The sequence below is a fragment of the Streptomyces sp. NPDC002574 genome (assembly GCF_042889545.1).
Taxonomy (GTDB): Bacteria; Actinomycetota; Actinomycetes; order Streptomycetales; family Streptomycetaceae; genus Actinacidiphila.
Window position 1 is genome coordinate 243996 of sequence record NZ_JBIARB010000012.1, and the last position, 57671, is coordinate 301666.

47 protein-coding genes and 1 pseudogene (1 of these 48 only partly in view) are annotated in these 57671 nt (G+C 72.9%); 29 read left to right on the forward strand and 19 right to left on the reverse strand.

Annotated elements, in window-relative coordinates:
- Window positions 1-152: 152 nt before the first annotated feature.
- The gene (locus tag ACFYXS_RS28785) at window positions 153-2486 is read right to left on the reverse strand and encodes a transglycosylase domain-containing protein (protein ID WP_389253316.1); all 2334 of its coding nucleotides are present in this window, start codon (window positions 2484-2486) and stop codon (window positions 153-155) included.
- 397 nt (window positions 2487-2883) lie between these two features.
- On the opposite strand from ACFYXS_RS28785, the gene ACFYXS_RS28790 reads away from it, so the two are divergent.
- Window positions 2884-3231, forward strand: coding sequence for a WhiB family transcriptional regulator (locus tag ACFYXS_RS28790; protein ID WP_319665424.1), 348 nt, complete (start codon window positions 2884-2886; stop codon window positions 3229-3231).
- Here ACFYXS_RS28790 and ACFYXS_RS28795 read toward each other — a convergent pair.
- Both ACFYXS_RS28795 and ACFYXS_RS28800 read right to left on the reverse strand, forming a co-directional pair.
- Complete coding sequence (locus ACFYXS_RS28795; protein WP_389253319.1) at window positions 3213-4571, reverse strand: ArsA family ATPase; 1359 nt, start codon at window positions 4569-4571, stop codon at window positions 3213-3215. The genes ACFYXS_RS28790 and ACFYXS_RS28795 overlap by 19 nt on opposite strands.
- A gap of 17 nt (window positions 4572-4588) precedes the next feature.
- On the reverse strand, window positions 4589-5569 hold the full coding sequence (locus tag ACFYXS_RS28800) for an ArsA-related P-loop ATPase (protein ID WP_389253321.1): 981 nt from the start codon (window positions 5567-5569) through the stop codon (window positions 4589-4591).
- Window positions 5570-5640: 71 nt separating this feature from the next.
- Here ACFYXS_RS28800 and ACFYXS_RS28805 point away from each other — a divergent pair, with 71 nt between their 5' ends.
- The 4 genes from ACFYXS_RS28805 to ACFYXS_RS28820 all read left to right on the forward strand — a co-directional run bounded on the left by ACFYXS_RS28805 (window position 5641) and on the right by ACFYXS_RS28820 (window position 8078).
- The gene (locus ACFYXS_RS28805) at window positions 5641-5802 is read left to right on the forward strand and encodes a DUF4177 domain-containing protein (protein WP_106965770.1); all 162 of its coding nucleotides are present in this window, start codon (window positions 5641-5643) and stop codon (window positions 5800-5802) included.
- Window positions 5799-6269, forward strand: a complete 471-nt coding sequence (locus ACFYXS_RS28810; protein WP_389253323.1) for a RidA family protein — start codon at window positions 5799-5801, stop codon at window positions 6267-6269. Before ACFYXS_RS28805 ends, ACFYXS_RS28810 begins: the two co-directional genes overlap by 4 nt.
- Window positions 6270-6381: 112 nt before the next feature.
- Window positions 6382-7257: an NUDIX hydrolase gene (locus tag ACFYXS_RS28815; RefSeq protein ID WP_389253325.1), complete on the forward strand. Its 876-nt coding sequence runs from the start codon at window positions 6382-6384 to the stop codon at window positions 7255-7257.
- Window positions 7254-8078, forward strand: coding sequence for an MBL fold metallo-hydrolase (locus tag ACFYXS_RS28820; protein ID WP_389253327.1), 825 nt, complete (start codon window positions 7254-7256; stop codon window positions 8076-8078). Before ACFYXS_RS28815 ends, ACFYXS_RS28820 begins: the two co-directional genes overlap by 4 nt.
- A gap of 80 nt (window positions 8079-8158) precedes the next feature.
- Here the strand turns inward: ACFYXS_RS28820 and ACFYXS_RS28825 are convergent, their stop codons facing one another.
- The gene (locus ACFYXS_RS28825; protein WP_319665417.1) at window positions 8159-8833 is read right to left on the reverse strand and encodes a Crp/Fnr family transcriptional regulator; all 675 of its coding nucleotides are present in this window, start codon (window positions 8831-8833) and stop codon (window positions 8159-8161) included.
- Window positions 8834-9087: 254 nt separating this feature from the next.
- Here ACFYXS_RS28825 and nth point away from each other — a divergent pair, with 254 nt between their 5' ends.
- Genes nth through ACFYXS_RS28840 form a run of 3 tightly spaced genes read left to right on the forward strand, consistent with a single transcriptional unit; the run spans window position 9088 to window position 11844 of the window.
- The gene (gene nth, locus ACFYXS_RS28830; protein ID WP_389253416.1) at window positions 9088-9909 is read left to right on the forward strand and encodes an endonuclease III; all 822 of its coding nucleotides are present in this window, start codon (window positions 9088-9090) and stop codon (window positions 9907-9909) included.
- A gap of 26 nt (window positions 9910-9935) precedes the next feature.
- Window positions 9936-10619 (forward strand): NUDIX hydrolase, encoded by a 684-nt coding sequence (locus ACFYXS_RS28835; protein ID WP_389253418.1) that lies wholly within the window; start codon window positions 9936-9938, stop codon window positions 10617-10619.
- A 22-nt stretch (window positions 10620-10641) separates the two neighbouring features.
- Window positions 10642-11844, forward strand: coding sequence for a MarP family serine protease (locus tag ACFYXS_RS28840; RefSeq protein ID WP_389253330.1), 1203 nt, complete (start codon window positions 10642-10644; stop codon window positions 11842-11844).
- Window positions 11845-11889: 45 nt separating this feature from the next.
- Here the strand turns inward: ACFYXS_RS28840 and ACFYXS_RS28845 are convergent, their stop codons facing one another.
- The 7 genes from ACFYXS_RS28845 to ACFYXS_RS28875 all read right to left on the reverse strand — a co-directional run bounded on the left by ACFYXS_RS28845 (window position 11890) and on the right by ACFYXS_RS28875 (window position 21028).
- On the reverse strand, window positions 11890-12072 hold the full coding sequence (locus ACFYXS_RS28845) for a hypothetical protein (protein WP_389253332.1): 183 nt from the start codon (window positions 12070-12072) through the stop codon (window positions 11890-11892).
- Between the two features lie 134 nt (window positions 12073-12206).
- Window positions 12207-13130, reverse strand: coding sequence for an alpha/beta fold hydrolase (locus ACFYXS_RS28850; RefSeq protein ID WP_389253334.1), 924 nt, complete (start codon window positions 13128-13130; stop codon window positions 12207-12209).
- A gap of 12 nt (window positions 13131-13142) precedes the next feature.
- Window positions 13143-13616 carry a phage holin family protein gene (locus ACFYXS_RS28855; RefSeq protein WP_389253336.1) on the reverse strand — a complete coding sequence of 158 codons (474 nt, stop codon included), beginning with the start codon at window positions 13614-13616 and terminating at the stop codon, window positions 13143-13145.
- Between the two features lie 60 nt (window positions 13617-13676).
- Window positions 13677-15086 carry a Na+/H+ antiporter NhaA gene (gene nhaA / locus ACFYXS_RS28860; RefSeq protein WP_389253338.1) on the reverse strand — a complete coding sequence of 470 codons (1410 nt, stop codon included), beginning with the start codon at window positions 15084-15086 and terminating at the stop codon, window positions 13677-13679.
- 226 nt (window positions 15087-15312) lie between these two features.
- The gene (gene acs, locus ACFYXS_RS28865) at window positions 15313-17274 is read right to left on the reverse strand and encodes an acetate--CoA ligase (RefSeq protein WP_389253340.1); all 1962 of its coding nucleotides are present in this window, start codon (window positions 17272-17274) and stop codon (window positions 15313-15315) included.
- 193 nt (window positions 17275-17467) lie between these two features.
- Entirely contained in the window at window positions 17468-19816 is a 2349-nt protein-coding gene (locus tag ACFYXS_RS28870; protein WP_389253343.1) for a SulP family inorganic anion transporter, read from the reverse strand.
- Window positions 19817-20047: 231 nt separating this feature from the next.
- Window positions 20048-21028 carry an ATP-binding protein gene (locus ACFYXS_RS28875; protein WP_389253345.1) on the reverse strand — a complete coding sequence of 327 codons (981 nt, stop codon included), beginning with the start codon at window positions 21026-21028 and terminating at the stop codon, window positions 20048-20050.
- Between the two features lie 193 nt (window positions 21029-21221).
- On the opposite strand from ACFYXS_RS28875, the gene ACFYXS_RS28880 reads away from it, so the two are divergent.
- Window positions 21222-22052 (forward strand): oxidoreductase, encoded by an 831-nt coding sequence (locus tag ACFYXS_RS28880; protein ID WP_389253347.1) that lies wholly within the window; start codon window positions 21222-21224, stop codon window positions 22050-22052.
- Between the two features lie 399 nt (window positions 22053-22451).
- Here the strand turns inward: ACFYXS_RS28880 and ACFYXS_RS28885 are convergent, their stop codons facing one another.
- Window positions 22452-23276: an HAD family hydrolase gene (locus tag ACFYXS_RS28885; protein ID WP_389253350.1), complete on the reverse strand. Its 825-nt coding sequence runs from the start codon at window positions 23274-23276 to the stop codon at window positions 22452-22454.
- Between the two features lie 724 nt (window positions 23277-24000).
- Here ACFYXS_RS28885 and ssd point away from each other — a divergent pair.
- From ssd to ACFYXS_RS28920, 7 genes and pseudogenes are all read left to right on the forward strand, one after another.
- Window positions 24001-25050, forward strand: a complete 1050-nt coding sequence (gene ssd, locus ACFYXS_RS28890) for a septum site-determining protein Ssd (protein ID WP_389253420.1) — start codon at window positions 24001-24003, stop codon at window positions 25048-25050.
- Window positions 25047-26201, forward strand: coding sequence for a TadA family conjugal transfer-associated ATPase (locus ACFYXS_RS28895; protein WP_389253352.1), 1155 nt, complete (start codon window positions 25047-25049; stop codon window positions 26199-26201). Before ssd ends, ACFYXS_RS28895 begins: the two co-directional genes overlap by 4 nt.
- Complete coding sequence (locus tag ACFYXS_RS28900) at window positions 26198-27103, forward strand: type II secretion system F family protein (protein WP_389253354.1); 906 nt, start codon at window positions 26198-26200, stop codon at window positions 27101-27103. The genes ACFYXS_RS28895 and ACFYXS_RS28900 overlap by 4 nt, the downstream gene beginning before the upstream one ends.
- Window positions 27100-27879: a type II secretion system F family protein gene (locus tag ACFYXS_RS28905; RefSeq protein WP_389253356.1), complete on the forward strand. Its 780-nt coding sequence runs from the start codon at window positions 27100-27102 to the stop codon at window positions 27877-27879. Before ACFYXS_RS28900 ends, ACFYXS_RS28905 begins: the two co-directional genes overlap by 4 nt.
- 9 nt (window positions 27880-27888) lie before the next feature.
- Window positions 27889-28077: a DUF4244 domain-containing protein gene (locus ACFYXS_RS28910; protein WP_389253358.1), complete on the forward strand. Its 189-nt coding sequence runs from the start codon at window positions 27889-27891 to the stop codon at window positions 28075-28077.
- A complete protein-coding gene (locus ACFYXS_RS28915) occupies window positions 28064-28459 on the forward strand; it encodes a TadE family type IV pilus minor pilin (RefSeq protein WP_389253361.1) in 396 nt (131 codons plus the stop codon). Before ACFYXS_RS28910 ends, ACFYXS_RS28915 begins: the two co-directional genes overlap by 14 nt.
- A gap of 29 nt (window positions 28460-28488) precedes the next feature.
- A pseudogene (locus tag ACFYXS_RS28920) lies at window positions 28489-28707 on the forward strand (Rv3654c family TadE-like protein); the annotation flags it as partial.
- 62 nt (window positions 28708-28769) lie between these two features.
- Here the strand turns inward: ACFYXS_RS28920 and ACFYXS_RS28925 are convergent.
- Window positions 28770-31160, reverse strand: coding sequence for a DEAD/DEAH box helicase (locus tag ACFYXS_RS28925; protein ID WP_389253364.1), 2391 nt, complete (start codon window positions 31158-31160; stop codon window positions 28770-28772).
- A 135-nt stretch (window positions 31161-31295) separates the two neighbouring features.
- Between ACFYXS_RS28925 and bldG the strand changes: the two genes are divergently transcribed.
- The 5 genes from bldG to ACFYXS_RS28950 all read left to right on the forward strand — a co-directional run bounded on the left by bldG (window position 31296) and on the right by ACFYXS_RS28950 (window position 37357).
- Complete coding sequence (gene bldG / locus ACFYXS_RS28930; RefSeq protein WP_018562186.1) at window positions 31296-31637, forward strand: anti-sigma factor antagonist BldG; 342 nt, start codon at window positions 31296-31298, stop codon at window positions 31635-31637.
- 84 nt (window positions 31638-31721) lie between these two features.
- Window positions 31722-32216 (forward strand): ATP-binding protein, encoded by a 495-nt coding sequence (locus ACFYXS_RS28935; protein WP_389253368.1) that lies wholly within the window; start codon window positions 31722-31724, stop codon window positions 32214-32216.
- Between the two features lie 395 nt (window positions 32217-32611).
- Window positions 32612-35032 (forward strand): sodium-translocating pyrophosphatase, encoded by a 2421-nt coding sequence (locus ACFYXS_RS28940; protein ID WP_389253370.1) that lies wholly within the window; start codon window positions 32612-32614, stop codon window positions 35030-35032.
- 188 nt (window positions 35033-35220) lie between these two features.
- Window positions 35221-35784 carry a small secreted protein gene (locus ACFYXS_RS28945; protein ID WP_389253372.1) on the forward strand — a complete coding sequence of 188 codons (564 nt, stop codon included), beginning with the start codon at window positions 35221-35223 and terminating at the stop codon, window positions 35782-35784.
- A 46-nt stretch (window positions 35785-35830) separates the two neighbouring features.
- Window positions 35831-37357, forward strand: a complete 1527-nt coding sequence (locus tag ACFYXS_RS28950) for a methyltransferase (protein ID WP_389253374.1) — start codon at window positions 35831-35833, stop codon at window positions 37355-37357.
- 62 nt (window positions 37358-37419) lie between these two features.
- Here the strand turns inward: ACFYXS_RS28950 and ACFYXS_RS28955 are convergent, their stop codons facing one another.
- From ACFYXS_RS28955 to ACFYXS_RS28965, 3 genes are all read right to left on the reverse strand, one after another.
- Complete coding sequence (locus ACFYXS_RS28955) at window positions 37420-37683, reverse strand: TM2 domain-containing protein (protein WP_389253376.1); 264 nt, start codon at window positions 37681-37683, stop codon at window positions 37420-37422.
- Window positions 37684-37836: 153 nt separating this feature from the next.
- A complete protein-coding gene (locus ACFYXS_RS28960; RefSeq protein WP_389253378.1) occupies window positions 37837-38247 on the reverse strand; it encodes a DUF2752 domain-containing protein in 411 nt (136 codons plus the stop codon).
- Window positions 38248-38255: 8 nt separating this feature from the next.
- Window positions 38256-38687, reverse strand: coding sequence for an NINE protein (locus ACFYXS_RS28965; protein ID WP_389253380.1), 432 nt, complete (start codon window positions 38685-38687; stop codon window positions 38256-38258).
- Window positions 38688-38943: 256 nt separating this feature from the next.
- Between ACFYXS_RS28965 and ACFYXS_RS28970 the strand changes: the two genes are divergently transcribed.
- From ACFYXS_RS28970 to ACFYXS_RS28990, 5 genes are all read left to right on the forward strand, one after another.
- Window positions 38944-39144 (forward strand): hypothetical protein, encoded by a 201-nt coding sequence (locus ACFYXS_RS28970; RefSeq protein WP_389253382.1) that lies wholly within the window; start codon window positions 38944-38946, stop codon window positions 39142-39144.
- A 161-nt stretch (window positions 39145-39305) separates the two neighbouring features.
- Window positions 39306-42152, forward strand: coding sequence for a type I DNA topoisomerase (topA, locus tag ACFYXS_RS28975; protein WP_389253384.1), 2847 nt, complete (start codon window positions 39306-39308; stop codon window positions 42150-42152).
- A 113-nt stretch (window positions 42153-42265) separates the two neighbouring features.
- Window positions 42266-45298, forward strand: a complete 3033-nt coding sequence (tmk, locus tag ACFYXS_RS28980; RefSeq protein WP_389253386.1) for a dTMP kinase — start codon at window positions 42266-42268, stop codon at window positions 45296-45298.
- A 607-nt stretch (window positions 45299-45905) separates the two neighbouring features.
- A complete protein-coding gene (locus tag ACFYXS_RS28985) occupies window positions 45906-49136 on the forward strand; it encodes an ATP-binding protein (RefSeq protein ID WP_389253388.1) in 3231 nt (1076 codons plus the stop codon).
- 66 nt (window positions 49137-49202) lie between these two features.
- Complete coding sequence (locus ACFYXS_RS28990) at window positions 49203-49901, forward strand: DsbA family oxidoreductase (protein WP_389253390.1); 699 nt, start codon at window positions 49203-49205, stop codon at window positions 49899-49901.
- A 19-nt stretch (window positions 49902-49920) separates the two neighbouring features.
- Here ACFYXS_RS28990 and ACFYXS_RS28995 read toward each other — a convergent pair whose 3' ends face one another.
- Together ACFYXS_RS28995 and ACFYXS_RS29000 are read right to left on the reverse strand one after the other, a co-directional pair.
- Window positions 49921-51861 (reverse strand): sigma-70 family RNA polymerase sigma factor, encoded by a 1941-nt coding sequence (locus tag ACFYXS_RS28995; RefSeq protein ID WP_389253392.1) that lies wholly within the window; start codon window positions 51859-51861, stop codon window positions 49921-49923.
- A gap of 112 nt (window positions 51862-51973) precedes the next feature.
- Window positions 51974-52699: a TetR/AcrR family transcriptional regulator gene (locus tag ACFYXS_RS29000; RefSeq protein WP_389253394.1), complete on the reverse strand. Its 726-nt coding sequence runs from the start codon at window positions 52697-52699 to the stop codon at window positions 51974-51976.
- Between the two features lie 295 nt (window positions 52700-52994).
- On the opposite strand from ACFYXS_RS29000, the gene ACFYXS_RS29005 reads away from it, so the two are divergent.
- Both ACFYXS_RS29005 and ACFYXS_RS29010 read left to right on the forward strand, forming a co-directional pair.
- Window positions 52995-54374, forward strand: coding sequence for an NAD(P)/FAD-dependent oxidoreductase (locus tag ACFYXS_RS29005; RefSeq protein WP_389253396.1), 1380 nt, complete (start codon window positions 52995-52997; stop codon window positions 54372-54374).
- A gap of 118 nt (window positions 54375-54492) precedes the next feature.
- The gene (locus tag ACFYXS_RS29010) at window positions 54493-56142 is read left to right on the forward strand and encodes a SpoIIE family protein phosphatase (RefSeq protein WP_389253398.1); all 1650 of its coding nucleotides are present in this window, start codon (window positions 54493-54495) and stop codon (window positions 56140-56142) included.
- Window positions 56143-56149: 7 nt separating this feature from the next.
- Here the strand turns inward: ACFYXS_RS29010 and ACFYXS_RS29015 are convergent, their stop codons facing one another.
- On the reverse strand, window positions 56150-57397 hold the full coding sequence (locus ACFYXS_RS29015; protein WP_389253400.1) for an MFS transporter: 1248 nt from the start codon (window positions 57395-57397) through the stop codon (window positions 56150-56152).
- A gap of 116 nt (window positions 57398-57513) precedes the next feature.
- Here ACFYXS_RS29015 and ACFYXS_RS29020 point away from each other — a divergent pair, with 116 nt between their 5' ends.
- Window positions 57514-57671, forward strand: partial view of a MarR family winged helix-turn-helix transcriptional regulator gene (locus tag ACFYXS_RS29020; protein WP_389253402.1) — the 5' end (the start) only. 406 nt of this gene lie beyond the right edge of the window; only the first 158 of its 564 coding nucleotides appear in the window; the start codon lies at window positions 57514-57516; its stop codon lies beyond the right edge, outside the window.

The window sequence follows — 57671 nt, forward strand, 5'->3', positions numbered from 1 at the left end:
GGCTGGCGGCCGGGGGCCTTCGGGCGCGGGCCGGCCCCGGTCCCCCCCGCGGCCCCCCGCCCCCCGCCCCCCCCCGGCCCGGGCCCCCCCCCCCCCCCCCGGGCCGGGGGCGCCCCTTCTTCGTGTGCGTGACGTGTGTACCCGGGTGGGTGTCAGCCGGTCGCGCCGTTGCCGGGGGTGACGGCCCCGCCGTCCGTGGTGCCGACGTCGCTGCCGCCGCCCGGGCCCCCGTCGGCCGGGCCGGTGCCGCCGTTGCCGCCGCCGCCGCCGTTGGCGCCGCCGATGAGACCGCCGAAGAAGCCTCCGTCGCCCCCGTCGCCGCCGTTGGCGCCCTGGCCGCCGTTGTCGTTGCCGCCGTTGTCGGCGCCCCGGTGGTCGCCGTGGCCGTCGTCACCGTGGTCCTCGGGCTTCACCGGCTCGCGGATCGCGACCGTCGGCAGGCTGTCGGAGGTCGTCCCGGACAGGGCGCCGCTCATGGCGTCCTTCCAGATCGGGCCCGGGGTGTCGGCGCCGAAGACCTTCTCGTGCCAGACGCCGCCGATGGTGATGTTGGTCATCTGGCGCTTGTGGGTGGGGTCACCGACCCAGACCGCGCCGGCCAGGTCCGAGGTGTAGCCGACGAACCAGGCCGCGTAGCGGAAGTCGGTCGTACCGGTCTTGCCCGCGCTGTCCCGGTCGGTCAGGCCCGCCTGCTGGCCGGTGCCGTCCTCGACCACGCCCTTGAGGAGGGTGTTGAGGGTGGCGGCGGTCTGCTCGGACATGGCCCGCTTGCACTCGCTCTTCGGCACGGCCAGCTTCTTGCCGGTCGCGTCGGTGATCGACTCGATGGCGACCGGGGAGCAGTAGACGCCCTTGTTGGCGAAGGTCGCGTAGGCGTTCGCCATGGTCAGCGGCGAGACCTCCTGGGTGCCCAGGGTGATGGAGGGCACCTGGTCGAGCGCCTTGCCGTTGGCACGCTCTATCCCCATGGCCTTGGCCATGTCGGTGACCGGGCACACACCGATGTCGCTGATCAGCTGCACGTAGTACGTGTTGACCGACTTGGCGGTGGCTTCCTTCATCGAGTACGGGCCCTTCTCGGACTCGTTCTCGTTCTCCACCGTGGCGGGGTCGGACTTCGAGTTGAGCCAGTTCCCGCGGCAGGTCGCGACCGGGCTCGGGTAGTCCATCTTGTACGGCGCCGGGTACACGGTGGCCGGGTCGGTGCCGCCCTCGATCGCCGCGGCCGCGGTGATCGCCTTGAACGTGGAGCCGGGCTGGTAGCCGGCGCCGCCGCCCATGGCCTGGTTGACCGAGAGGTTGATCTGCGTCTGGTTCTTCTTGAAGCCGTACGGGCGCGACTGCCCCATCGCCATGATCTTGCCGGTACCGGGCTGGACCAGCGTCACCGCGGAGGCGACGTCGTCGCTCTGGTAGACGTGATCGCTTATCGAGGCCTGGACGGCCTGCTGGGCCTTCGGGTCCAGGGTCGTGCGGACGATGAGGCCGCCCTGGTTCCAGCGCTGGGCGCGGTCGGACTTGGTCTTGCCGAAGGCCGGGTCGGTGAGGAAGACCTCGCGCACGTAGTCGCAGAAGAAGCCGGCGCCGCTGACGGCGGTGATGCAGCCGTTCTTGGGCTGGCTGACCTTGAGGCCGAGCGGCTTCTTCTTCGCGGCATCGGCCTCCGCCTGCGTGACGTTCTTCAGGTCGGCCATGCGCTGCAGCACGACGTTGCGGCGCTTGGTGGCTTCCTGGGGGTCGTTGACGGGGTCGTACCGGCTGGGCGACTGGACGATGCCGGCCAGCAGGGCGGACTCGTTCAGGGTCAGGTCCTTGGCGGACTTGCTGAAGTAGCGCCTGGCGGCGGACTCGACGCCGTACGCCTGCTCGCCGAAGAAGGTGATGTTGAGGTAGTTCTCGAGGATCTTCTTCTTCCCCAGCTCCTCCTCGAGCTGGATGGCGTACTTCATTTCCTTGATCTTGCGACCCACGGTCTGCTGGGTGGCCTGGGCGACCTTGGTCGGGTCGTCACCGGCCTCCTCGATGAAGACGTTCTTGACGAACTGCTGGGTCAGCGTGGAGGCACCCTCGGAGACGCCGCCGTCCTGGGCGTTCTTGTTGAGGGCGCGCAGGATGCCCTTGACGTCGATCGCTCCGTGCTCGTAGAAGCGGGAGTCCTCGATGGCGACGATGGCCTGCTGCATGGTCTTGCTCATCTCGGTGATGGGCACGACCTTGCGGTCCCGGGAGTACACGGTCGCGATCAGACCGCCCTTGGAGTCCAGGATCTGGGTGCTCTGCGAGAGCGGCGGACGCTTCAGCTCACCGGGCAGGGAGTCGAAGCCGGCCGCGGTGCCCTTGGCGCTCAGCCCGAGCGCTCCCGCCGCGGGCAGCGCGATGCCGGCCAGCACGACGCCGGACAGGACACTGATACCCAGGAACTTGGCGGCCTGCTGGGCGGTGCTGATGCCCCCGCCGCGCGTGCCGCCCGATCGCTTGTGACCCATGAGGTGCAGCTTACGTTGCGATTCCTAAGACGTGGGCATGCTTGTTCGCCTAGTCTGTAACAGACAGGCGCCAAAGATGCGCACGCGTCTGTCTTCCAGCCTCACTCTTGTGGGTGATGAGAACTGCCCGAAATCCTGTCATATGCCAGCCATATGGCGTGGTTCTCGGGGCACCAGGCGGGCGATCTGACCGTTTGTGCACGGTTAGTCCGTTTTGGCGTCGGCTCACTCCCCAGGGTGATCTACCGCTGACCCATAGTCCGTTCGGGCCATTCAAGATTGGGCCTGAAAGGGCTGTTGCGTCGTGCCCACCTTCCGTAACGTCCTCAACTGGCAACGGTGAATATGCCGCTTGCCGCCGTGGGGGAGCCTCGATTCGGGAGAGGACGGCGCCAGCATGAGCAGCTGGGTTACGGACTGGAGTACGCAGGCCGCGTGCCGCACGACGGATCCGGACGAGCTTTTCGTCCAGGGAGCGGCCCAGAACAGGGCCAAGGCGGTGTGCACGGGGTGCCCGGTACGCACGGAGTGCCTGGCCGATGCCTTGGACAACCGGGTGGAGTTCGGTGTCTGGGGCGGGATGACCGAGCGCGAGCGCAGGGCACTGCTGCGCCGGCGCCCCACGGTCACCTCGTGGCGCAGGCTGCTGGAGACCGCGCGCACGGAGTACGAGCAGAGCACCGGCGTGCACCTGGGCGACGACGACTACGACGGTGAGTACGACGACTACGCGGCCGTCGGCTGACCCTGCGCGAGGCGTTCGCCGATCTCGCGCAGGCCCTCCAGGTCGTGCACGTCGCCCGGCAGGGCGGCCACGTCGACCATGGGCACTTCGGGGTGCACGGAGACGAAGCGGTCGCGGGTGCGTCGTTCACGCGCGACCAGCTGCATCCGCTCGGCGTGCAGGCGCAGCAGTCCGGCGGCGAGACGGTCGGCGCTCCACGGATCCGCGTCCGGATCGGTGGGGTCGGAGGTGCTGTGGTCCGTGCTGAGGGTCCCTTCGGTGCCGTCGGCCGTACGGAGTCCAGCCTTCCCGCCGGGCTGATCCACAATGCCGCCGTTTTGAAGATTTTCTGCGGATTCGTCAAACTCCCTGGTCAGCCGGGGAGTTGACGAATCCTCCGAGTCGGAGGGATCCGGCTCGTCGGTGCCGGCTGCGTCGGCTGTCTCTTCGGCGAGTGCCTCCGCCGCGGCCAGCGCCCGCTCGGCCGTGAGCTGCGCCGCACCGCTGCCGTGCACCCGGTTCAGCACCAGGCCGGCCAGCGGCATGTCCTCCGCGGCCAGCCGCTCCACGAAGTACGACGCCTCGCGCAGCGCGTCCCGCTCCGGCGCCGCGACCACCAGGAACGCGGTGCCGCCGGCCTGGAGCAGCTTGTACGTGGCGTCCGCCCGGGAGCGGAAGCCGCCGAACATCGAGTCCATGGCCGCCACGAACGTCTGGACGTCCTTGAGCAGATGGGCGCCCATGACCTTGCTGAGCACGCCGGTCATCATCGACATCCCGACGTTCAGGAACTTCACCCCGGCCCGGCCGCCGACCTTCGCCGGGGCCATGAGCAGCCGGATGAAGCGGCCGTCCAGGAAGGACCCCAGCCGCTTGGGGGCGTCCAGGAAGTCCAGCGCCGAGCGGCTCGGTGGCGTGTCGACCACGATCAGGTCCCAGGCGTCCAGCGCCCGCAGCTGGCCCAGCTTCTCCATCGCCATGTACTCCTGCGTGCCGGCGAAGCCCGCGGAGAGCGACTGGTAGAAGGGGTTGTCGATGATCGCGCGGGCCCGTTCCGGGTCGCTGTGCTGCACCACGACCTCGTCGAAGGTCCGCTTCATGTCGAGCATCATCGCGTGCAGTTCACCGCCCGCGGACTCGTCGATGCCGGCGACCTTGCGGGGGGTGTTGTCGAGCTCCGTGAGCCCCATGGACTGCGCCAGCCGCCGTGCCGGGTCGATGGTCAGCACGACCGCCTTGCGGCCCCGCTCGGCGGCGCGCACGCCCAGAGCGGCGGCGGTGGTGGTCTTGCCGACCCCGCCGGAGCCGCAGCACACCACGATCCGGGTCCCCGCGTCGTCCAGCAGTGCGTCGATGTCCAATACCGGACTGTCCAGACTCACGCGACCCCCAGCCCCTGTTTCCGCAGATTTTCAGCCAATCGGTACAACCCGCCGAGATCGACACCTTCGGCCAGCTGCCCCAGTTCGTACGAGGGCAGGCCGAGCCCGGCGAGCTCCTCGCGCTGGGCGCGCTCCAGCGCGACCCGTTCGGCGTGCTCGTGCGCCTGCGCCAGCAGCGGGTCGATCAGCCGCTCCGCCAGCCCGCCGCGGCGGGCGCCCCCGAGGCCGGCCTGGGAGAGCGACTTGGCGAGGGCGGTGCGCCGTCCGGTGCTCGCGGCGGCCACGGCATCCGCGTCCATCACCACGGGGCGGACCATGTTGATGATCACGGCACCGGTGGGCAGACCGGCCGCGTGCAGCTCCGCCACACCGTCCACGGTCTCCTGCACCGGCATCTCCTCCAGGAGGGTGACCAGGTGCACCGCGGTGTCGGGGGACTTCATCACCCGCATCACGGCCTGCGCCTGATTGTGTATCGGACCGAACCGGGCCAGCCCCGCGACCTCGTCGTTGACGTTCAGGAAGCGGGTGATCCGGCCGGTCGGCGGCGCGTCGAGGACGACCGCGTCGTACGTCCGCCAGCCCGCGCGGTCCTTGCGGCGGACGGCCTCGCACACCTTGCCGGTGAGCAGCACGTCCCGTACGCCCGGGGCGACGGTGGTCGCGAAGTCGATGGCGCCGAGCTTCTTCAGGGCCCGGCCGGCGCGGCCGAGCTTGTAGAACATGTCGAGGTAGTCCAGGAGCGCCTGTTCGGCGTCGATGGCCAGCGCGTGCACCTCGCCGCCGCCCGGGGCGACGGCGATCTTCCGCTCCTCGTACGGCAGTGCCTCGGTCTCGAAGAGCTGGGCGATGCCCTGGCGTCCCTCCACCTCCACCAGCAGGGTGCGCCGTCCCTCGGCGGCCAGGGACAGCGCCAGCGCGGCGGCGACGGTCGTCTTACCCGTCCCGCCCTTGCCCGTCACGATGTGGAGCCTCACGCCTTCGAGCCTAACCAGTGGAGGGCGGGGCTACTCGGGGGCTGGGCTGTGCGAGGCATTACAGTCCCCTCATGACCAAGTGGGAATACGCGACCGTGCCGCTGCTGGTGCACGCGACGAAGCAGATTCTGGACACCTGGGGCGAGGACGGCTGGGAGCTCGTCCAGGTCGTTCCCGGACCCAACAACCCCGAGCAGTTGGTGGCGTACCTCAAGCGGGAGAAGGGCGCGTGAGCGCCGTCGAGCAGCGGCTCGTCGACCTCGGGCTGACGCTGCCCGAGGTGGCGGCTCCCCTGGCGGCGTACGTGCCCGCGGTGCTGTCCGGGGCGTACGTCTTCACGGCGGGCCAGCTCCCGCTGGTCGACGGCAAGCTGACGACCTGCGGCAAGGTCGGCGCCGAGGTCACCCCCGAGCAGGCCAGGGAACTCGCGCGCACCTGCGCGCTCAACGCCCTGGCGGCGGTCAAGTCCGTGGCCGGCGACCTCGACCGGGTGAAGCGGGTCGTCAAGGTCGTCGGTTTTGTGGCCTCCGCCCCCGACTTCACCGGGCAGCCCGGGGTCGTCAACGGCGCGAGCGAGCTGCTGGGCCAGGTGCTCGGTGACGCCGGCGTGCACGCGCGCAGCGCGGTCGGCGTGGCGGTGCTCCCGCTGGACGCCCCCGTCGAGGTCGAGATCCAGGTCGAGCTGGAGCCCGCGGGCTGACGGCCCGCGGTCACCTGCCGGCGGTCCAGGGGGCAGCGGTCCCCTGGACCCGGGGCGCCCCGACGGGGGCGCCCTATCGAACATCCCCGCGCGAGCGCATAGCATCCGCCCCATGACCACCACGAACGGCCAGTGGTTCCCGCCCAGCTGGCCCGAGCGGATCAGGGCGCTCACGGAGGGCAGGCTGGAGCCCGTCGAGCCCCGCCGGGCGGCCACCGTGCTGCTGCTGCGCGACACCGGCCGCGGTCCCGCGGTCCACATGCTGCGCAGGCGCGCCTCCATGGCGTTCGCCGCCGGCGCGTACGCGTACCCCGGGGGCGGTGTGGACCCGCGCGACGAACGCCCGGTCGCATGGGCGGGACCGGCGCCGGAAGCGTGGGCGCGGCGCCTGGGCGAGGGGCTGGGGCCGGCCGAGGCGCAGGCGATCGTGTGCGCCGCGGTGCGCGAGACGTTCGAGGAGTCCGGCGTGCTGCTGGCCGGCCCGGACGAGGGCTCGGTCGTCGACGACACCACCGGCGAGGAGTGGGAGGCGGACCGCCGCGCGCTGGTCTCCCGCGAGCTGTGCTTCGCGGACTTCCTGGCCGGCCGCTCGCTGGTGCTCCGCTCCGATCTGCTGGGCCCGTGGGCGCGCTGGATCACCCCGGAGTTCGAGGAGCGCCGCTACGACACCTGGTTCTTCCTCACGGCGCTGCCGCCCGGTCAGCGGACCCGCGACGTGTCGGGGGAGGCCGATCGCACGGAGTGGCTGCGCCCCGAGGAGGCCGTCGCCGGCTACGACCGCGGCGAGATGGTCATGCTGCCGCCGACGATCGCGACCCTGCGCGGGCTGCTGCCGTACGACTCCGCCGAGGCGGCCCTGGCGGCCGCGGGGGAGGGCCGCCGGGACCTGGCCCCGGTCCTGGCGAGGGCCGAACTCGTGGGCGAGGAGATCGTGCTGAGCTGGCCCGGCCACGAGGAGTTCACCAAGCGCATGGGAGCGGGCGAATGACCTCGGCCCTGCCTCCGGGCAATCCCCGCGGCGCGGTCGGCGGCCGGGCCACCGAGCGCGCGGTGTGCGTGCTGGCCCCGAATCCCTCGCCGATGACCCTGGACGGGACCAACACCTGGATCGTCGGCGAGCCGGACTCCGACCTCGCCGTCGTCATCGACCCGGGCCCGCTGGACGAGGGGCACCTGAACGCGGTCGTCTCCACGGCCCACTCCCTCGGCAAGCGGATCGGCCTGACCCTGCTCACCCACGGCCACCCGGACCACGCCGAGGGCGCGGCCCGGTTCGCCGAGCTGACCGGTACCGCCGTGCGCGCCCTGGACCCGGCGCTGCGCCTGGGGGACGAGGGCCTGGGCGCGGGGGACGTCATCACCACCGGCGGCCTGGAACTGCGCGTCGTGCCCACCCCCGGGCACACCGCGGACTCGCTGTCCTTCCACCTCCCGGCCGACGGGGCGGTGCTCACCGGCGACACCGTCCTCGGCCGCGGCACGACCGTCGTCGCCCACCCCGACGGCCGCCTCGGCGACTACCTCGACTCACTGCGCCGCCTTCAGGCCCTCGCCATGGACGGCGGGGTCACCACCGTCCTGCCCGGGCACGGGCCCGTGCTGGCCGACGCGCGCGGCGCGGTCGAGTTCTACCTCGCCCACCGCGCCCACCGCCTGGCCCAGGTGGAGACGGCCGTCGAAGGGGGGCGCACCACCCCGTCCGAGGTCGTCGCGCACGTGTACGCGGACGTGGACCGGGCGCTGTGGCCCGCGGCCGAGCTGTCGGTGCGGGCGCAGATGGACTACCTGCTGGAGCACGGGCTGATCTGACGCGGTGCCGCGTCCCGCCCGGAACGCGTAAGGGGCGCCCACCAGGGTGGGCGCCCCTTACGGATGTACGGGTGTGCGGGTCAGCGGGAGCGCTTGGCCAGCCGCTCGACGTCCAGCAGGATGACCGCGCGGGCCTCCAGGCGCAGCCAGCCGCGGCCCGCGAAGTCGGCGAGTGCCTTGTTCACGGTCTCGCGGGAGGCGCCGACCAGCTGGGCCAGCTCCTCCTGCGTCAGGTCGTGGACGACGTGGATGCCCTCCTCGGACTGCACGCCGAAGCGGCGCGACAGGTCCAGCAGCGCCTTGGCCACGCGGCCCGGCACGTCGGAGAAGACCAGGTCCGACATCACGTCGTTGGTCCGCCGCAGGCGGCGCGCGACGGCGCGCAGCAGGGCGGTGGAGACCTCGGGGCGGGCGTTGAGCCAGGGCTGCAGGTCGCCGTGGCCGAGGCCCAGCAGCTTGACCTCGGTCAGCGCGGTCGCGGTGGCGGTGCGCGGGCCGGGGTCGAAGAGCGACAGCTCACCGATCAACTCGCCGGGGCCCACGACGGCGAGCATGTTCTCCCGGCCGTCGGGGGACGTGCGGTGCAGCTTCACCTTGCCCTCGGTGACGACATACAGCCGGTCCCCGGGTTCACCCTCATGGAACAGCGAGTCGCCGCGCGCGAGCGTGACCTCCGCCATCGAGGCGCGCAGTTCAGCGGCCTGCTCATCGTCGAGCGCCGCGAAAAGCGGTGCGCGCCGCAGAACGTCGTCCACGTGCTCTCTCCTTGTCGACATCGCTGGGTCGGTCCCCATCATGCCCGACAGTAAAACAGTGCGATCAATCACAAGTCTGTCTTATGTGCTCGCGGGAGAGCGCCCCGGGGGTCCTTTCGGGGGCCGGATCGCGGCAGTCCGGGGCGATTGTCGGTGCCGAGGCTTAGGCTGGCCGGGTGTCTGATACGCCGAGCGTGCGCAGGAAACAGCAGGGTGGAGGGGCCGGGAGGGTGACGCCGGCCGGCGATTCAGCTCTGAGCGAACAGGCGCCCGCGAAGCCCGCCGGCGGCCGCGCACGGGGTGCCCGGGGGCCCGAGTCGCGCCTGGCGATGGTGCGCCGCGCCCGCCGCATCAACCGCGAACTCGCCGAGCTGTATCCCTACGCGCACCCCGAGCTCGACTTCGAGAACCCGTTCCAGCTCCTGGTGGCCACGGTGCTCTCCGCGCAGACCACCGACCTGAGGGTCAACCAGACCACCCCCCGGCTCTTCGCGACGTACCCGACGCCGGAGGACCTGGCGGCGGCCGACCCGGAGGAGCTGGAGCAGCTGATCCGGCCCACCGGCTTCTTCCGTGCCAAGGCGCGCTCGCTGCTCGGCCTGTCCGCGGCCCTGCGGGACCGCTTCGGCGGCGAGGTCCCCGGCCGGCTGGAGGACCTGGTGACCCTGCCCGGTGTCGGCCGCAAGACGGCCAATGTCGTCCTGGGCAACGCGTTCGGCGTCCCCGGCCTCACCGTCGACACCCACTTCGGCCGGCTCGCCCGCCGCTTCGGCTGGACCGCCTCCGAGGACCCGGAGAAGGTCGAGCAGGACGTCATGGCGATCTTCCCGAAGAGCGAGTGGACGATGGTCTCCCACCGGCTGATCTTCCACGGCCGCCGGATGTGCCATGCCCGCCGCCCGGCCTGCGGGGCCTGCCCGATCGCCCCGCTGTGCCCGTCGTACGGGGAGGGCGAGACCGACCCGGAGAAGGCGAAGAAGCTGCTGAAGTACGAGATGGGCGGTGCCCCGGGCCAGCGGCTGAAGCCGCCCCCCGGTTTCCCGGGCAAGGCGGCGCCCCCGCTGGAGGTGGAGTGACCGGAGCACGGCACGACGTCAACGGGATGGACGAGGTCGAGGACATCAACGGCGTCGCGGTGCGGCGCGACGGTTTGCCCGAGTGGCTGGAGCCGGTGGCCAGAGCGGCCGACGCGGTGCGGCCGGAGCAGCTGAGCCGCTTCCTGCCGCCGCCCACCGGGGGCCGGGCCTCCGCCGTCCTCGTGCTCTTCGGCGAGGGGTCCGCGGGGGGACGCCCCGAACTGCTCCTGATGGAGCGCGCCGCCTCCCTGCGCTCGCACGCCGGGCAGCCGTCCTTCCCCGGCGGTGCGCTCGACCCCGCCGACGGCGACCCGGAGGGCGCGGGACCGCTGCGGGCCGCGCTGCGCGAGGCCTGGGAGGAGACCGGCCTCGACCCGTCCGGGGTGCAGCTGTTCGGCGTGCTGCCGCGCCTGTACATCCCGGTGAGCGGCTTCGTGGTGACGCCGGTGCTCGGCTGGTGGCACACCCCCAGCCCGGTGGGCGCGGTCGACCTGGCCGAGACCGCGCGGGTGTTCGCGGTGCCGGTCGACGAGCTGACCGACCCCGCCAACCGCGTCACGGTCAGGCACCCCAGCGGGTACCGCGGGCCGGCCTTCGAGGTCAGGGGCGCCCTGGTGTGGGGCTTCACGGCGGGCCTGATCGACCGGATTCTGCACTTCGCGGGCTGGGAGCGGCCTTGGGATCGGGCAAAGACGGTCCCGCTCGGTTGAGTGGCCATGAGACGGTGTGCGGGTGAATGTGCTGGACATCGTGCTGTTGCTGGCCGCCGTGTGGTTCGCGATCGTGGGCTACCGCCAGGGATTCATCGTCGGCGTGATGTCGGTGATCGGGTTCCTCGGCGGTGGACTGGTCGCGATCTACGTGCTGCCCGCGATCTGGAACGAGGTCACCGACAATTCGGCCCCGGGCACGGTCGCGGTGGTCGCCGCGGTGGTCCTGGTGATCGTGTGCGCCTCGGTGGGGCAGGCGTTCACCACGCACCTGGGCAACAAGGTCCGCACACACGTCAGCTGGTCCCCGGCGCGCGCCGTCGACGCCGTCGGCGGGGCCTTGGTCAACGTCCTGGCCATGCTGCTGGTCGCGTGGCTCATCGGCTCCGCCCTGGCCACGACCACCACGCTGCCGACCCTGGGCCGCGAGGTCCGCTCGTCCAAGGTGCTGCTGGGGGTCGCGCGGATCGTGCCGCAGGAGGCCAACACCTGGTTCGCCGACTTCAGTTCCGCCCTCGCGCAGAACGGACTCCCCCAGGTCTTCTCGCCGTTCGGCACCGAACCGATCACCGACGTTCCCGCGCCCGACCCCGCGCTCGCCGGGAGCCGGGTCGTCGGCGAGGCCCGGCGCAGCATCGTGAAGGTCGTGGGCACGGCGCCCAGCTGCGGCAAGGTGCTGGAGGGCACCGGCTTCGTCTTCGCGCCGCACCGGGTGATGACCAACGCCCACGTCGTCGGCGGCGTCGACAACCCCACTGTGCAGATCGGCGGCGAGGGCCGGGTGTACGACGGCAAGGTCGTGCTCTACGACTGGCAGCGCGACATCGCCGTCATCGACGTCCCCGGGCTGGCGGCGCCCCCGCTCACCTTCACCGGCGGCGACGCCAAGTCCCGCGACGGCGCGATCGTGGCCGGCTTCCCGGAGAACGGCGGCTTCGACGTCCGCGCCGCCCGGGTGCGCGGCCGCATCTCGGCGACCGGCCCGGACATCTACCACCGCGGCACGGTCCACCGCGACGTCTACTCGCTCTTCACCCTCGTCCGGCAGGGCAACTCCGGTGGACCGCTGCTGACTCCCGACGGGCGGGTGTACGGCGTCGTGTTCGCCAAGTCGCTCGACGACGCGGACACCGGCTACGCCCTGACGGCCGACGAGGTCCGTCCCGACGTCCAGGCCGGACGTACGGCGAACCGGCAGGTCGACACGCAGGCGTGTGCCCTGTGAGAGCCCGTGCGGGCGGGGTGCGTCCGCCGGTGGCGGGGGAGTTCGTCAGCCGCTGCGGGTGTGCCGCAGGCGGGCGCCGACCCATCGGGCCCGTCGCCTGAGGATGTGCGGGATGCCGAGCCCCGAGTCGCCCGGCCGGTGGTCCGGGGCCGCGGTCCCGGTGATGATGCGCGCTCCGTTGGCGCGGCGATCGCGTGACACGTCACGGTAGTCGTGCGTCCAGCCCATACCGAGCTGTCTGCCCGGGGTCCAAGGTCCGTAATCGCCTGTGGGTCCATCAATTGGCCTATGCGTCCGGCATTTGGCTGATGGTCATATGGGATTAACGGTTGTGGATCACCGGTGCAGGATCAACGGTGGGTTCAACGGTCGGGCTCGGGGTCCTTGAGCCAGTTGATCAACTCGGCGGAGAACGCCGCCGGGTCCTCCTCGTGCGGGAAGTGCCCGAGGCCGTCGAACAGCCGCCAGCGGTAGGGCGCCTCGACGTACTCGCCGCTGCCGGCGGCGTGCCGGGCGCGCATCGCCGGGTCGAGCGAGCCGTGCAGGTGCAGCGTGGGCACCCGTACCGGGCGCTTCATCCGGCGGTTGAACTGGAAGCCGTCCACCCGGGCCAGCGAGCGCACCATCCAGCGGTAGGGCTCGATCGAGCAGTGCGCCGTGGACGGGATGCTCATCGCGCGCCGGTAGACCTCGACGGCCTCGTCGTCCGGCACCCGCGGCCCGGACCAGTCCCGCAGCAGCTGCCCCACGAGCGCGGCGTCGTCCGCGACCAGCCGGCGCTCGGGGATCCACGGCCGCTGGAAGCCCCACACGTACGCCCCGGCCGCGCTGTGCCGCAGGTCCGACAGCATCGCCGTGCGCCAGCGACGCGGATGGGGCATCGAGCTGACGGCCAGTCGGCGCACCAGCTTGGGCCGCATCGCCGCCGCCGTCCACGCCAGGTAGCCGCCGAGGTCGTGGCCGACCAGCGCGGCGTCCGGCTCGCCGAGCGAGCGGATCACTCCGGTCACGTCGAGCGCCAGGTTCGCCGGGTCGTAGCCGCGCGGGGTGCGGTCGCTTCCGCCCACTCCGCGCAGGTCCATCGCGACCGCGCGGAAACCCGCGTCGGCCAGGGCGGTCAACTGGTCCCGCCAGGTCCACCAGAACTGCGGGAAGCCGTGCAGGAGCAGCACCAGCGGTCCGTCGCCGGCCTCGGCGATGTGGAAGCGCGCTCCGTTCGCCGCGACATCCCGGTGGGTCCAGGGCCCGTCGATCCGTACCACCGAGGAACTGTCAGCGACCGTCATGCCTTGAGCGTGTCATACCTTGGCCACCGACGTGTCATCCGTTTGCGACGGCCGCGGGTGCGGTTTGACGCTCTGGAGCACGGCCGCGGTCTCCTTGGCGGAGGCGATGCTGCGCTCCGGCTTCTTGATCTTCTTGAACTTCCGCATCGCCAGCAGGCCCAGCAGACCGGCCAGCACCAGGAAGGCACCGCCGACGATCAGGAACGACCAGGCGAGCCCCAGCCCCAGGTTGTGGATGCCGTAGGCGGCCGCGAAGCTCAGCACGGGCAGCGCGAACAGGGCGAGGATGCCGGCCGCCCCGACGGCCCCGCCGCCGATGCCGGCGCGCTTGGCGTCCTGCCGGAGTTCGGCCTTGGCGAGGGCGATCTCCTCGTGGATCAGCTCCGAGAGATCGGCCGTGGCCGCGGCGAAGAGCTGGCCGAGACTGCGGCCGCCGTTCGCGGTCACCGTCACCGCCACGGGCTTGTCCACGTCCGCTGGGCTCATCGCGTCCTCCGTCGTTCGTCGCTTTGTCGTGAAGTCATCACGGGCAAGTGGGTTACACGGCTACCCCCTGATCATGCCCGACTCATCCTCGTCCGCGCCGCCGGAGCGCGCCACTTCCGCGAGCCTGCGGTGCTCTGCGGCCTTAGCCTCGTGGATCGCCGCCATGCGCAGATGGAACTCCGGGTTGCCCCATTCGTAGATGTCGGGGATGCCGTCCAGGTCGGTGTCGCGCTCCTCGTCCTCGCACATGTGGCGGTACTTGTTGTCGCGCAGCTTCAGCAGGACGGCGGCCGCCGCGGCCGCTGTGCACGAGCCCACCAGCACCGCCGCCTTGACCTCCGGCGTCAGCACCTCGTCGCCCGCGAAGGCCAGCTCGCCGATGAGCAGCGAGACCGTGAAGCCGATTCCGGCCAGCGAGGCCACCGCGAGCACGTCCGCCCACGCGAGGTCGGGATTGAGCTCGGCTCTCGTGAAACGGGCCGCCAGCCACGTGCCGCCGAAGACACCCACCGTCTTGCCAACGAGCAGGCCGAGCACCACACCCAGCGTCTCCGGACGGGTGAAGACCTGCCCGAGCGCTCCCCCGGTGACCGGCACCCCGGCCGAGAAGAGCGCGAACAGCGGCACCGCGAGCCCCGCCGACACCGGCCGCACCAGGTGCTCGATCCGCTCGCCCGGCGACTCCTTCTCGCCCTCGCGGTGGTGGCAGCGCAGCATCAGGCCCATCGCCACACCCGCGATGGTGGCGTGCACCCCACTGGCGTGCATCAGCCCCCAGTTGACCAGGGCCAGCGGCACGTAGACGTACCAGCCGCGGACCTCCTTGCGCAGCAGCAGCCAGAAGAGGACAAGGCCGGCGAAGGCCAGGCCCAGCGCCGCGAAATTGATGCCGCTGGTGAAGAAGACCGCGATGATCAGGATCGCGAGGAGGTCGTCCACGACGGCGAGCGTGAGCAGGAAGGCGCGCAGCGCCGAGGGCAGTGAGGTGCCGAGCACCGCCAGCACGGCGAGCGCAAAGGCGATGTCGGTCGCTGTCGGCACCGCCCAGCCCTGCAGCGAGCCCCCGCCCGCCGCATTGACCACGGCGTACACGGCCGCGGGCACCGCCATGCCGCAGACGGCGGCGATCACGGGCAGCGCCGCGGCGGAGGGGGTGCGCAGCTCGCCGACGACCAGTTCGCGCTTGAGCTCGATGCCGGCGACGAAGAAGAAGATCGTCAGCAGGCCGTCCGCGGCCCAGTGGGCCACCGACAGGTCCAGGTGCAGCGCGGCGGGGCCGAAGTGGTGGCCGACGGTGGCGGTGTACGAGGCGCTCACCGGGCTGTTCGCCCAGACCAGCGCCGCCACGGCGGCCAGGAGCAGCAGCATGCCGCCGACGGTCTCCGCGCGCAGCGCCCCGGCGACGTAGTTCCGCTCCAGGAGCGGTACGCGCCCCAGGAAGACGGAGCGGCGGCGGGGGGACGCGTTCACGGGTGGACCTCCGGTCGGGTGCGGCAACGGCTGTACGCCTTGCCGACCAGACTTCCCGGCACGCCCTGTTTTCTGTCGCGTCTCTAACGCCCTCCAGCGTAACGGGCCGGGCGGCCGGGCCGTTCGGGCCCTGTTCACATTACGGATATACCGGATGGACCGCAGGGCGCGGCCGGACAGACGAAAGGCCCCCGAAGGGGCCCGTCGTCCGCGCCGCGGGGTGTGCTCAGTCCTCGCCGGGGGCGGAGGGGAGCTTGGCCTGGATGAGGTCCATGACCGTGGAGTCGGTCAGCGTCGTCACGTCCCCGAGCTGCCGGTTCTCGGCGACGTCCCGCAGCAGACGGCGCATGATCTTGCCCGAGCGGGTCTTCGGCAGCTCCGCCACCGTGAGGATCCGCTTCGGCTTGGCGATCGGGCCGAGCGTCTTGCCCACGTGGTCGCGCAGCTGGGCGATCAGCTCGTCGCCGTCGTCGCCCACGGCGGCGCCGCGCAGGATCACGAACGCGACGATCGCCTGGCCGGTGGTGTCGTCGGCGGCGCCGACGACGGCGGCCTCGGCGACCTTCGGGTGCGAGACGAGCGCCGACTCGACCTCGGTGGTCGAGATGTTGTGGCCGGACACCAGCATCACGTCGTCGACCCGGCCGAGCAGCCAGATGTCGCCGTCGTCGTCCTTCTTGGCGCCGTCCCCGGCGAAGTAGCGGCCCTCGAACCGGGACCAGTAGGTGTCCAGGTAGCGCTGGTCGTCACCCCAGATGGTGCGCAGCATCGACGGCCACGGCTCGGTCAGGACGAGGTAGCCGCCGGAGCCGTCGGGCACCTCGCGAGCCTCGTCGTCCACGACGGTCGCGGCAATGCCGGGCAGGGCGCGCTGCGCGGAGCCGGGCTTGGTCTCCGTCACGCCGGGGAGCGGGGAGATCATCATGGCGCCGGTCTCGGTCTGCCACCAGGTGTCCACGATCGGGCAGCGGCCGCCGCCGATGTGCTCGCGGTACCAGATCCACGCCTCGGGGTTGATCGGCTCGCCGACGCTGCCCAGCACGCGCAGCGAGGACAGGTCGAACTTGGCGGGGATGTCGTCGCCCCACTTCATGAAGGTGCGGATCGCGGTGGGCGCCGTGTAGAGGATCGAGACCCCGTACTTCTGGACGATCTCCCAGAAGCGCCCCTGGTGCGGGGTGTCGGGGGTGCCCTCGTACAGCACCTGGGTGGCGCCGTTGGCCAGCGGCCCGTACACGATGTACGAGTGGCCGGTGACCCAGCCGACGTCGGCCGTGCACCAGTAGACGTCGGTCTCCGGCTTGAGGTCGAAGACCGCGTGGTGGGTGTAGGCGGCCTGGGTCAGGTAGCCGCCGGAGGTGTGCAGGATGCCCTTGGGCTTCCCGGTCGTGCCGGAGGTGTAGAGGATGAAGAGCGGGTGCTCGGCCTCGAAGGCCTCCGGGGTGTGCTCGGTGCTCTGCGCCTCCAGCGCCTCGTGCCACCACACGTCGCGGCCCTCGGTCCAGGCGACCTCCTGGCCGGTGCGGCGGACGACCAGCACCTTGCCCACGCTCTCGGTGCGGTCGACGGCGTCGTCCACGGCGGGCTTGAGCGCCGAGGGCTTGCCGCGGCGGTAGCCGCCGTCGGCGGTGATGACCAGCTTCGCGTCCGCGTCCTGGATGCGGGCGGCCAGGGCGTCGGCCGAGAAGCCGCCGAAGACCACCGAGTGCGCGGCGCCGATGCGGGCGCACGCCAGCATCGCCACGACGGTCTCGGGGATCATCGGCATGTAGACCGCGACCCGGTCGCCGGACCGGACGCCGAGCTCGGTGAGGGCGTTCGCCGCCCGGCTGACCTCGTCCTTCAGCTCGGCGTAGGTGATGGCCCGGGTGTCGCCGGGCTCGCCCTCGAAGTGGAGGGCCACGCGGTCGCCGTGGCCGGCCTCCACGTGCCGGTCGACGCAGTTGTACGCCACGTTCAGCGTGCCGTCGGCGAACCACTTGGCGAACGGCGGGTTCGACCAGTCCAGCGTCTCGGTCGGCTCCTTCGCCCAGGCCAGCCGGCGGGCCTGCGCCGCCCAGAAGCCGAGCCGGTCCTCGCCCGCCTGCCGGTAGGCCTCCGCGGTGACATTGGCGCCGGCCGCAAGGTCGGCAGGCGGAGCGAACCGGCGCTCCTCCTTCAAAAGGTTGGCCAGGCTCTCGTTGCTCACGCCGTGCTCCTTCGCAGGGGTCCTCGTGTGTCCCAGGCCATAGCTCACCAGCACAGGGGCGGGATGACAAGGGCTCGCGGCGAATATTGGTTTAGACCTGTCATCGGGACGGCTCGTCCGGCCGGCACGGTCCGCACGCACCCCGGCCCGCCGGCGGGTGGCCGGCGGGCCGGGGGACAGGGGGTGCGGCGGATCAGTGGACCGGGGCCGGTTCCTCCGGCCGGACGGCGGCGAACGTGCCGGTCCCGGCGTCGAGGACGTACGCCTGGGCCTCCGCGACGTGGAAGTACATGCCGTGCAGCTGCAGGGACCCCTCGGCCACCCGGCGGGCGACACAGGCGTGCGCCATCAGGTGGTCGAGCTGCTGGACGACATTGACCAGGGAGAGCCGTTCGAGGTCGTCGGTCACCGGGCGGTCGGCGACCGCGACCTCGCCGCGCCCCAGCCGCCCGATCCGTTCCATCCGGGCCAGACTCGGCCGTCCGTGCCGCAGCCAGCGCGCCAGCGGGGTCTGCGCGCCCGGATCCCGGCCCGCGCCGCCGAGCAGCGCCTGCATCGCGCCGCAGCCGGAGTGGCCGCACACGGTGATGCTGTCGACCTTCAGCACCTCCACCGCGTACTCGATGGCCGCGCCGACCGAGTCGCACGAGGCGTCGTCGCCGGGCGGCGGCATCAGATTGCCCACGTTGCGCACGGTGAACAGGTCGCCGGGGCCACTGGAGGTGATCATGCTGGTGACCAGCCGGGAGTCGGCGCAGGTGAGGAAGAGCTGGGTGGGCCGCTGCCCCTCCCGGGCGAGTCGCGCCAGCTCCTCCCTGACCAGCGGGGCCGTGTTGCGCTGGAAGGCACTGAGCCCGCCGACCAGCTGCCCGGCCCCTCCCGTCCCGGCGCCCGGCTTGGTGCAGTGGTGGTTGCGCCACGGCGTCCACGGGCGGCACGCGTGGCTGCTCGCCGGGACCGTGATCGGCGTGCCGGTACGGCCGGTCAGCGTCGCCCAGCCGCCGCGCGCCCGGTGCGCCTCGCACCAGTGGTGCAGGCTCTCGTACGCCGCGTGGTCCATGAACGAGCCGTCCAGCGCGACCACCGCGTTGGCCCCGTCCGGCACCTCCGCCAGTGCCCGGGTCAGCCGGGGCACCGCCAGGAACGTCAACTGCCCGCGTACGTGCACCCGGTGGACCCCGGACTCCTCCAGGACCGTGATCCGGGTGTGGGTCAGCCGCCGCAGCGACAGCACGACGGCCACCACGATGCCGGTCGTGACGCCCGCGAGGACGCCGAAGGCGACGACCGCGACCAGCGTGGCCGCGTACACCGGGAACTCCCGGTGCCGCTGCACATGCCTGATGTGCGCGAAGCTCACCATCTTCACGCCGACCACCATCACCAGCGCGGCGAGCGCGGCCAGCGGGATCAGCTCCAGCATCCCGGCCAGCAGCCCGGCGCACACCAGGACCCACACGCCGTGCAGCACCGTGGCCCGCCGGGTGCGCGCGCCCGCGGCGACGTTCGCCGAGCCGCGGATCGCGCCACCGGCGATCGGCAGCCCGCCGAGCAGTCCGGAGACGACGTTCGATGCGCCCTGGCCGAGCAGTTCGCGATTCAGGTCGGCACGGCCGCCGGTGCCGTCGCCCGGCCCGGCGCGGCCCGTGCGCAGCTTGTCCAGCGCCACCGCGGACAGCAGCGACTCCATGCCGGCCACCAGCGTGACCGTCAGGACGGCGGCGGCGATGCCGGCGACGGGCCCCTGCGGGAGGCCCGGCAGCGCCACCGCGTGCAGCGCGGGGAGCTCCACCCGGGGCAGCGCGATCGGCACGCCGACCGCCGTCGCCGCCGCGATGGCGGCCAGCGGCGCCGGAACGGCCGACCGCAGCGCCCGTCCCGCCCCGCCCGGCAGCCGTGGCCACAGGACGAGGACGGCCACGGTCACGGCCCCGACCAGCAGCGCCCCGAGGTGCGGCGCGGCCAACTGCCTGGGAAGCGCGGCCAGATTGGCCAGGGCCGAGCTGTCCGGCCGGCCTCCGAGGGCGACATGGAGCTGGGCGATGGCGATGGCGGCGCCGATGCCGGCCAGCATCCCGTGCACGATCGCGGGGCTGACGGCGAGCGCCGCGCGGGCCACGCGCAAGGCTCCGAGGGCGAGTTGGCAGACACCGGCGAGCACGGTGATGGCACAGGTGGTGCGCCAGCCGTAGCGGTGGACGAGGTCGGCGGTGACCACGACCAGGCTGGTGGCGGCCCCACTGACCTGGAGCGGGGCGCCGCCGAGCAGTCCGGCGACGATGCCGCCCACCGCCGCCGCGACCAGTCCGGCCTGGAGCGGGGCGCCGGTCGCGAGGGCGATGCCCAGCGACAGAGGGACGGCGATCAGGAAGACGGCGACCGAGGCGGACAGATCGTGCCGCCACACGGCGGCGCGGCCGCCGCCGTCGGCCCCCGGCGGCTGGGGGTGCGGCCCGGGGGCTCGCGATGGTTCCTTCCCGGAGCCCTGCGGGCGGCGGGGACGGCCGGGCGGCTGGGCTTTCGGCTGGTGCGTGGGGTGCATGTTCCCGTCTCCTCCGGGGCGGCGCGGCTGCGTGCGGCATGCGCGTACGCGGTCGTGGTCACGGCTGTGCGGCGGGTGCTGCGCACTGTGGTGCGCGATGGTCCTGCTGCCGAACCCCGGGGCAACGGTGGCGACGGAGTGTGACGGTCTCGCTACTCCCAAGAGTCGGTAAATGGAGAGTAATCCACACAAAAGGGCTTTGGATGAAGATTCGCCCGCATGGGTGAGCGATTACCTCGTGAGGGTGAGCCGTTCGTCCAGGACGAAGGCCGGGTCGACCTGGGCGGCCAGGTCGGTGCCGGTGCGCTCGTTGCCCCAGCTCTCGGCGTTCTTCAGGTGGAAGTGCACCATCTGGCGGGTGTAGCGCTCCCAGTCCCGCGACGTGTACGCCGCGTCCGCGGCCTCGTGCATGACGCGCAGCGCGCGGCGGTTGGGCTCCTCCAGCGCCGCGAAGTGCGGCGGACGGCCCTTCTCCATGGCGCGCACCCAGTCGGAGTGGCCCACCGTCACCAGCAGGTCGTCCCCGGTCTCCGCCCGCAGGAACTCCAGGTCGTCCGGCCCCTGCACCTTGTTGCCGACGACGCGCAGCGCGACGCCGAAGTCCCGGGCGTACTCCTTGTACTGGCGGTAGACGGCGACGCCCTTGCGGGTCGGTTCGGCCACCAGGAACGTCATGTCGAAGCGGGTGAACATCCCGGAGGCGAAGGAGTCGCTGCCGGCCGTCATGTCGACGACCACGTACTCGTCGCGGCCGTCCACCAAGTGGTTGAGGAACAGCTCCACCGCGCCGACCTTGGAGTGGTAGCAGGCCACGCCGAGGTCGGACTCGCTGAAGGGTCCGGTGACCATCAGGCGCGTCTCGCCGCCCTCCAGGGACAGCGGGCGGGCGCAGGCGCCGTACACCGGGTTGTCCTCGGTGACCCGCAGGAGGCGCGAGCCGTGCCCCGGCGGCGTGGTCTTGATCATCGTCTGCGCGGAGGCGATCCGTGGATTGGCGCCGCGCAGGTACTCCTTGATCTCCGGCAGGTGTGCGCCCATCGCGGGGAAGGCGGCGGCCTCCTCCTCGTCGAGCCCGAGCGCCGGGCCGAGGTGCTGGTTGATGTCCGCGTCGACGGCGACCACGGGGACGCCGGCGGCGGAGAGGTGGCGGATGAAGAGGGAGGACAGGGTCGTCTTGCCACTGCCGCCCTTTCCGACGAAAGCGATCTTCATGTTCGATAAGCGTAGTGGCGGCCATGCCGCGTTCCCGTGTGTTTCCCGTGTGTCACGCCGGGAGTTCACCCGTCGGTGGACGCGGCGGTCCCACGGACGGACCCCTCCGGGGCCCTCGGCGGCCCTTCTCGGCCCGGGTGACGAACCCCACTCGCGCGCCGGGGCGCCGACCGGGGTGCGTAGGGTCGTACTCATGGGTACGACAGCTGATCCGCTCGCCGTTCTCGGCTCGCTCCCCGGAGTCGCCGATTCCGTGGCCCTCGTGCGCAAGGCCGTGGACCAGGCCTACGGGCACCGGGTGATGCGCCGCCGCTCCGACGAGGTGGCCTCCGAGGCCGCACTGCGCGGGGCCCGCGGCTCGGCCGCGCTCGCCGGCGCCGACTGGGCGCTGGAGGAGGTCCGCCGACGCAGCGACTTCTCGGTCGACGGCGAATCGCGCACCGTCGGCGCCGCGCTGCGGCTGACCGCCGAGTCCGGCCAACTGCTCGGTGTCTGGCGGCAGTCGCCGCTGCAGGCGCTGGCCAGGCTGCACCTGGTCGCGGCCGGAGGCGCCGCCCCGGACGACACCGTCGGCCGGCCGCGGCTGGCCGGGGAACCGGTCGACGAGCCCCTGCTGCAGGCGGCGGAGTTCCCGTTGCCCGCGTCCTCCGAGGTCGTGGCCCGGCTCGACGGCCTCGCCGAACTGCTGCTCGCGGGCAGCGAGGCGCCCGCGCTCGTCGTCGCGGCCGTCGTGCACGGCGAGCTGCTCTGCCTGCGCCCCTTCGGCACCTGCAACGGGCCGCTGGCGCGCGCCGCGCAGCGCGTCGTGCTGGTCGGCAGCGGCCTCGACCCCAAGTCGATCTGCCCCGCCGAGGTCGGCCACGCCGAACTGGGCCGCGCCGAGTACCTCAAGGCGCTGCGCGGCTACGCCTCCGGCACACCCGACGGCATGGCCGCGTGGATCGCCCACTGCGGCCAGGCGCTGGGGCTGGGCGTCCGGGAGAGCGTGGCCGTCTGCGAGGCGCTGCAGCGCGGCGCGGCCTGACCGGGACCCCGGGAACGAAGTTGCGGCGGCACCCTGAGGTGCCGCCGCTGGCATGATCGTCGAGTTACCAAGCGTGCACGATGTTTGCCCATCAGGTCGGAGTCTTTGCCCGTACCTGGTGCGGCCGGCCCGGTCAGCGGGTCTGCGTCGCGTGGGTGCCCGGTGGTCATGCTCGGTCCGTGGGGCCTGATACGACGGGGTTCCTCTCGGATGTCCGTGGTCACGCGGGCCTTACGACCTTTGTACTGCACCTGCGGAGGAACCGGAAGCCCTCACCGCACTTCTTTGCATACCGGGACGACCAGCGTGATCCGCACCAAATGGGCAGGTGGTGGAGGTGGGGCCGCGGGGCGCGGTGGTGCGGGGGTGCCTTTGAGTCGGCGGGCCGGCGGCCCGGGGTCAGGCCGTGCGGCGGCGCCGGGTGGCGTACCAGACCAGGCCGGCAGTCGCCGCGGCGGCGCCCACCGCGGCGAGCGCCAGGGCGGGGCCCGTCGGGATCGCCAGGGACGGCACCCGCTGGTGCAGCCGCACCGGGCGGCTGAAGGTGAGGACCGGCCACTCGCGCGAGACGGCCTCGCGGCGCAGCCCGCGGTCGGGGTTGACGGCGTAGGGGTGCCCCACCGCCTCCAGCATGGGGACGTCGGTGACGGAGTCGCTGTAGGCGAAGGACCGCTCCAGGTCGTAGCCCTCGGACTCGGCCAGCCGGGCGATCGCCTCCGCCTTGGCCGGGCCGTAGACGTAGTGGTCGATCCGGCCGGTGTAGCGGCCGTCCTCCACCGCCATCCGGGTGGCGACCACGTGGTCGGCGCCCAGCATCTCGCCGATCGGTTCCACGACCTCGGCGCCCGAGGCGCTGACGATGACGACGTCGCGGCCGGCGAGGTGGTGCTCCTCGATGAGGGAGGCCGCCTCGTCGTAGATGATCGGGTCGATGAGGTCGTGGAGGGTTTCGGCCACGATCTCCCGGACCTGCTGGACATTCCAGCCACGGCAGAGCTCGGAGAGGTACTTTCGCATCCCCTCCATCTGGTCGTGGTCCGCGCCGCCGAGCAGATACACGAACTGGGCGTACGCGGTCCGCAGCACGGCGCGCCGGTTGATGAGGCCGCCTTGATAGAAGGGCCTGCTGAACGCCAAGGTGCTCGACTTGGCGATCACCGTCTTGTCGAGATCGAAGAACGCGGCGGTACGCGGCGACAGGTGGTTTTCCACGAGGACGAGCATAGGGACCCACCATTCGGCGTAAGCTCGGCCGCGTGGGTTTGCCTGAGAAGGCCTTCGGGTACACCATGGAAGTCACGGATCGTTCGCGACCGTGCTAACCCGGTCTGGCTCCTCCCCCCCCGAGTCGGACCGTGGGGACGACCCCCGCTCTCCCCCCCGGCGGGGGTCGTCGCATGTCCGGGGACAGTTTCAGCGCTGAGGCCCGAGTGGCCCCGCTCCGTTTTCCGCACTCCACCGCTGTCGGCGGGCGGATCTCCTCATGCCCCGTGATCGTCACTTTACGTGACGCATTGGCGGCGCTGCGAATCCGGTCTGCGGTCCGGTGGAAGTGGTCGAACTCACCCGCACGGGTGGCGGAGATATCCACAACCCCTGAGTTATCCACCGATTCCAAGCAAGATCAACAACTTTCGCCAACTCGCGTGACTCTGGCCGTAAATGTTGCGCCGGAGATGTGCTCGGCGCTTATGCCCGGTGCCGTTGGGGCGGGCCGGAACGAGCGAGGAGTGCGGGGTAGGTCGTGGTCGATTCAATCAAAGCCGGGACAAAGGGAACGCGGGACGATAATCGGGCAAACGGAAGGCTGACCGGAAGGCCACCCGGAGCGACTCCGCGACCGGGTTCGGGAACGCGGTGGGGGACGAGGGCGGGCGGAGCGCCTCCCGGTGAGCCGGGGCGCGGCAGCCCTCCGCCGCCGGCCGGGCCGGCCGACGGCACGGGGCCGCTGATCGTCACCGAGGACGGCGACCTGCTGGACGACCTGCTGCGGCTGTGTGCGGCGGCGGGTGCCGAGCCCGAGGTGGTCTTCGGCGCGCCGCCGGGGCCGCGGAACTGGGAGCGCGCTCCGCTGGTGCTGGTCGGCGCGGCCGACACCCGGCGGCTGTCCGGCACGGTCCGGCGTCGCGGCGTGCTCCTGGTGGGGCGCGATCTGGACGACCCCGATGTCTGGCGGCGCGCGGTGGACGTGGGGGCCGACCACGTCGCCTTCCTGCCCGACGCCGAGTCCTGGCTGACCGACCGGATCGCCGACGCGGCGGAGGGCGTCGGTGACCCGGCCCTCACGATCGGGGTCGTCGGCGGCAGCGGAGGCGCCGGGGCCAGCACCCTTGCGTGCGCGATGGCCGTCACGGCGGCGCGCACCGGACGGCGCACGGTGCTCGTCGACGCCGATCCGCTCGGCGGCGGCCTGGACGTGCTGCTCGGTGCGGAAAGGGTGGCCGGGCTGCGCTGGCCGGACCTCGCCGAGTCCCGGGGCCGGGTCAACAGCGGGGCCCTGGAGGACTCACTGCCGCGGGCGCACGCCCTCAGCGTGCTGAGCTGGGACCGCGGGGACACGGTGGTCGTTCCGCCGCAGGCGATGCGGTCGGTCATGGGTGCCGCCCGGAGGCGCGGCGGAGTGGTCGTCGTGGACCTGCCGCGGCGGATGGACGAGGCCGTGACCGAGGCGCTGGCGCAGACGGACGTGGGCCTGCTGGTCGTGCCCGCGGAGCTGCGGGCCGTCGCGGCGGCCGGGCGGGTCGCCTCCCGGATGGGCATGGTGCTGCGGGACCTCAGGGTCGTCGTCCGCGGACCGTTCGCCTCCGGGCTGACCGACGAGGCCGTCGCCGAGCTGGTGGGCCTGCCCCTCGTGGGCGAGCTGCCGGCCGAACCGGGGCTGCCCGCGTCCCTGGACGGGGGCGAACCGCCCGGGGGCGGCGTGCGCGGACCGCTCGCCCGTTTCTGCACGGCGTTCCTTGCGGCCGCCCTGCCGAGCGGCGGGAGCGTGACCGCATGAGCGCCGAGGTGATGGCCCCCGGACTGCTGGACGCCGTGCGGCTGCGGCTCGCCGCCGCCGGGGACGAACCGACCCCGGCGGGCGTGGCCGCCGCCCTGCGGGCGCAGGGCAGGTTGCTCGGGGACACCGAAGTCCTGGACGTGGTGGCCGCGTTGCGCTCCGAGATGGTCGGAGCCGGTCCGCTGGAGTCCCTGCTCGCCGCGCCCGATGTCACCGATGTACTGGTCAACGGACCGGACGAGGTCTGGGTCGACCGCGGCGCGGGACTGGAGCGCACGGGCGTGCGTTTCGCGGACGCGCTCGCCGTACGCCGGCTGGCGCAGCGGCTCGCCACCGCCGCGGGCCGCCGGCTGGACGACGCCCGCCCCTGGGTGGACGCCCGTCTCCCGGACGGCACCCGGTTGCACGCCGTACTGCCGCCGGTGGTGGTCGGCGCGCCCTGTCTGTCACTGCGCGTCGTGCGCACCCGCGCCTTCGCCCTGGAGGAACTCGTGTCCGCGGGCAGCATGGACCGCGGCACGGCCGCCCTGCTGCGGGCGGTGCTCGACGCCCGCCTGTCCTTCCTCGTCTCCGGCGGCACCGGTTCGGGCAAGACGACCCTGCTGAGTTGCCTGCTCGGCCTGGTGGACCCGGGTGAGCGCATCGTCCTCGCCGAGGACTCCGCCGAGTTGCGACCCCGGCATCCGCACGTCGTACGGCTGGAGACCCGGCCCGCCAACCAGGAGGGCGCCGGGCTCGTCACGCTGCGGGACCTGGTACGGCAGGCCCTGCGGATGCGGCCTGACCGGCTGGTCGTGGGCGAGGTGCGCGGGCCCGAAGTGCTCGATCTGCTGGGCGCCTTGAACACCGGGCACGAAGGAGGCTCCGGCACTGTCCACGCCAACGCCGCCTGCGACGTCCCGGCGCGGCTGGAGGCGCTGGGCGCCGTGGCGGGACTCGACCGGGCCGCGCTGCACAGCCAGTTGGCCGCCGCCTTGTCGGTGGTCGTGCACCTGGTCCGGGACCGCTCGGGGCGGCGCCGGGTCGCCGAGATCCATGTGCTGGAGCGCGGCGCCGACGGCATCGTCTGTACCGTCCCCGCCCTTCGTGACGGCGAACGGGGCCCCGGATGGGCGCGGTTGGCCGCGCTCTGCGAGCGGGGTGCGGCATGAGCGCCGCGGTGTTCGGCGCCGTGCTGTGCGCGGGCGTGGCGGCGTGGGTGCTGTGCGGGCGGAACGAGGCGGTGCGCCGGGCGCGAATGCTCCTGGCGGCCCCCTGGGGGCCGCCGGGGCCGGCGGGCGGGGTTCCGGGCCTGCGGAGGCTGGAAGTGCGCACCCAGGCCCTTCTGGAGCCTTTCCGGGTCCGTTTCGGATGGCGGCTCGGGCGCGAACTGTTGTGCTTGCCCGCGGGGTTGGTGATGGCGGTGGTCGCGCACTCGGCGGTGCCCGCGGTGCTGGCGGCCGGCGCGGTGCCGCTGGTGGGGCGCTGGCTGCGTGGTCGGGAGTCGCGGGCGGTGGCCGAGGAGCGGGCGCTGGCCGCGGGGGCGTTGTGCTCGGCCGTCGCGGGCGATCTGCGGGCCGGACTGGCGCCGCAGGGCGCGCTGGCCGGAGCGCTGCTGCGGGAGGGCTGGCCGGGCAGGCTCGCCCTCGCCGACGCCGCGTTGCCGCTGCTGGCCGCCGCACGCTTCGGCGGTGATGTGCCGGCGGCACTGCGGACGGCCGCCCGGCTCGACGGCGCGCAGGGGCTGGCCGGGGTGGCCGCGTGCTGGCAGGTCGCGGTGGACGGCGGGGCCGGGCTCGCGGACGGCTTGGACCGGATCGCCGCGGCCCTGCGTTCCGAGCGCGAACAACGGGAGGATCTGCGCGCCCAGTTGGCCGCGCCCCGATCCACGGTGCTGATGCTCGCGCTGCTGCCGTTGTTCGGGCTGGTGCTGGGCACCGGGCTGGGCGCGGACCCGGTGGGAACGCTGCTGCGCACTCCGCTCGGGCTGGGCTGCCTGGCCGCCGGCGGACTGCTGGAGTGGGCCGGGCTGGCCTGGACCGCGCGGATCGTACGGACGGCGGAGGCGTCATGAGCGGCGAGTTCGTCCACAGGCTGGGGATCGTCGTGGCGCTCGTGGCCGCCGCCCTGTGCACGGCGGGGGCACTGGCCGCGGGCCGCCGGGAGCGGGCGGCCCGGCGCCGGGGCCGGCAACTCCTGGGCCGCGCCCCTGCCCACCACGCCCGCACCCGGGCACGACCGCACCTGAGCGCCGTGCGCACGTGGGGGCCGGTCGCCGGTGTCGCCATGGGCGCCTTCGCACTGGTCGGCGGCCTGCCCGGCTGCCTTGCCGGGCTCGCCGCGGCGTACGGGATACGGCGGTGGCAGCGCCGGCCGCGCGCCGACGGTGACACGGACCTGCTCCGTGCGGAGCGGCAGCTTCCGCTGGCCGCCGATCTGCTCGCCGCCTGCGTGGCGGCCGGGGCCGGTCCGCGGGAGGCCGCCGAGGCGGTCGGATCGTCTCTCGGCGGACCCCTCGGCGAGGCGCTGACCCGGGCCGCCGCGGAACTCCGGCTGGGCGGCGACCCGGCCGAGTGCTGGGCCCGGCTGGACCGGCTCGGCTGCCGGGAACTGGCGCGCTGCATGGAGCGTGCCGCGACGACGGGCGTGCCGCCGGTCGAGGAGATCTCGCGGCTCGCCACCGGCTGCCGCGCCGCGCACGCCCGCTCGGGACTCGCCCGGGCACGGCGCGCCGGAGTACTGATCACGGCCCCGCTGGGGCTGTGCTTCCTGCCGGCCTTCCTCCTCGTGGGGGTCGCGCCGGTGGTCATGGGACTGGCGGGGGCGATCCTCGCCGGCGGAACGATCTGAGGGGGAGTCATGCGATTTCTGAGGAAGCTGGCCCGCCGGTGCAGGACCGGCGAGAGCGGGATGACGACGGCCGAGTACGCGGTCGGCACCCTGGCCGCCTGCGGCTTCGCCGCCGTGCTCTACAAGGTGGTCACCTCCGGCGCGGTGAGTGCCGCGCTCGGCGGTCTGATCAAGCGGGCCCTCGATGTGGCGTTCTAGGCGGGCCCGGGACGGCGGTTACGTCACGGCCGAGGCCGCCGTCGTCATCCCGTCGCTGGTGCTCCTGACGGCGATGCTGCTGTGGGGGCTCGCGGCCGCCGCCGCGCAGATCCGGTGCGTCGACGCCGCGCGGGCCGGGGCCCGCGCGGCGGCCCGCGACGAGCCGGAGGGCGCCGTGCTGGCGGCCGCCCGCTCCGCGGCACCCGCCGGGGCCGGTATCGCGGTCCGGCGCGGCGAGGGCCTGGTCCGGGTGACCGTCGAGGCCCGTTCGCTCTCCCTCACCCTCCACGGCGAGGCGGTCGCCGCCGTGGAGGGGCACGAAGGTCAGGAAGGCCGAGAGGGGCAGCAGGAGTCCGCCCGGCAGCCGGGGGAGGCGTCGTGAGGCCCCGGGGCGACCGGGGCTCGGCCACGGTGTGGGCGACGCTGCTGGGCGCCGTCCTGGTCCTCGCGGCCTGCGCGGTGCTCGCCATGGGAGCCGCGATCACCGCCCGGCACCGTGCCGGGGCCGCCGCGGACCTGGCCGCCCTCGCCGCGGCCGACCACGCCCTGCGTGGCGGGGAGGCGGCCTGCGCGCTCGCCGCGAGGGTGGCCGCGGCGCAGCACGCCCGCCTGGTGCGCTGCGCGGTGACCGGCGAGATCGCCGACGTCACGGCCGCCGTGGGGCCCGCCGAGGTCCGTTCCCGGGCCGGGCCTCAGGACTCGGCGGGCGGCTCGCCGCTGCCGCCGTCGCCGGGGGCGGTGGTCAGGAGCACGTCCAGGACGCGCACCGCGGCCGCCTTGTCCAGGGGCTCGTTGCCGTTGCCGCACTTGGGGGACTGCACACACGAGGGGCAGCCGAACTCGCACTCGCAGGACGCGATCGCCTCACGGGTCGCGGTCAGCCAGGTCCGGGCGGTGTGGAAGGCGCGTTCGGCGAAGCCGGCACCACCGGGATGGCCGTCGTAGACGAAGACGGTGGGCAGCCCGGTGTCGGGGTGCAGCGGCACGGAGACACCGCCGATGTCCCAGCGGTCGCAGGTGGCGAAGAGCGGCAGCAGGCCGATGGAGGCGTGCTCGGCGGCGTGGAGGGCGCCGGGCAGCTCCTCGGGGTGGACGGCGGCCGCGTCCAGCTGCTCGTCGGTGAGCGTCCACCACACGGCGCGGGTGCGCAGCGTCCGGGGCGGGAGGTCGAGCTTGCTCTCGCCCATGACCTCGCCGGTGATCAGCCGGCGGCGGAGGAAGGAGACCACCTGATGGGTGACCTCAACGGAGCCGAAGTGGAGGCGGGCCTCGCCCCACTCCTCCACCAGGTCCTCGTCGAGCACGGAGATCGAGGTGGTGTCACGTGCCATCGTCGAATACGGCGGGTCGGCCTGCTGCACCAGCGCCACCGACTCCTCCAGGTCCAGTTCGCGGACCAGGTAGGTGCGGCCCTGGTGCAGGTGCACCGCGCCCTGGTGGACGGTGGTGTGCGCGGCGCCCGCGTCGACCGTGCCCAGCAGGCGCCCGGTGCCGTCCTCGACGACCTGGACGGGCTTGCCGCCCTCGCCCCGGATGTCGGTGAGGTCCACGGCCCGCTCCCGGCGCGTCCAGTACCACCCGCCGGCCCGGCGCCGCAGCAGTCCGCGGCGCTCCAGCTGGGGCAGCAGCACGGCCGCCTCGGGGCCGAAGAGTTCCAGGTCGGCCTCGGTCAGCGGGAGCTCCGCGGCGGCCGCGCACAGGTGCGGGGCCAGCACGTACGGGTTGTCCGGGTCGAGCACGGTCGACTCCACCGGACGGCGGAAGAGGGCGTCCGGGTGATGGACCAGATACGTGTCCAGGGGGTCGTCACGGGCGATCAGCACGGCCAGGGCCCCCTGCCCGGCGCGCCCCGCCCGGCCCGCCTGCTGCCACAGGGACGCCCGCGTACCGGGGTACCCGGCCAGGAGCACGGCGTCGAGCCCGGAGACGTCCACACCCAGCTCCAGGGCCGTTGTGGACGCCAGTCCGAGCAGCCGCCCGGAGTGCAGCTCGCGCTCCAGGGCGCGCCGCTCGTGCGGCAGGTAGCCGCCGCGGTAGGCCGCGACACGCCGGGGCAGGGCGCGGTCGATCTCGGCGAGCCGTTCCTGGGCGATCACGGCGATCAGCTCGGCGGCGCGCCGGGAGCGGACGAAGGCCACCGTGCGCGTGCCGTCCAGCACGAGGTCGGTCAGCAGGTCGGCGGCCTCGGCGGTCGCCGTGCGCCGCACCGGCGCGCCGTGCTCGCCGCTCAGTTCGGTGAGCGGCGGCTCCCACAGGGCGAAGGCCAGTTCGCCGCGCGGGGACGCGTCCTCGGTGACCTCGGCCACCGGGACGCCGGTCAGCCGGGTGGCGGTCGCACCGGGGTCGGCGGCGGTCGCCGACGCCAGGAGGAAGACCGGATCCGCCCCGTACCGGGCGCAGACACGCCGAAGCCGTCGTATGACCTGGGCGACGTGCGAACCGAAGACACCGCGGTAGGTGTGGCACTCGTCGATCACCACGTAGCGCAGCTGCTTGAGGAAGGAGGCCCAGCGGGAATGGCCCGGGAGGATCCCCAAATGGAGCATGTCGGGGTTGGTCAGTACGTAGGTCGCGTACTGGCGGACCCACTCGCGTTCCTCGAAGGGCGTGTCGCCGTCGTAGACGGCCGCCCGGACGGCCTTGCCCAGCGGGGCCGCCAGGTCGGCCACGGCGCGCCGCTGATCGGCCGCGAGCGCCTTGGTGGGGGCCAGGTAGAGCGCGGTGGCCCCGCGGCCGTTCGGCGCCTCGGAACCGTCCAGCAGGGCGCTGAGCACCGGCACGAGGTACGCCAGCGACTTCCCGGAGGCCGTCCCGGTGGACACCACCGCCGACCTGCCCGCCAGGGCGTGGGCGGCGACGTGGGCCTGGTGCTCCCAGGGCCGGTCGATGCCGGCCAGTCGCACGGCATCGATCACTTCCCCACGGATCTGATCAGGCCAATCGGCATGGCGACCCACCCGCGGGGGCAGGTGCTCCGTATGGGTGATGCGCGCGGCTCTGCCCACCCCCGAGGCCAACCGCTCCAGGAGGGCGCGGGGGGAGGTCCGGCCGTGCGCCGACTGCGGAAGATGATCCTGAGCCATCGGCACTCAGTGTGTCACTGGCATGACGGACAATCGCCGTAAGGCGTCGTGCATGCCCGCTGGTAAGTGATTGAATGCCATCGCGGCTGCCGATCCATGGGGGGCGACCGCTCGATGCAAGGTGCTGGAGGATCCGTGGACCTGTCCCTGTCGACTCGAACCGTCGGCGACCGTACGGTCGTCGAGGTCGGCGGCGAGATTGATGTGTACACCGCACCCAAGCTGCGTGAGCAGCTGGTGGAACTCGTGAACGACGGTAGCTACCACCTGGTCGTGGACATGGAAGGCGTGGACTTCCTGGACTCGACCGGACTCGGTGTACTCGTCGGCGGGCTCAAGCGGGTTCGCGCGCATGAAGGCTCGCTGCGCCTGGTGTGCAACCAGGAGCGCATTCTCAAGATTTTCCGTATCACCGGTCTGACCAAGGTGTTTCCCATCCACACCTCGGTCGACGAGGCCGTCGCGGCCACCGATTGACGGCCGACGCCGGACCGCGGGGCACCGGGCGACGCCGACGCCCGGGCCCCAGTGTTGCTTGCCCACAGGCACGAGGGGGAGGCCATGCCCACCGTTGAACTGCTCTTCAGCGCACTGCCGGAGCACGTCCGCACCGCACGACTGGTGGCGGCTGCGGTAGCCCGCAGGGCAGGGGTGGACGAGGCCGTCCTCGACGAGGTCCGGCTCGCCGTCGGTGAGGCGTGCAGCCGGGCCGTCGGCCTGCACCGCAGCAGCGGTGAGGACCGGCCCGTGCACGTGCGGCTGACCGAGGAGGAGAAGAAGTTCACCATCGAGGTCGGTGACAACGGTCCCGATCCCTCGGCCACCGGTACGGACACCTCCGGCGCTTCCGTTCCCGCTGCCCGCACCGACGGGCCCGCAGAACACCCCGCGCCGCATCCGGACGGCGTCGATTCCTCCGAGACGTCGGAGGCCGAGGACGAGAGCCAGATGGGTCTCGCCGTCATCAGTGGTCTCGTCGACGACGTCGAAGTCGTCTCCGGCGAGTACGGCGACGTCATTCGGATGAGCTGGCCGCTCAATCCCGTCGCGCTCTAGCGCCCCTGCCGCGGGCCGCCCCGACCAGGGCCCCGCGGCATTTCGGCGTCGCCGCACATGTGTTCCGAACGGGCGTTCCGTGTCGCATCCGGAAACGCCGGCCCATGACTGCCCGAACGCCTTCGCCGCAGGTCAGTGCGGCGAGCTCGGCACGGCCCCGGTTCACTCTTCCTGTTGATCCACTTACACGCGGACTGTTCACCTTTTCCGGTGATATCTGCAGGTGGAGTGCTTTGTAATTCCCTGGTGGCGGCGAAATTCGGTTCCTGCGCCCTGTTTTGATCTAGTTGCGCTCCCTACAATCCGTCCATCTTTGCTCAGCTCACAAGCCTGAGCGTCGCGGCTGCGAAGTCGCCGAAGCCGCGCGCCCACGTGCCAAACGTCAAGGAGGACGAATGGCGGGGCCACTTACCCCTCACCTGCAGGACATCGCCCAACCACTGGCCGCAACGCCTGTACTGACCGACGGAAACCGCAATCTGGTGCTCGTCATCGCGGTGGTCGCCCTGGCCGCACTGGGCCTCGCCGTGGTGCTGGTCCGTCAAGTGCTCAGTGCCGACGAGGGCACCGACAGCATGAAGAAGATCGCCGCTGCCGTGCAGGAGGGGGCCAACGCCTACCTCGCACGGCAGTTCCGCACCTTGGGCGTTTTCGCGGTCGCCGCGTTCTTCCTGCTGATGCTGCTCCCTGCGGACAACCTGTCGCAGCGCATCGGACGCAGTGTGTTCTTCCTGGTGGGCGCCGTGTTCTCGGCGATCACCGGCTACATCGGCATGTGGCTAGCGGTGCGCAGCAACGTCCGTGTGGCGGCGGCCGCCCGGGCCGCCACCCCGGCGGAGGGGGAGCCCGCGGCCGATCTGACGACGGTCTCCCACCGCGCCATGAAGATCGCCTTCCGCACCGGTGGTGTGGTCGGCATGTTCACGGTGGGCCTCGGCCTGCTGGGCGCCTCCGCCGTCGTGCTGCTCTACAAGGCCGACGCACCCAAGGTGCTGGAGGGCTTCGGCTTCGGCGCCGCGCTGCTCGCGATGTTCATGCGCGTCGGCGGCGGCATCTTCACCAAGGCCGCGGACGTCGGCGCCGACCTGGTCGGCAAGGTGGAGCAGGGCATCCCCGAGGACGACCCGCGCAACGCCGCGACCATCGCGGACAACGTCGGCGACAACGTCGGCGACTGCGCCGGCATGGCGGCCGACCTGTTCGAGTCGTACGCCGTCACCCTGGTGGCCGCGCTGATCCTCGGCAAGGTCGCCTTCGGCGACTCGGGCCTGGCCTTCCCGCTGCTGATCCCGGCGATCGGTGTGCTCACCGCCATGATCGGCATCTTCGCGGTGGCGCCCCGGCGCAAGGACCGCAGTGGGATGTCCGCCATCAACCGCGGTTTCTTCGTGTCCGCCGTCATCTCGCTGGTGATGGTGGCCGTGGCGGCGTTCGCGTACCTGCCCTCGACGTACGCGGACCTGAAGAACGTGCCCGGCGACATCGCCTCGCACTCCGGTGACCCGCGCGTCCTCGCGCTGGTCGCGGTCGCCATCGGCATCGTGCTGGCCGCGCTCATCCAGCAGTTGACCGGCTACTTCACCGAGACCAGCCGGCGGCCCGTGCGGGACATCGTCAAGACCTCGCTCACCGGGCCGGCCACCGTCGTCCTGTCCGGTATCTCGCTCGGCCTGGAGTCGGCGGTCTACTCGGCCGTCCTCATCGGCCTGTCGGTGTACGGCGCCTTCCTGCTGGGCGGCGCCTCGGTGTGGCTGGCGCTGTTCGCGGTGGCACTGGCCGGTACCGGCCTGCTGACCACCGTCGGCGTCATCGTGGCGATGGACACCTTCGGTCCGGTCTCGGACAACGCCCAGGGCATCGCCGAGATGTCCGGTGACGTCCACGGCGCGGGCGCGCAGGTCCTCACCGACCTCGACGCGGTGGGCAACACCACCAAGGCCATCACCAAGGGCATCGCGATCGCGACCGCCGTGCTCGCGGCGACCGCGCTCTTCGGTTCCTTCAAGGAGGCCGTGGACACCGCCGTCCGGGACGCCAACGTCTCCGCCGGGGACCTGAGGTGGCTGGACCTGGACATCTCCCAGCCGAACAACCTGGTCGGGCTGCTGCTCGGCGCGGCCGTCGTCTTCCTCTTCTCCGGACTGGCCATCAACGCCGTGTCCCGGTCGGCGGGTTCGGTGGTCTTCGAGGTGCGCCGGCAGTTCCGGGAGCGGCCCGGGATCATGGACTACACCGAGCAGCCCGAGTATGGGCGCGTGGTCGACATCTGCACCAAGGACGCGCTGCGCGAGCTGGCCACGCCGGGTCTGCTCGCGGTGCTCGCCCCGGTCGCGGTCGGCTTCTGCTTCGGCGTGGGCTCGCTCGGCTCGTACCTGGCCGGAGCCATCGCCGCCGGCACCTTGATGGCGGTGTTCCTCGCCAACTCCGGCGGTGCCTGGGACAACGCCAAGAAGATGGTCGAGGACGGCCACTACGGCGGCAAGGGCAGTGAGGCCCATGCCGCGACCGTCATCGGCGACACCGTCGGCGACCCCTTCAAGGACACCGCGGGCCCGGCGATCAACCCGCTGCTCAAGGTGATGAACCTGGTGGCGCTGCTGATCGCACCGGCCGTCGTCAAGTTCTCCTACGGCGACGACGCCAACCTCGGCGTGCGCATCGGCGTCGCGGCGGTGTCGCTGCTGGTCATCGTGGGCGCCGTCTACATGTCCAAGCGCCGCGGTATCGCGGTCGGGGACGACGACGGCGACGACAAAGGCGGAGATCCCGGGGCCGACAAGCGGTCTGCCGACCCGTCGGCAACGGCGGTCGTCTGACGTCGAGTGAGCTGAATCCGGCACGAACCGTGCGGGCGCGGCGGGCGTCATCCACAAGGATGGCGCCCGCCGCCCGCGTTTGCGTCAGATCCCTCACCCTCTTTTTGGTTCATATGGGGTATTGATCTCCATATCGTGCGGACCGGATATGGCCCTCGGGCACCGGCCGTGTAGGTTCCGGGGCCGTGATGAAGAAACTCGCGACCGCACTGCCCGCTACGGCTCTCATCCTGGCGACGGGGGCGCTGGCGGGATGCGGGGACAACGGCAACGAAGAGCTCGACAGCTGGGCGAAGACGGTCTGCACCCAGGCCTCCGCCCAGGTGAAGCAGATCAACGACGCGAACACGAAGATCAGCAACACCCCGAGCAACGGCAAGCCGATCGAGGTCAGGCGGGCCGACTCCAGCGCGTTCCAGCAGATCTCGGACGCCTACCGGCAGCTCGCGCAGATCGTGGACAAGGCGGGCGACCCGCCCGTCGACAACGGCGCCCAGCTCAAGAAGGACGCGGTCAGCGACCTCGACTCGCTGTCCACCTCGTACGCGAACCTGCGTCAGCAGATCGACAAGATCCCGGTCAACGACCAGGCGAAGTTCGCCGACGGCCTCAAGGGCGTCTCCGACAACCTCGCCAAGGTCAGCAAGAGCGGTGAGCAGGCCCTCGACACGCTCCGCAAGGGCGAGGTCGGGCAGGCCATGGCGAAGCAGCCCGGCTGCCAGGAGTCCGGCGCCGCCCCGGCGAAGTCCTGAGCGCGCGAGGGCGGGTGACGGACCCGCCGGGGGTGACAATGGCTGCGTGAGTACGCAGCCGCCCCCTCCGCCCCTGCCCGCCCCCGACAGTGCCGACCGGCTCAGGGACGCCCTGCGCGCCGCCGCGTTCACGGCCGACGGCTGCCTGGACCTGCTCGGCGCGACCGCCTACGCGGCCCTGTCGCGGGCCGAGACCGTGCCCGCCCTGCGCGCCACGCGCGGCGGCAGCCCGCTGGAGAGCCTGGTGCGGCTCTTCCTGCTCCAGCAGCCCGTCCCGTACGACCGGCTGCGCGACGTGCTTCCGCTCGACGCCGCCGTCGACGGTGGCTGGCTGGTGCGGGACGGCGACGGGGTGCGGGCCACGGTGGACGTGCGTCCGTACGGGGGTGACGACGGCGAGGACTGGTGGATCGTCTCCGACCTCGGCGGCGCCGTGGGCGGATCGCGCGGTGTGCGCGGCATCGGCACGGCGCCCGGCGTGGACCGGGCGGACCTGGTGCTCGGGGTCGGCGGTGCCTCGACGACCCTGGCCGGGATCACGGTGCGCACGCCCGTGGCGAGCGCCCTCGACCTGGGCTCCGGCTCCGGCATCCAGGCGCTGCACGCCTCCCGGCACGCCACCCGGGTCACCGCGACGGACCTCAACCCGCGCGCCCTGCATTTCACCCGGCTCACGCTCGCCCTGTCCGGGGCCCCCGAGCCCGACGTACGGCAGGGCAGTCTCTTCGAGCCGGTCGGCGATCAGCGCTTCGACCTGATCGTCTCCAACCCGCCGTTCGTCATCTCGCCCGGCGGCCGCTTCACCTACCGCGACGGCGGCATGGCCGGCGACGACCTGTGCCGCACGCTCGTCCAGCAGGCCGGTGACCACCTCACCGAGGGCGGCCGGCTCCAATTGCTCGCCAACTGGGAGCACACCGAGGGCGAGGACTGGCGGGAACGCGTCGCCTCCTGGGTGCCGCGGGGCTGCGACGCGTGGATCGTGCAGCGCGAGGTGCAGGACGCCGCGCAGTACGCCGAGTTGTGGCTGCGCGACGGCGGCGACCACCTGGCCGGCACGGAGGAGTACACGGCCCGCTACGACGCATGGCTGGACGCGTTCGAGCAGCGCAAGACCAAGGGCGTCGGCTTCGGCTGGATCACCGTGCGCAGGACCGGCTCCGAGCGGCCCGTGGTGGTCGCGGAGGAGTGGCCGCACCCCGTGGAGCAGCCGCTCGGCCCCTACATCGACACCTGGTTCCGCCGCCAGGACTTCCTGCGGGACCACGACGACGCGGCCCTGCTGGACGCCCGTTTCCGGCTCGCGGACGAGGTGGTGCAGGAGCAGGTCGGCATGCCCGGCGCCGAGGATCCCGAGCACGTCGTGCTGCGGTCGCAGCGCGGCATGCGCCGGGCGACCCGGGTCGACACCGTGGGAGCGGGCTTCGCGGGTGTCTGCGACGGCACGCTCTCGGCCGGCCGGATCCTGGACGCCATCGCGCAGTTGCTCGGCGAGGACCCGGTGGTGCTGCGGGACCGCACGCCGGAGGCGATCCGGCTGCTGGTGGAGCAGGGCTTCATCGAGCCGGCGTGACAACGCGAACGGCCCGCGTCCGCTGCGGAGAGGCGGACGCGGGCCGGACGGCGGCGAGGTGATCAGCCGCGCAGGACGCGGCCCTTGGCGTCCGTGCGGTCGTTGCTGGTGAAGAAGAGGATCGCGTCGACCAGGGCCCAGATGCCGCAGCCGCCGAGGGTGACGAGCTGGCCGATGGCCATGCCCGTGTGGCCGGTGTAGAAGCGGCCGATGCCCAGACCGCCCAGGAACAGCTGCAGCAGACCGGCGGTCACCTTGGACTTGTCGGACAGCGGCCGACCAGCCTGGTCGTAACCGAACGGGGCGTCAGGGGTGGGCGTAGCCATGGATCGTGCTCCTCATGCCGTGGGACGTACCGGCAGGAGCGCACACACCATCAGATCCGGCCCCCCCGCCGCGGATGGGCCACATCTAAGCATCGAATACGTACATCTGTCCCACGGGTAAACAGACGTCACGAAAATGTGATCATGGCGTTGTCAAACCGCGTTCCGTACGATTCCCCAGGCCAGGGCCGTGGCGAGCACCGCCATCTGGCCGTACTTGTGGAGTTTGGGGTGGTACGCGCGCCCCTTCAGGCCCTCGAACACCCAGCGCCCGTAGAGATAGAGGCCGACGGGGCTCGCCAGGAGCAGCAGGCGGTTGTCGTGGAAGGCCGCCGTGAGGTCCCCGTGCATCAGGTCGTAGACCATGCGCGTCGCCCCGCATGCCGGACAGAGCAGTCCCGTCGCCCAGTTGAGGGGGCAGCGCGGCAGCCAGTGGCCGTGTTCGTGGGGGTCGGTCCCCCACAGGTAGGCGGCGCCGATCGCGCCGGCCACGAGGGACGCCAGCGGGGCCGCGGCCGGTCGCCCGGCCACGGCCCTGAGGCGGTGGTACGTGAGGGAGGTCATCGTCGTCCTCAGCTGCGCAGGAGGCGGCCCTGGGAGTCGGTGCGGTCGTTGCTCGTCAGGAAGAGGATGCCGTCGATCAACGACCAGATGCCGAATCCGCCGCAGGTGAGGAGCTGGGCTATGCCTATGCCGACGTCGCCCACGTAGAAGCGGCCGATGCCCAGACCGCCCAGCAGCAACTGCAGCACGCCGGCGACGACCTTGGACTTGTCCGAGAGCGGGCGGCCGTACGGGTCGTAGCCGTAGGGGGCGTTGGGGTCGCCGGTGTAGCCGCCCTGCTGGGGGTAGCCGTAGCCGCCCTGCGGGTAGGCCCCCTGCTGCGGGTACCCGTACCCGGGCTGCTGCTGGCCGTAGGGTGCGCCGCCGGCCGGCGGCTGCTGCTGCGGGTAGCCGTAACCCTCCTGCTTGGGCGGGCCGTACGGGTTGTTCGGGTCGGACATCTTCGGGTTCCCCCTACGAGAAGACGGTCGGTGATGCCGCCATCTTGTCAGGCGCGTCAAGAAAGTCGGGGCGGGAGCCGGGCACCCACCGGGAGCGCGGGGAGCGCGCGCCGGTGGCCCGGGAGCGAAAGGATCCGGCCAGTTCGCCGGACGCGGTGTTCACCAGGGGTTGGCCCCGTGGACCCCGTGCCGTGCGATTCTCCGGACGATGGCGGGCATCGGGCCGCCGGGCGGACGCGGGGGGCGTGGGGAAGTCATGGACATGGAGACTGTGCCGGGGGCCTTCGCCGGAACGGTGTTCGCGCTCTTCGGCGCCGCCCTTCTGCTCTGGACGGTCACCCGTGCCGTACGCAGCGAGCCGGTGACGCCGGGAAGCGGGACGCTGGGCACGGCCGTGGCCGGTTTTTTCGGGATCGTTTCGCTGCTCGTCGGGGTCTGGCTGTTCCTGACCCTCTGAGCTGGACAAAACGGGCATGACTGGCAGTCCGTGCGGCAGACAGGACGCTTGTCGGGTTACCGTTCGAGTGGCGTTGCGGACTTTTCCCGTTTGACACGGGACCGGGATGTACGGTCACACTCCGCAGCGAGACCACCTTCGACCCGGAGAGAAGAGCGAAGTTGTCCCCGACCCGCGACACCGCAGAGGGCGGCGGCCGCCGACTCGTCATCGTCGAGTCGCCTGCCAAGGCGAAGACGATCAAGGGCTACCTCGGCCCTGGCTATGTCGTCGAGGCCAGCGTCGGGCACATCCGCGACCTCCCGAACGGGGCCGCCGAAGTGCCGGCGGAGTACAAGGGCCAGCCGTGGGCGCGGCTCGGCGTCAACGTCGACAGCGAGTTCCAGCCGATCTACGTCGTCAACGCCGACAAGAAGGCCCAGGTCAAGAAGCTCAAGGACCTGCTGAAGGACTCCGACGAACTCCTGCTCGCCACCGATGAGGACCGCGAGGGCGAGGCCATCGCGTGGCACCTGCAGGAAGTCCTCAAGCCCAAGGTCCCGGTCCGCCGGATGGTCTTCCACGAGATCACCAAGGACGCCATCCAGGAAGCCGTCCGCAATCCGCGCGAGCTGAACCAGACCCTCGTCGACGCCCAGGAGACCCGCCGCATCCTCGACCGCCTCTACGGCTACGAGGTCTCGCCGGTCCTGTGGAAGAAGGTCATGCCGCGCCTGTCGGCCGGCCGTGTCCAGTCCGTCGCCACCCGGCTCGTCGTCCAGCGCGAGCGCGAGCGCATCGCCTTCCGCTCCGCCGAGTACTGGGACCTGTCGGCCACCTTCGCCACCGGCCGGACCGGTGATGCGACCGACCCCGGCACCTTCGGTGCCAAGCTCAGCGCCGTCGACGGCAAGCGCGTCGCCCAGGGCCGCGATTTCGGCTCGACCGGGCGGCTCAAGGAGGGCTCGGGAGTCCTCCACCTGGACGAGGCCGCCGCCCGCGCGCTCGCCGCCGCCCTGGAGGGCGCCGCCTTCTCGGTCCGTTCGGTCGAGTCCAAGCCCTACCGCCGCTCGCCGTACGCGCCCTTCCGCACCACGACCCTGCAGCAGGAGGCCAGCCGCAAGCTCGGCTTCGGCGCCAAGGCCACCATGCAGGTCGCCCAGAAGCTGTACGAGAACGGCTTCATCACCTACATGCGTACGGACTCCACCACGCTGTCGGAGACCGCGATCACCGCCGCCCGCGCCCAGGTCACCCAGCTGTACGGCGCGGACTACCTGCCGGACAAGCCCCGCGTCTACGCGGGCAAGGTCAAGAACGCCCAGGAGGCGCACGAGGCGATCCGCCCCTCGGGTGATCGTTTCCGCACCCCGGCCGAGACCGGCCTGACCGGCGACCAGTACCGCCTGTACGAGCTGATCTGGATGCGCACCGTCGCCTCCCAGATGAAGGACGCGGTCGGCCAGTCCGTGACCGTCAAGGTCGGCGGCCGCTCCAGCGACGGCCGCGACGCCGAGTTCTCCGCGTCCGGCAAGATCATCACCTTCCACGGCTTCATGAAGGCCTACGTCGAGGGCGCCGACGACCCGAACGCCGAGCTCGACAGCAGCGAGCGCCGGCTGCCCGCGGTCACCGAGGGTGACGCGCTCACCGCCCGGGACATCACCGCCGACGGCCACGCGACCAAGCCCCCGGCCCGTTACACCGAGGCCTCGCTGGTCAAGGAGCTGGAAGAGCGCGAGATCGGCCGTCCGTCGACCTACGCCTCGATCATCGGCACCATCCTCGACCGCGGCTATGTGTTCAAGAAGGGCACGGCCCTGGTGCCGTCCTTCCTCTCCTTCGCCGTCGTCGGCCTCCTGGAGAAGCACTTCGGCCGGCTGGTCGACTACGACTTCACCGCCCGGATGGAGGACGACCTCGACCGCATCGCCCGCGGTGAGGCCCAGGCCGTGCCGTGGCTGCGCCGCTTCTACTTCGGTGAGGGCGACGGTCCCGAGGCTGTCGGCGGCGCCGCCGACGCCGGCAACGGCGACGGGGACCACCTCGGCGGCCTGAAGGAACTCGTCGAGGACCTCGGCGCCATCGACGCCCGCGAGGTCTCCTCCTTCCCCGTCGGCAACGGCATCGTGCTGCGCGTCGGCCGCTACGGCCCGTACGTGGAGAAGGCCGCCGAGGTCGAGGGCGAGCCCGGGCAGCGCGCCGACGTCCCCGACGACATGCCGCCGGACGAGCTGACCGTCGAGCTCGCCGAGGAGCTGCTGGCCAAGCCCAGCGGCGACTTCGAGCTGGGCGCCGACCCGGAGACCGGCCGGCAGATCGTCGCCAAGGACGGCCGCTACGGCCCGTACGTCACCGAGATCCTTCCCGAGGGCACCCCGAAGACCGGCAAGAACGCGGTCAAGCCGCGTACCGCCTCCCTCTTCAAGTCGATGTCCCTGGACTCGGTGACGCTGCAGGACGCGCTCAAGCTGATGTCACTGCCGCGCGTCGTCGGCGCCGACGCCGAGGGCGTCGAGATCACCGCGCAGAACGGCAGGTACGGCCCGTACCTGAAGAAGGGCACCGACTCGCGCTCCCTGGAGACCGAGGACCAGCTCTTCACTATCACCCTCGACGAAGCCCTCGCGATCTACGCCCAGCCCAAGGCACGCGGCCGCGCCGCCGCCAAGCCCCCGCTGAAGGAACTGGGCACCGACCCGGTCAGCGAGCGCCCCGTCGTCGTCAAGGACGGCCGCTTCGGCCCGTACGTCACCGACGGCGAGACCAACGCCACGCTGCGCCGTGACGACGACGTCGAGACGATCACTCCCGAGCGCGGTTACGAGCTGCTCGCCGAGAAGCGGGCCAAGGCCCCTGCCAAGAAGACGGCGAAGAAGGCCCCGGCGAAGAAGGCCACCGCGGCGAAGAAGACGACGGCGGCGAAGAAGACCGCCGCAGCGAAGACCACGACGGCCGCGAAGAAGACCGCGGCCAAGAAGACCGCGGCCAAGAAGACGACGGCCGCGGCGAAGAAATCGGCCGAATAGCCCCACGGGAACCGGCGGCCCGCGGAATCCGGCCCGCCGCCGGTTGTCACGGCCTCTCAACGGTCGTGACGGGCGCCCGTCACGACCGTGGCCGCTGCCGATAGGCTGGCGGGATGACGCGATCCGAGCTGCCAACGGACACGTTCGCCGACGACCTCGCGGCCGACTCGCGCGAACGCGCGGTCGGAGCGCTGCTGAAGATCCCGCCACTGCGCAAGCTGTGGGGCGCTCAGCTGACCGGTGCCGTCGCCGACCGTCTCGCCCTGCTGGTGCTGGTGGTGCTGACCGTGCAGGCCTGCGTCGCCGCCCAGACCTTCGGTGACGGGTACCGCGGTGCGGCCTTCGCCGTGGCCGCGGTCTTCGGCGCCCGTCTGCTGGCCACGCTGCTGTTCGGCGCGGTCCTGCTGGGCCCGCTGGGCGGACTCACCGGGCCGCAGGGGCCGCTCGACCGGCGCTGGACCATGATCGGATCCGACGTCCTGCGCGTCGCCCTGCTCATCGTGGCCCCGCTGTGGACCACCTGGGTGCCCGGCAAGGCAGGCGCGTGGCTGCTCGTCACCGTCTTCGTCGCCGGTGTGGCCGAACGCCTGTGGACGGTCGCCAAGGACGGCGCCGCCCCCGCCCTGCTGCCCGCCCCGGCGCCGGGCGCAGGAACGGTACGGCCGCTGCCCGACCACCTCGACGCGCTGCGCCGCCTCGACCTGCGGACCGGCTTCGTCGCCTTCCCGCTGGCCGCCGCGGGCCTCGTCGTCGTCACCCTGGTCGGCAATCTCCTCGCGGTCGGCGTCGACTGGTTCTCCCTGCACCAGGTCGCCCTCGGCTCGTACGTCGCCGCCGGGCTGTTCGCCGCGTCCCTCGCCGTCGTGTACTTCCTGGAGCTGCCCGGCGGCCAGGCCGCCCCGCTCCACTCCCCGCTGCAGGGGTTGCGGCTCGCGGACCGCGGACGCACCGGAGCCATCCCGGTGCTCGTCCTCGGCACCGCCACCGTCGCCGGGGCCGTCGCGGCCGCCGTCGGCCTCGCCGTCCTGCACGCCTCCGACCTCGGCGGCGGGCCGGTCGGCTACGGCCTGCTGGTGCTCGCCCTCACCGCGGGTCCCGTGATCGGCATCCGTGTCGCCCCGCGCATCCTGCCCGGTCTGTCCCGGCGCCGCCTGCTGGCGATCGCCGTCGCCGTCGCGGGCCTCGCGCTGCTGCTGGCCGGCATCGTCCCGGACGCGACGACCGTGCTGCTGCTGGCCCTGCTCGCCGGCCTCGCGGCCGGTGTCGTCGCCAACACCGGCCACACCCTCATCGACCAGGAGACCGAGGAGTCCCGCAGGGCCCGGGCCACCGACCACCTCCACGCCGTCACCCGGCTCCTCATGGCGGTCGGCGTCGTCGGCGCGCCCCTGCTCGCCGCCGGCATCGGCCCGCACCGCGTGGAGGGCGGCCACTTCACGTTCGACCACGGCGGCGCCGCGTACACCCTCATGCTCGTCGGCGCACTGCTGCTGCCCGTCGCCGCCCTCGTCCTCGGCAAGGCCGACGACCGCCAGGGCGTCCCACTGCGCCGTGACCTCCGCGAGGCGCTGCGCGGCGGCGACCCGGCCCAGGCGCCCGCGCCCACCGGCTTCTTCATCGCCGTCGAGGGCGGCGACGGGGCCGGCAAGTCGACCCAGGTCGAGGCGCTCGCCGACTGGATCCGCGCCAAGGGCCACGAGGTCGTCGTCACCCGTGAGCCGGGCGCCACGGCCGTCGGCAAGCGCCTGCGCTCGATCCTGCTGGACGTCTCCAGCGCCGGCCTCTCGCACCGCGCCGAGGCCCTGCTCTACGCCGCCGACCGGGCCGAGCACGTCGACACCGTCGTGCGCCCCGCCCTGGAGCGCGGCGCCGTGGTCGTCTCCGACCGCTACATCGACTCCTCCGTCGCCTACCAGGGCGCCGGCCGCGACCTCGCCCCGACCGAGGTCGCCCGCATCTCGCGCTGGGCGACCGACGGCCTCGTCCCGCACCTCACCGTGCTGCTCGACGTCTCCCCGGAGGCCGCCCGCGAGCGCTTCACCGAGGCGCCCGACCGGCTGGAGTCCGAGCCCGCCGAGTTCCATGAGCGGGTACGCGCCGGATTCCTCACGCTCGCCGCCGCCGACCCGGCCCGCTACCTGGTGATCGACGCCGCGCAGGAGCCCGAGGCCGTCACCACGGTGATACGCCACCGGCTCGACCAGGTCCTCCCCCTGTCGGAGAAGGAGATCGAGGCCCGCGAGAAGGCCCGCGTCGCCGCCGAGGAGGAGGCCCGCCGCCTCGCCGAGGAGGAAGCCGCCCGCAAGGCCGAGGAAGAGCGGCTCGAGCGGGAACGCCAGGCCCAGCTGGACAAGCTCCGCCAGGAAGAGGAGGAGCGCCGCCGCCTCGACGAGGAGACGGCCCGCCGCGAGGCCGAGGAGGCCGCCGCGGAAGCGGCACGCCGCCGCGCGGAGGAGACCCGCCGCCTCGCCGAGGAGGAGCGGGTCCGCCGCGAGGCCGAGGAGCGCGCCCTCCGCGAGGAGCAGGAACGCCGTCGCCGCCAGGCCGACGAGGAGGCCCGGATCCGTGCCGAGGCCGAGGAACGACGCGTCGAGCGCCAGCGCAAGGCCGAGGAGGCCCTGCTTCGGGCCGAGGCGGCGCGGGTCGCGGCCGAGGCGGAGGCCGAGGACGCGACGGTCACGGTCGAGACGCCCAAGCCGGCTGCGCCGGCTGTCCCGCCGACGGCGGCCGCGGACGACGAGACGGCGGTGCTGCCCGCGGTGCCGGCTGCGCCTGCGGCCGCGCCTGCGCCGGCGGCCGAGGAGGAGACGGCGGTGCTGCGGCCGGTCCCCGCGGACCCGGACGTCGCGGAGACCGCCGTCCTGCGGCCCGTCCGCGCGGACGACGAGACGGCGGTCATTCCGCCCGTCCGGCCGGACGAGCGCGTGCCGTCCGACTTCTTCCGTCCGGAGGAGCGGGAGTCCGAGTCGGAGTCCGGAAACGAGCGGACGCGTGAGCTGCCGTCCGTGCCGGAGCCGGAGGCGAAGCCGAAGCGGCCTCGGCCGTCCTGGGCGGAGGAGACGCCGCTCGACGACCTGCCCACGTTGGCGGACGAGCTGCTGGGCCCGCGTAACGACGACGACCCCGACGCGCGGCGGCCCCGGTAGGTTTTTTCCCCGCCCGCCCTCCCGGGTGCCCTGTGAAGTCAGTGACCCCGGCGCGCGTTTCGTGGGGGTGCCGGGTTCGGGGCCTCCGGGGCTGCACGTCCTGGACTGGCATATTTACGCGCCTTTCCAGCACCTGCTCATCCCTTCCCGGCCCGGTGGTGCGCACAAATATGCCGCACCGTCCAGAACATCCACCCCTCCGACCCCGCCCCCTCCGGTGAGCTCATGCGCCTGATCCCCGGTGGGGGGTGAGTGCGGCACCGTACCCGGGCCACCCATTGGCGCGGCGCTGTCCAGGTGCGCAGCCGTCACTGCCAACCACCCCCCTCCGGGGATCAGGCGCTTGGAACTACGGAGGGGGCGGGGGTGCAGGGGTGGGTGTTCTGGACTGTGGAGCATATGTGGGTGCGGCACCCCGAGTGATCAACTCAGGGTGCCCGAGGCACCAAAATGTGCTGTCCAGAATGGCCAGCCCCGGAGGCCCCGACCCCGGCACCCACGTCAACCGGCGCCGGGGCGCCCTGACCTTGCCGGGCACACGGGAGGGCGGGCGGGGGAGAGACCTCACCCCGGGAACGGCGGAGCCAAACGTCGGGAGAATGGCCTCGTGCGGTACCTGATACTCGGCGCCACAGAGGCGCACAGCGCAAGCGGTGCGCCCGTGCCCCTGGGCAGCGGCAAGCGTCTGCGCGCGCTGCTGGCCGCCCTGGCGCTGCGCGCGCCGCACCCCGTGTCGCCGGAGGCGCTGATCGCCGAGGTGTGGGGCGGGGAGGGCGACGACCCTCCCCAGGACGCCGCAGGCGCCCTGCAGGCGCTGGTGTCGCGGCTGCGCCGCGCGCTCGCGGACGGCAAGGAGGCCGTCGCGTCGGGTCCGGGCGGCTACCGCCTGGTGATCGCATCCCCGGACGACGTGGACCTCAATGTGTTCGAGCGTCTGGCCCGCGAGGGGGCCGCCGCCCTGGACGCCGGTGACGCCGAACGCGCCGCGGACATCCTCGGCCGGGCGCTCGCGCTGTGGCGCGGCCCCGCGCTGGCGGATCTGCCGGACCGCGGCGCGGCCGCCGCCCGGTTGGGGGCGCTGCGGCTGACCGCCACGTACCACCGCGTCGAGGCGTACCTGGCGCTGGGCCGCGCGGCGGAGGTGCTGCCGCAGGTGCGGGGTCTGGTGGCGGAGCACCCGCTGCACGAGCCGTTCCGGGCGCAGTGGATCCGCGCGCTGCGCGCGACGGGCCGTTCGGCGGACGCGCTGGGGGCGTACGAGGAGTCCCGGCGCACGCTGGCCGACCGGCTCGGCACCGATCCTGGCCCGGAACTTCGGGCGCTGCACGCGGAGTTGCTGTCCGCGGACGATCCCGAGCCGGCGCCGTCGGCGCCCCCGCCCCGGACGGGGAACCTGCGGGCCCGGCTGACCAGCTTCGTGGGCCGGGAGACGGAACTGGTCGCGCTCCGCAGGACTTTGGCGGACGGCCGGCGACGCCTGGTGACACTGACGGGCCCGGGCGGCTCGGGCAAGACCCGGCTGTCGCAGGAGGCCGCTCAGTCGGCCGAGGCGGCCGACGCCTACCCGGACGGGGTGTGGCTGGCCGAGCTGGCGGCGCTGGACCATCCCGCGGCCGTGCCGGACGCTGTGCTCAGCGCGGTGGGGCGTCGCGACACGGCGGTACTGGCGGCGGCCCGGGAGGTGCGCGGCGTCGCCGACGCCGATCCCACGGCGCGGTTGCTGGAGTTCTGCGCGCAGCGCCGCCTCCTGCTGATCCTGGACAACTGCGAGCACGTCGTCGACGCCGCCGCCGCGCTCGCCGACCGGCTGCTGGCCGCCTGCCCCGGGGTGACGGTGCTGGCCACCAGCCGGGAGCCGCTGGGCCTGCCGGGCGAGGCGGTGCGCCCGGTGGAGCCGTTGCCGTTGCCGACCGCGCGCCGGCTGTTCGTGGAGCGCGCGGCCGCGGTACGTCCCGGGTTCGACGCCTCCCGCGACCGCACGGAGGCGGTGGACGAGATCTGCCGCCGCCTGGACGGCCTGCCGCTGGCGATCGAACTGGCCGCGGCGCGTCTGAGGGTGCTGTCCCCGCGCCAGATCGCCGACCGGCTCGACGACCGCTTCCGGCTGCTGACCGGCGGCAGCCGTACCGCGCTGCCGCGCCAGCAGACCCTGCGGGCCGTCGTCGACTGGAGCTGGGACCTGCTGAGCGGTGCCGAGCGCACCGCGCTGCGACGGCTGAGCGTCTTCGCGGGCGGCTGCACCCTGCCGGCGGCCGAGGCGGTGTGCGGCGAGGACGCGCTGGAGCTGATCGGGCAGCTGGCCGACAAGTCGCTGATCGTGGTGGAGCACGGCGCGGACGAGGTGCGCTACCGGCTCCTGGAGACCATCCATGAGTACGCCGTGGAGCGCGCCGCCGCGGACCCCGAGGACCGGGCGGCCGCCGCCGCCCGGCACACCGTGTACTGGCTGGAGTTCACCGGTACCGCCGACGTCGGCATGCGCGGTCCGGAGCAGCTGGTGTGGGCCTCGCGCGTGGAGGCGGATCTCGACAACGTCCGCGCCGCGCTGGACCGCACGATCGGGGCGGCGGAGTACGACGACGCGATCGCGCTCGTCCTGCACATGGGCTGGTTCTGGTGGCTGCGCAACTACCGTGACGAGGCGACCGCGTGGATCGAGCGGCTCGTCGGGGCCACCGACCTCCCCGAGGACCGGGACGCCCCCGGCTTCTGGCCCCGCATGAACCTGCGGCTGCTGCACCTCTTCGTCGTCAGCGACACCGTCGCGCGCGAGGTGATCCAGGGCCCGGCGATGCTGGAACTCGCATCCCGCGTCATCGCCGCCTACGAGGAGCCGAGCCCGCAATCGGCGCGCTTCCCCGGCATGCTCTGGCCGTTCTCCGACTACATCCTGGGCCGCCACGGCAGGATCAGGGAGCACGCGGACGCCATGGTCGAGAGCTGCCGCCGCTACGGCGGCGACTGGGAGCTGGCGGCCGCGCTGATGTTCCGTACCCACATCACCATCGACCTGCCGGGCGGACTGGCCCGGGCCGACGACGACTGGCCGGAGCTGCTGGAGCTCAGCGAGCGGCTCGGCGACCGCTGGATGCGCGCCCAAGTGTGCGAGGCCGGCGCCGAGATGGCCCTCGCCTACGGGGACTACGAGGCGGCACAGGCGGACCTGGAGGAGGCGCTGCGGTACGGCTCGGAACTCGGTGCCCATGTGGAGGGCATCTTCGTCCGCTCCCGGATGGGTGAACTGGCGTACCGCTCCGGGGACGACGAGCGGGCCGAGAAGCTGCTCGTCCAAGCGGCCGAGGAGGCCGAGCAGTACGGGGTGTGGGACGCCCGCGCCTACATCCGGGTGCTGCTGGCGCAGATCCTGCTGCGGCGCGACGAGGTGGCGCCCGCCCGGGAGTTGAGCGAGCTGGCCCGGGGCGAGGGCAGCATGGGCACCCCGCCGCCGGACTTCGAGCTGCTCTGCGAGAGCCTCGCGGCCCGGATCCTGGCGGCCGAGGGCGATCCGGCGGGCGCCCTGGCCGGGCTGGCGAACGCGGTCCGCGCGGGCGTCGGCGGCTACTGCGCGGAGATCCGGCTCGCGGCCGTGGTCGAGTACGGCGCCGAGGTGCTGCTGGCCCTCGGCGACCCGGCGCGCGCCGCCCTGCTGCACGGCGCGGCGGACGGGCTGCGGTCCGGGCTGCCGCGCCCGGTCCCCGAGGAAGAGGGCGTCCGGGCCGTCGAGGGGGCGGCCCGGGCCGCGCTGGGCGACACCGCCTACGAGGCGGCCCGCGCGCGAGGGAACGGGCTGGGCGGGACGGGAGCGTACGACGTGATGGCGGAGGCGATCGCGGCCTAGCGGGCGGGATTGCGGCGGCCCCGCCGCGCGTTGCATCTTTGAGCTTCAACCGATGATGGAGTGCGCATGAAGGTCGAGATCTACAGCGACATCGCCTGCCCCTGGTGCTACGTGGGCAAGCGCCGTTTCGAGCGTGCGCTCGCCGCGTTCCCGCAGGCCGGGCAGGTCGAGGTGGTCTACCGGCCGTTCCAGCTCTCCCCGGAGAAGGCCGAGACGCCCGAACCGCACCGCGCCTACCTCAGCGAGCGCTTCGGACCGCAGGCGACCGCCATGGACGCCCGGCTGGAGGAGCTCGGCCGCGCCGAGGGCCTGGCCTTCGACTTCGACCGCGCCATCGAGAACAACACCCTCCTCGGCCACCGGCTGCTCCGGCACGCGCTGACCGTCTACGGCCCGGCCGTGCAGGCCGCGCTCAAGGACCGTCTGCTCGTCGCGCACTTCGCCGAGGGCGCCGACGTCGGCGACCGCGAGACCCTGGCGTCGCTGGCCGCGGAGGCCGGGCTGGACCGTGACAAGGCGGCCGCGTTCCTCGCCACCGACGAGGGACGCGAGGAGGTGCTCGCCGAGATCGACGAGGCCCGCGCGATCGGCGTGAACGCCGTCCCCACCTTCGTCTTCGAGGGCAAGTGGGCCGTCCAGGGCGGTCAGGAGACCTCCACCTTCCTGCGCGTCCTGGAGCAGGTGGCGCAGGAGACGGGTACCGCTCCCGTCGCGGGCGACGCCGCCGCGTGCACCGACGACGCCTGCGAGGTGCCGGCCCCGTAGGCCCCTGGGCCGACAGGATCTAGCCGCAGCTGAGGCGGGCGCCCGCCCAGTCGGCGACGTTCGCCAGGTGCAGCCTGCGGCTCGGCTCGACGACCAGGCGGATGGTCTTGGCGCCCGCGATCGGCACGTGGACGGCCACGCCCGGGTCACCGCCGTGGATCACCTCGGAGCGCCACAGCCGTGTGCCGTCGCCGTAGACGGAGAAGCGCGCGGCGCCGAGCCCGAGGGCCAGGTCGTCGATGCCGGCGACCGCGTCGAAGGCACCGCAGGAGCGGTTGAGCACGATCGTCACGGAGGACGGTGCGGCGACGGTGACGCCGCCCGCATAACGGGTGCCGTCGATGGCGAGGCTCCAGCGCTGCCACATCCAGTCGCCGAGCCGGATCACGGGACGGTCCGACGTGCCCGGGCCGCCGTAGCCCAGCCGGTTGAGCGCGAAGACCTGGGGCTCCGGCGGCGGTGTCGGCTCGGCGGTGGGGCTGGGCGTCGGCGAGGGCGGGGGAGTCGGCGGCGGCGTGGGTTCCACGGTCGGGGTGGGGGTCGGCGTCGGCGTGGGTGCCGCCTCGGGGGTGACGCTCGACGCGACCACCGGCTTCGGGGTCGGGAGCGGGGCCTGCTCGTGCGGCGGCCGCGAGGCCGGCGGGGCGGGTGCAGGCGACGCCTTCGAGGGGGCCGGCGTGGGCGCGGGCCGCGGTACCGCCGGGGCGGCCGACGGCTTCCTGTGCGCCTGCGGGTGCGGCCGCGTGTCGTTGCCGGACAGGGCGAGCGCGATGGCCACCCCGGCCGCGGCCACGACCACACCCGTCACGACGGCGATCTTCAACGGCGCGCCGGCACCCTCGGTCACCGCGGCGCCACCGGCGCCCGCGCCGCCTGCCGAGCCTCCGCCCGCGGCACCCGCACCCGCGGCCGCGCCCACGCCCACCGCCGCTCCCGCGGCGGCGGCACCGGCGGCCTTGACGGCGTACGAGGCGGCGAACCACCCGATGACCGCCACCGGCAGCAGGCCCTTGAGCGCCGCGTTCACGTCCGCCAACTCGGCCGCCGCGAGGCGGCACTTGGCGCACTCCTCCAGATGCTTGCGCAGCTCCCGGTCGGCCCGCATCCGCAGGCCGCCGCGGGCGTGCGCGCCCAGCCGGTCGGCGTACTGGGCGCAGGAGCCCTCGGCGGTGAGGGACGCGGAGACGTGCGCCTGCAGATACGCCTGGCGCAGCCCCTCACGCGCCCGGTGGGCCAGCACCGCCGTCGCGTTCGCGGTCAGCCCGAGCAGGGGCGCGACCTGGCTGGGCGACTCCTCCTCGACAGCCGTGTGCCACAGCACCGCCTGCCAGCGCTCCGGCAGCGTGCGGAACGCCTGCAGGGCCAGGGACCGCTCGGCCACCTGCATGGCGCGTACGTCCGCGCCGAGGTCCGTGGTCTCGGCCGCCGTGCCGGATCCGGCCGCCGACACCGCGAACACCGCGAAGTCGTCGACGAGTTGCTCACGCTTGGCGCTGCCCGTCCAGGACGCGGCGACCCGGCGCACCGTGGTCAGCAGGTAGGCGCGCACGGCCGCGTCGGGACCGCTGCCCCCGCGGATCGCCTGCAGTGTGCGGGCGAAGACCTCGCCGGTCAGGTCCTCGGCGGTGTGCGTGTCGCGGCAGCAGCCGCGTGCGTAGCGGCGCACGGCGGCGGCGTGGCGGCGGTACAGCTCCTCGTACGCGCTGTCGTCCCCGCCGCGCACCCGCGCGACGAGGTCGGCGTCGGACACGGGCGCGTCCGCCGCGCTCGGCTCCGCCGCCTTCGCGGAGGGCATCTCCACGGTCGGCCGGTCGTCGGACGGCCGACTGCCCGGGACGGGGGCCTCACGACGTTCGGCCAGCGGCTCCCGCTGGCCCGGCACGCGGCCGGAGGGCTGCTCCTCGCCGGAGTTCGATCCCGCCTCCGGGGCGGGCTCCGGCTCCCCGTTTCCTTCATCCACGGGCGTAAGCGTGGCACAACCGTCGCTTCCGATGACCCGTCAAACATCGGAACCACTCGTCCGGGGAGTTTTCACTCCCCGGACCGCACATGATCACCCGGACGGGGCAGCGCTACGCAGCCGGACGGGACCGCAGGCCGTCCAGCAGGATGTCCAACAGCCGCGCGGAGGCGGCCGCCTGGTGCGCCGGGTCGGGCAGCGAGGGCGCCGCCGTGGCTATCACCAGCAGCACGTCGGCCACGGACACGTCCGCCCGCAGCTCACCGGCCGTACGCGCCCGCTCCACCAGCTGGCCGACGACCTCCAGCAGCGCCGCGACCCCGGCACCGGACGCGGCGTCCTCCGCCGCGCCGCGCTGCTGCGGCACCCGCGTCGCCTCGGCCCCCGCCGGCTGCACCTGCAGCACCTGCGGCGGCAGCAGCCGTCCAGCGCCCGAGGCGACGGACGTACGCAGGAAGCGGGACAGGGCCGACCAGGCCTCGTCCTCCTGGCCGAGCGCGGCGCGCGCCTGCTCGGTCAGCCGCGCCGTCTCCTCCTCGGCGATCCGCCGCACCAGCACGTCCTTGCTCGGGAACCGCCGGTAGACCGTGCCGACGCCCACCCGGGCACGGCGTGCCACGTCCTCCATGGGCGCGCCGTAGCCGAGCTCGCCGAACACCTCGCGCGCGGCCCGCAGCACGTGCTCCAGGTTCCGCTGCGCGTCGACCCGCAGCGGCGACGTGCGGCTGCCGCCTCCCGCGCCCCCTCCTCCACCGATGTGGCCGCCGGGATCGACTGCCCCGCCGGTCACCGACGCCACCGATGCCACGGGCGCCCAATGAGGGTCGTGAATATGCATATGTGTATCCCCCGGAAAATCGCGTCTCCCCCCGGAGACTCCCCACCCCATGAACGCCGGGCCGCTGCGACAGCTCGCCACAGGGACACCCCGACGGGATACGAACATAGTTGAGGGCAGGTCAAGAATGAAGGGGGAACCTACCCACGATCGGAGTACCCGCGCCGCCGGATCCACGCCCACGCACGTCACAGCGGTCAGGAACCCGCCCGTGACCTGCCGGACAACAGGATTCAGCCATTCATTGCCGTACGCCCTGTGGACAAACCCCGAGCGGGCATTGCCTCATGGAACGATGGCAGCACTGAAGGAGCCGTCCGGCGCGGGCCGCGAGTCCGAAATCCCGCGCGTCCTGGTGGTCGGCGGCGGATACGTCGGCATGTACACCGCCCTGCGACTGCAGCGGAAGCTGGGGCGCGACGAGGCGGAGATCGTCGTCGTGGAACCGCAGCCGTACATGACCTACCAGCCCTTCCTCCCCGAGGCGGCGGCGGGCTCCATCTCCCCGCGGCACGTCGTGGTCCCCCTGCGGCGCGTCCTGGACCGCTGCACGCTGGTCATCGGCGAGGCCCGGCGCATCGACCACACCCGGCGGATCGCCGCGGTGGCCACCCTCGCCACCGAGGAGGAAGGTTCCGGCGAGCTCCTGCTGCCGTACGACCACCTGGTCATCGCCCCCGGTTCGGTCTCCCGGACGCTGCCCATTCCCGGTCTCGCCGAGCACGGCATCGGCTTCAAGACCGTCGAGGAGGCCATCGGCCTGCGCAACCATGTCCTGGAGCAGCTCGACATCGCCTCCTCCACCCGGGACGTGGAGGTCCGCGACGCCGCGCTCACCTTCGTCGTCGTCGGCGGGGGCTATGCGGGCGTCGAGGCGCTGGCCGAGCTGGAGGACATGGCCCGGCACGCCGTGCGCTACTACCACAACGTCGAGGCCGACGACCTGAAATGGATCCTCGTCGAGGCCACCGGCCGCATCCTCCCCGAGGTCGGCGAGGAGATGGGCACGTACGCCGTCCGCGAGCTGCGCGGCCGCAACATCGACGTCCGGCTGAACACCCGGCTGGAGTCCTGCGAGAAGCGCGTGGTGGCCCTCGACGACGGCTCACGGCTGCCCGCCCGCACGATCGTGTGGACCGCGGGCGTCAAGCCGCACCCCGTCCTGTCCCGCACCGGCCTGCCGCTGGGCGACCGCGGCCGGGTCCGCTGCGCCGCCACGCTGCGCGTCGACGGCACCGACAACGTCTGGGCCGCGGGCGACGCGGCCGCCGTGCCGGACCTGGCCTCCGACGACCCGGAGGCGCTGTGCGCCCCCAACGCCCAGCACGCCCTGCGCCAGGCCCGCGTGCTGGCCGACAACATCGTCGCGAGCCTGCGCGGCGGGCCCCTGAGCGACTACCGTCACGCCTACGCGGGGTCGGTCGCCTCCCTCGGCCTCCACAAGGGCGTCGCACAGGTCTACGGTCGCAGACTCACGGGCTACCCTGCCTGGTTCATGCACCGCGCGTACCACCTCAGCCGGATGCCCACCTTCAACCGCAAGGCGCGCATCCTGGCCGAATGGACCCTGTCCGGGCTCTTCAAACGGGAGATCATCTCGCTCGGCTCCCTGGAGAACCCGCGCGCGGAGTTCGAGCTCGCGGCGGGCGCCGGCCGCAAACCCGACGCGCCCTGACCGACCAGTGCGGATGCGGTCGCCGATTCCCCCGGAGCGGCGGGTCGGCCACACTGGACCCTGTGACCATGCGTGCGTCAGCACCTGCAAAGAGTGACAAATACGAGGAATCGGACGTTTGAACCTCACGCGCTGGAGCGCCCGGCTCCCCGGAACACAACGTCGCAATGCCCAGGCGGCGGCCGCGAGCACCGAACCCCCCTCCGGCGGGGCGGTCCCCGCGGCGCGCGGCCAGGACGGCGACCACGCCGACGCGCCGGCGCACACCCTCGACTCGCTCCCCGTGCGGGAGGTGCTGTCCCGGCTCCCCGCGCTCATCGCGGTCACGCACGGCTCCGCCCACCGCCTCGGCTACGTCAACGAGGCGTACGCGGAGGTCTTCGGCCCCCGCACCCCGGGCGAGCCCGCGCGCGAGGCCCTGCCCGAGCTCGCGGAACTCGGCCTGCTCCCCCTCATGGACCAGGTGTTCCGCAGCGGCAAGCCCCGCACCGTGAAGGCCCGCAAGGTCGCCACCGCCACCCGGCAGGGGTACTTCACGATCACGTGCAGCCCCGTTCCGGTGCAGGACGGCGGCGACACCGGGGGCGTCCTGGTCTTCGCCTCCGACGTCACCGACCAGGTGCAGGCCGCCGAGCGCCTGCGCGAGAGCGAGCGCCGCCTGCACGCGACCGCCGTCACCCTCCAGCGCAGCCTGCTCCCCCAGGAGCTGGAACAGCCCGACGACCTGCGCGTCGCCGCGACCTACCAGCCCGGCGGCACCGACGCCGCCGTCGGCGGCGACTGGTACGACGTGATCACTCTCGGTGCCGGCCGCACCGCCCTGGTTATCGGCGATGTCATGGGCCGCGGCGTGCGCGCCGCCGCCGTCATGGGCCAGCTGCGCACCGCGGTCCGCGCCTACGCCCGCCTCGACCTGCCCCCGCACGAGGTGATCCAGCTCCTCGACGGCCTCGCCGCCGAGATCGACGCCATGCAGATCGCCACCTGCGTCTACGCCGTGCACGACCCGAGCGAGAGCCGGCTGTCGTACGCCTCCGCCGGCCACCTGCCGATCGTGGTCCGCGACGCCGACGGCACCGTGCACCGCGCCGACGAGCCCACCGGGCCCCCGCTCGGCACCGGCGGCTGGGTCCACACCTCGGGCACCGTGCCACTGGGCCCCGGCGCCACCGCCGTCCTCTACACCGACGGCCTCATCGAACGCCGCGGCGAGGACATCGACGAGGGCGTCTCCGCCCTCATGAACACCCTCGCCGGCGCCACCGGCAGCCCGCAGGTCATCTGCGACCGCCTGCTCCGCGCGCTCGGCGTCACCTCCGAGCACGCCGACGACGTGGCCGTCCTCGTCATGCAGTACCCGCAGCGCGAGGGCACCGACTCCGAGCTCTTCCGCAACGCGTCGCTGGAACTCCTCGGCGGAGTCGAGGCGGCCCCCCGCGCCCGCGCCTTCGCGCAGGGCGTCCTGACCTCGTGGCGCTTCCCCGTCGAACTCGTCGACCTCGGGGTGCTCGCCGCGAGCGAGCTGGTCGCCAACTCCCTGCAGCACGGGGTTCCGCCCATGCGGCTGCGGCTGCGCCGCACCGACCGCCGGCTGATCATCGAGGTCACCGACGGCGACGACCACCTGCCGCGCCGCCGCCGCGCCGAACCGGTCGACGAGGCGGGCCGCGGCATCTCGATCATCGCCACCATCGCCTCCGCCTGGGGCTCCCGGCGCACGCCGGGCGGCGGCAAGGCGGTGTGGTGCGAGTTCGCGCTCCCCACCTGAGTGCGGACTACGCCGCCAGCACCGGCTCCGTCAGCGGCGCGTCCTGGTGGACCGTCAGCCGGCGACCCAGGCGCAGCGACAGCACGGTGACCCCCAGCGAGCACGCGACCAGCATCACGATGTACTGCGGGTACATCCCCGCACCGGCCATGAGCCCGCCCACCGCGGGCCCCACGGCCATCGCGAGCTGCTTCACCAGCGCGAAGGCGGAGTTGTACTGGCCGACCATGCGCTCCGGGGCCATGTCCGCCACCAGCGGGGCGACGGCCGGCGACAGCATCGCCTCGCCGAGCCCGAACAGCGCGTACGTGGAGATGAGCATCGCCATCGCGATCCCGTGCGCGTCGCCCACGAGCCCGGACAGCCCCGCGACCACCCACGCCACGGCCCACAGCACACCCACCGCCGCGATGACCCGGCTGCGGCGGCGCCGCTCCACCGGCCGCAGGATGAGGAACTGCGCGACCACGATGGCCGCCGTGTTCGCCGCCAGCGCGATGCCCAGCGTCGACGGGGACACCTTCGTCACCTCGACCGCGTAGGCCGACAGGCCCGACTCGAACTGCCCGTAGCAGGCGAAGAACAGCACCCCGCCCAGTACGCACAACTGGATCATCGCCCGGTCCCGGAGCAGCGCCCGCCACCCGCTCGCCGCGCGCTCCGTCGGCGCCGCCTCCATCCGGGACGTCCTCGGCAGCCGCACGGAGGCCACCACCGCGGCCAGCACGACGAACATCGTGGCCTCGACGGAGAACAGCAGCGTGAAGGAGCCCGGGCGCGCGGTGTCGACCAGCAGCCCGCCGAACAGACCTCCGATGCCGAGCCCCAGGTTGCTCAGGAAGAACTGCGTCGCGAACGCCCGCGAGCGTGTCGCCGGGGTGGAGCACCACACGATGAGTGTCGCCAGCGCGGGCTGCATCACGGCGATGCCGGCGCCCATCACCACGGAGGCCGCGATCACCAGCGGCGCGCTCGTCGCCAGGCCGAAGCCCAGCGCGCCCACCGCGGATGCCATCGCCCCGGCCAGCAGTACGGGCAGCGGGCCGTTCCGGTCGATCGTGCGCCCGGTGAAGGGCAGCACGACGAGGGCGGCCACGGCGAACGCCGACAGCACGACACCCGCGGTCCCCGCCCCCAGGCCGCGTACCTGCGACACGTAGACGAACAGGAACGGCACGGTGAACCCGTTGCCGAACGCGCTCAGCGCGTTGCCCAGCTGGATCCGGCGCAGCGCGGCGCCCATCGCGGTGGTCACACTCACCCCTTAGGTCAGAAGTCCTCGAATGCTAAGACTTCAACAGTAAAGTTCGAAGTTGAACAGTACACAACGGAAGTCTTTAGGGCCAATGAGTTCCATGGCACACTCGTGCCATGACGAGCGCAGGCGACGGCCAGTCCAACTCCCCTCAGGAGCTGGACCTCGATGAGCAGATCGCGATCTACCAACGCGAGTTCCCCGAGGTGGACCCTCAGGTCGAGAAGATCGTCACGGCGCTCGGCCGGCTGAACCGGCGCCTCCATGTGGGCTA

Coding starts and splice junctions, on each gene's coding strand:
- ACFYXS_RS28785 (WP_389253316.1), bottom strand. CDS start 2,486: ATGGGTCACAAGCGATCGGGCGGCACGCGCGGCGGGGGCATCAGCACC.
- ACFYXS_RS28790 (WP_319665424.1), top strand. CDS start 2,884: ATGAGCAGCTGGGTTACGGACTGGAGTACGCAGGCCGCGTGCCGCACG.
- ACFYXS_RS28805 (WP_106965770.1), top strand. CDS start 5,641: ATGACCAAGTGGGAATACGCGACCGTGCCGCTGCTGGTGCACGCGACG.
- ACFYXS_RS28815 (WP_389253325.1), top strand. CDS start 6,382: ATGACCACCACGAACGGCCAGTGGTTCCCGCCCAGCTGGCCCGAGCGG.
- ACFYXS_RS28820 (WP_389253327.1), top strand. CDS start 7,254: ATGACCTCGGCCCTGCCTCCGGGCAATCCCCGCGGCGCGGTCGGCGGC.
- ACFYXS_RS28835 (WP_389253418.1), top strand. CDS start 9,936: ATGGACGAGGTCGAGGACATCAACGGCGTCGCGGTGCGGCGCGACGGT.
- ACFYXS_RS28845 (WP_389253332.1), bottom strand. CDS start 12,072: ATGGGCTGGACGCACGACTACCGTGACGTGTCACGCGATCGCCGCGCC.
- ACFYXS_RS28850 (WP_389253334.1), bottom strand. CDS start 13,130: ATGACGGTCGCTGACAGTTCCTCGGTGGTACGGATCGACGGGCCCTGG.
- ACFYXS_RS28855 (WP_389253336.1), bottom strand. CDS start 13,616: ATGAGCCCAGCGGACGTGGACAAGCCCGTGGCGGTGACGGTGACCGCG.
- ACFYXS_RS28870 (WP_389253343.1), bottom strand. CDS start 19,816: ATGCACCCCACGCACCAGCCGAAAGCCCAGCCGCCCGGCCGTCCCCGC.
- ACFYXS_RS28875 (WP_389253345.1), bottom strand. CDS start 21,028: ATGAAGATCGCTTTCGTCGGAAAGGGCGGCAGTGGCAAGACGACCCTG.
- ACFYXS_RS28880 (WP_389253347.1), top strand. CDS start 21,222: ATGGGTACGACAGCTGATCCGCTCGCCGTTCTCGGCTCGCTCCCCGGA.
- ACFYXS_RS28885 (WP_389253350.1), bottom strand. CDS start 23,276: ATGCTCGTCCTCGTGGAAAACCACCTGTCGCCGCGTACCGCCGCGTTC.
- ACFYXS_RS28895 (WP_389253352.1), top strand. CDS start 25,047: ATGAGCGCCGAGGTGATGGCCCCCGGACTGCTGGACGCCGTGCGGCTG.
- ACFYXS_RS28900 (WP_389253354.1), top strand. CDS start 26,198: ATGAGCGCCGCGGTGTTCGGCGCCGTGCTGTGCGCGGGCGTGGCGGCG.
- ACFYXS_RS28905 (WP_389253356.1), top strand. CDS start 27,100: ATGAGCGGCGAGTTCGTCCACAGGCTGGGGATCGTCGTGGCGCTCGTG.
- ACFYXS_RS28910 (WP_389253358.1), top strand. CDS start 27,889: ATGCGATTTCTGAGGAAGCTGGCCCGCCGGTGCAGGACCGGCGAGAGC.
- ACFYXS_RS28915 (WP_389253361.1), top strand. CDS start 28,064: ATGTGGCGTTCTAGGCGGGCCCGGGACGGCGGTTACGTCACGGCCGAG.
- ACFYXS_RS28925 (WP_389253364.1), bottom strand. CDS start 31,160: ATGGCTCAGGATCATCTTCCGCAGTCGGCGCACGGCCGGACCTCCCCC.
- ACFYXS_RS28935 (WP_389253368.1), top strand. CDS start 31,722: ATGCCCACCGTTGAACTGCTCTTCAGCGCACTGCCGGAGCACGTCCGC.
- ACFYXS_RS28940 (WP_389253370.1), top strand. CDS start 32,612: ATGGCGGGGCCACTTACCCCTCACCTGCAGGACATCGCCCAACCACTG.
- ACFYXS_RS28945 (WP_389253372.1), top strand. CDS start 35,221: ATGAAGAAACTCGCGACCGCACTGCCCGCTACGGCTCTCATCCTGGCG.
- ACFYXS_RS28955 (WP_389253376.1), bottom strand. CDS start 37,683: ATGGCTACGCCCACCCCTGACGCCCCGTTCGGTTACGACCAGGCTGGT.
- ACFYXS_RS28960 (WP_389253378.1), bottom strand. CDS start 38,247: ATGACCTCCCTCACGTACCACCGCCTCAGGGCCGTGGCCGGGCGACCG.
- ACFYXS_RS28965 (WP_389253380.1), bottom strand. CDS start 38,687: ATGTCCGACCCGAACAACCCGTACGGCCCGCCCAAGCAGGAGGGTTAC.
- ACFYXS_RS28970 (WP_389253382.1), top strand. CDS start 38,944: ATGGACATGGAGACTGTGCCGGGGGCCTTCGCCGGAACGGTGTTCGCG.
- tmk (WP_389253386.1), top strand. CDS start 42,266: ATGACGCGATCCGAGCTGCCAACGGACACGTTCGCCGACGACCTCGCG.
- ACFYXS_RS28990 (WP_389253390.1), top strand. CDS start 49,203: ATGAAGGTCGAGATCTACAGCGACATCGCCTGCCCCTGGTGCTACGTG.
- ACFYXS_RS29000 (WP_389253394.1), bottom strand. CDS start 52,699: ATGCATATTCACGACCCTCATTGGGCGCCCGTGGCATCGGTGGCGTCG.
- ACFYXS_RS29005 (WP_389253396.1), top strand. CDS start 52,995: ATGGCAGCACTGAAGGAGCCGTCCGGCGCGGGCCGCGAGTCCGAAATC.